Genomic DNA, 57,671 nt, shown 5'->3' with positions numbered 1-57,671 from the left:
TAGTAGCTGTAGAAGCCACCGCTTTATCTACCCCATGAAAATTGAGGCTTCCTTGAACTGTATATTTCTGTGGACTGGCAGTCAGTTTTGTTTTATCAAAACCGATAATTTTTCCTTTGAAAGTGGTCTTTGGATACTTGGCTGTTTCTGCATAGCTTTCATTAAAGTGCTCTTCCATTAATTTTGTTTTAAAATGAAAGTTTTTAACGGCTGAAACCGATGCCATTTCCCCACTGTCAGCATTTAAGACAACCAGGTTATTCTCATCCTGGGCATACACATCTTCAAATAACGGTACTGAAGCTTCAAAAGTCACCTTACCTGTTTTAGAGCTGTATTTCTGTGCTGAAGCGTATCCGGTAAAAAGCAGTGATGCGCTGATTAATATTATTTTTTTCATATCAAATTTTTTAATTTTCAGTTAATCCATCAGCTTTCCATTTGATGAAAATATTAATTTGTGTTGCCGACAGGGATCCTCCTTTAGGCATTTTTTCAGGGTCGCCGTTTGGCCTTTGGATCCGGTCCAGGATTCCATCTATGTTATTCTTTGCCTGATCGTAGGTTGTTAAAGGTTTAAAACTGCCTGCAGAATGACAACCAATACAGTTGTTGTCTATAATCGGTTTTACATCTGCGGTATATTTTATCGGCATCGTAATAGGGGTATTATCTGAAATCTCTTCATAGGTCCTGCTATCACAGGAATTCAGTATTCCCACTGATGAAAGGATCACGAGGTATGTTAACTTTCTCATATTAAAAAACTCTATAAAGATTAAACCCAAAGAAAATATGTCCTTTCCCCCATTCACCTGATGCATTGGTAAGATATCCTATATCTGAATTAATCTGGGAGTTCGAGAATAAAAGCTGGAACACATGTCCCCCGGTTTCTATATCCACTCCTAAAGAAAGAGGATTTTTGTAGAAACTGTGATTGTCAAAATTCACAAAATATTCTGCATTTACAGAAACTCTCTTTGAAATTTTATAGCGTCCGCCTAATCCTGCTAAAAATTGGTTTTTATCTTCATTTTTAGGCTCATACAGATTCTTATGAACATATGAAGGAGTAAGCTGCAGTGAAAGCTTATCGTTAAATCGTCTTGAAATTAAAGCCTGGGTAAGATAAGAAAGTCTGTCGTTGAATTTAAGAAACGGATAGTTGTCCTTACTGAGATCCGTATTTACACCCATCACATTATACCCAACAATATCTACCGGAAAGTCATCATTCTGTCTTATCAGCCTGTATTTCACAGCACCTTCAAAGGTTTTCATATTCGTTTCCCTTGATAAACTGACAGAAATAGCATCATTAATACCATAAATTACGCCTAATTTTGTGGAAGCGTTATCCAGTCCAAAAAAGTTTTTAAATCCTGTGCTTACATCACCAAATCTATGGGCAACAATAATGTACCATTCTTTTTTGGCGGCAAGCTTTGTAGATTGTCCTGTAACAATCTGTAGTGCTTTGAAAGCAGGTTGTGAAAATTCCGTATCGGTTTTAATAGTATCAATATCTTTCAACAGATCTTCCTGTGCAAAGGCAAAACCTGATGAAAATATTGACAAAAATAAGAGAGCTTTTGTCATATACAATTTGAATTAAATTATCATATGACAAACTTATCAAGTTCTCAATTCAAAATTATGTGATAAAAGTCACCAAAGGCATTGTTTTTATCAATCATAAAACAAAACTTTTGAAACATTATAAATTAGATTAATCTAACATTTTCATTTACAGTGACTTTGATTCCTTCTTTGGTCTGCACAATCTCGCCGTCACTTTCTATTTTTTTTAGTACCCTACTTACCACTTCTCTGGAAGTACCGAGACTGCTGGCAATTTCACGGTGGGTAATTTTCAAGGGACTTTTCCCTGTACTGATGATCTGCTGTTTAATATAATTTAATACTCTTTTATCAAGTCTATGGAAAACAGCATCATTAACCATATTCATGACTTCTGAAAAGCGCCTGTCATATTCACGATAAAATAATTTATTGATCTCCGGAAACCTGATCAGCCAATCGTGCATCACAGAAACAGGAATCAGTAAGGCTTCTGATTCTTCTTCAGCAACGGCAAATACGCGGCTTACATAGTCTGTAAAAATCGAAGAAAAAGTCATCAGACAGCTGTCACTAGACTTAATAAAATAATAGATCAGCTCTCTGCCATCATTAAGGGTAAAAACTTTAATAGAACCTTTTATCAGAAAGGGTACATATTTGTTTTTTTGTCCTTCTCTTATAATTTCTGTTTTTGCTTTTATATCAACAATAACAGCATGCTGCTGGAGTTCGCTCAAAAAAACTTTCCCAAGAAAACCAAATTTATCAAGAATAAACACATTATCTGTCATATCAATTATATCAAAATGTAATATTCAAATATATAAAATTGGATCATTGATATGATGATTCATTACCGTTAAAGTTGTGTTATAAATAGCACGGTATATTTTTACCGGGAATTACTGTTGTATTGCAGGAATAGGATAACAAAAAATCACCACAACTGATGCATGATAAACATTGAATATCCAGCCAGGATAAAAAAAATATAACATAAAAAATGCCCCAATTTTCATTGGGGCATCTATTTATTGTAAAAGAAATCTTACGCTTGAACGTTGTTACCTCCTAATACGAAAGGCTCAACTTCTTTGATTTCTCCGAACTGCTGCTCATAGTTAGCGATGTTCTGTTGAAGAGCGTTTAATACTCTCTTAGCATGAAGTGGAGCAAGAATTACTCTTGATCTTACTTTAGCTTGCTGTACCCCCGGCATTAATTGGATGAAATCTACTACGAACTCAGATGGCGAGTGGTTTACTAAAGCTAAATTAGCATAGATACCAGCAGCTACCATTTCGTTTAATTCGATGTTGATGTTTCCGTCTTGTGGATTTTGATTGTTGTCCATTGTTATAAATTATGTTTTTTAAATTCGAAATTTGAGATTGTGAAAATATAAAAATAAATCCAAACCTCAAATTTCAAATCATTAATTTTAGTTAAGGTCTTCGAATTCTTTCTTAGAACCTACAATAACATTCTGATATTCTTTAAGACCTGTACCTGCAGGGATTCTGTGCCCTACAATTACATTTTCTTTAAGACCACTAAGAGCATCTACTTTACCAGCAACAGCCGCTTCATTTAGAACCTTCGTTGTTTCCTGGAATGATGCTGCAGACATGAATGACTTAGTCTGAAGAGCTGCTCTTGTAATACCTTGTAATACAGGTGTTGCTGTAGCAGGAAGTGCTTCTCTTACTTCTACCAACTTTTGGTCTTCACGTCTTAGTTTAGAGTTTTCATCTCTTAATTCTCTTGCAGTAATCATCTGACCTGGTCTGAATTCTTTAGAATCTCCAGCCTCTACTACTACTTTAAGACCAAATACTCTGTTGTTCTCTTCCAGGAAGTCATACTTATGTTCCAGAGCTCCTTCAAGGAATTGAGTATCACCTCCATCTACGATAGATACTTTGGTCATCATCTGTCTTACGATAATTTCAAAGTGCTTATCATCAATTTTTACCCCCTGAAGACGGTAAACTTCCTGAATCTCATTTACTAAGTATTCCTGAACCGCAGTTGGGCCCTTGATTCTTAAGATATCATCCGGTGTGATAGAACCGTCAGATAATGGAGAACCAGCTCTTACGAAGTCATTCTCCTGAACCAGGATCTGGTTAGAAAGTTTTACCAGGTAAATTTTTCTTTCGCCAGTTTTAGCTTCTACGATCAATTCTCGGTTACCTCTCTTAATTTTTCCGTAAGAAACTACCCCGTCGATTTCAGTAACAACCGCTGGATTTGAAGGGTTTCTTGCTTCGAATAATTCGGTAACTCTCGGAAGACCTCCGGTGATATCCCCTGCTTTTGCAGATTTTCTTGGGATTTTGATTAAGACTTTACCCGCCTTAATTTTTTCACCATCATTTACCATCAAGTGGGCTCCTACCGGTAAGTTGTATGCTCTCTGCTCAACTCCTTTAGAATCTACCACCTTCAATGTAGGTACGGCTTTCTTATTTCTAGATTCAGAGATTACTTTCTCTTCGAATCCTGTTTGTTCGTCAATTTCAAGCTGGAATGAAATACCCTGGATAATATCTTCATATTCTACTTTACCAGAAGTTTCAGCAATGATAACCGCGTTATACGGATCCCATCTACAGATGGTATCTCCTTTCTTCACTTTATCACCTGGTTTTACAGATAATATAGATCCGTAAGGTACGTTAGCAATCATTAATGGAGTTTTAGACTCCGCTGCAACTAATCTGAATTCCGTTGAACGTGAAACTACTACTTCAGCAGTATTACCGTTTTCATCTTCAGAAGTAATTGTTCTTACTTCATCCATTTCAACGATACCATCTCTTCTTGCTACAATAGATGGGTTTTCTGATACGTTTCCTGCAGTACCCCCTTGGTGGAAGGTTCTCAACGTAAGCTGAGTACCTGGCTCCCCAATTGACTGTGCTGCAATTACACCTACCGCTTCACCCATATGGATCACTTTACCTGTTGCCAAGTTTCTACCGTAACATTTCGCACAGATACCTTTCTTAGCTTCACAAGTTAATGGCGAACGAACCTCAACAGCTTCTAATCCTGCTTCTTCGATTCTTTTTGCCAATTCTTCAATGATTACCTGATCTGCACTAGCAATAAGCTCATCCGTTTCAGGGTCATAGATATTATGAAGAGATACTCTACCTAAGATTCTTTCAGAGATTCTTTCAACGATCTCGTCATTTTTCTTAAGTGCAGTAACTTCTGTTCCTCTAAGTGTTCCACAGTCGTCTTCTGTAACGATAACGTCCTGTGCAACGTCTACCAATCTTCTCGTTAAGTAACCAGCATCGGCTGTCTTAAGAGCGGTATCCGCAAGACCCTTACGGGCACCGTGAGTAGAGATAAAGTACTCTAAGATCGAAAGACCTTCCTTAAAGTTGGCAAGGATCGGGTTTTCGATGATCTCCGCACCGGTAGAACCAGCTTTTTGCGGTTTCGCCATCAAACCTCTCATCCCTGATAACTGACGGATCTGTTCTTTAGAACCCCTCGCCCCAGAGTCAAGCATCATATACACAGAGTTGAAACCACCTTGATCGGTTTTCATTCTGCTCATGATCATTTCAGTTAATCCCGCATTGGTGTTAGTCCAAACGTCAATTACCTGGTTATAACGTTCTGTATCTGTAATAAGACCCATGTTATAGTTGGCTCTAATTTCATCTACAGTTTCAATTGAAGTAGCAATCATCTGCTTTTTCTCAACAGGAACTACAATATCCCCTAGTGAGAAAGAAAGACCTCCTTTGAATGCATTTGAATACCCTAAGTCTTTCATGGCATCAAGGAACTTCACCGTAGTTGGGAAATCGGTATCAGCAAGGATCTTACCAATAACGTTTCTCAATGATTTCTTAGTAAGAAGTTCATTGATATATCCTGATTGTTTAGGTACAATCTGGTTGAATAAAATTCTACCTACAGAAGTCTCGATCAATCTTGTTACTATTACTCCGTCTTCTTTAACAGGTAGTCTACATCTTACCTTAGCATTTAAAGAAACTCTACCTTCAGCATAAGCAATTTCTGCTTCCTCAGGAGAATAGAATGCAAGACCTTCCCCTTTTACTTTCATATCTTCCGTAGAGCTCAATTCTTTAGTCATGAAATAAAGACCAAGAACCATGTCCTGAGAAGGTACTGTAATTGGAGAACCGTTTGCAGGGTTCAAGATATTCTGAGAACCTAACATTAATAACTGAGCTTCAAGGATCGCTTCTGGTCCTAACGGTAAGTGTACCGCCATCTGGTCACCATCGAAATCGGCGTTGAATGCTGTTGTTACTAACGGGTGTAGCTGGATTGCCTTACCTTCGATCATCTTAGGTTGGAAAGCCTGAATACCCAGTCTGTGAAGCGTAGGTGCTCTGTTCAGTAGAACAGGGTGACCTTTCATCACGTTTTCAAGGATATCATACACTACAGGTTCTTTTCTGTCGATAATTCTCTTTGCAGATTTTACAGTTTTTACAATTCCTCTTTCAATTAGTTTTCTAATGATAAACGGTTTGTAAAGTTCAGCTGCCATATCTTTAGGAATACCACATTCGTGAAGCTGTAAGTTTGGACCTACAACAATTACCGAACGCGCAGAGTAGTCAACCCTTTTCCCTAGTAAGTTCTGACGGAAACGACCTTGTTTACCTTTCAATGAATCAGAAAGTGATTTCAATGGTCTGTTTGATTCAGATTTTACGGCAGAAGATTTTCTTGTGTTATCGAATAATGAATCTACTGATTCCTGAAGCATACGCTTCTCGTTTCTCAAGATTACTTCAGGAGCTTTAATCTCCAATAATCTCTTCAAACGATTATTTCTGATAATAACTCTTCTATAAAGGTCATTAAGGTCAGAAGTAGCGAAACGTCCTCCATCCAACGGAACTAATGGTCTTAGTTCTGGTGGTATAACAGGAAGCACACGCATAATCATCCACTCTGGTCTGTTGATCATTCTTGTATTGGCACCTCTCAATGCTTCTACAACGTTCAATCTTTTCAGGGCTTCAGTTCTTCTTTGCTTAGAACCTTCGTTGTGAGCTTTGTGTCTTAAGTCAAAAGATAATGCATCAAGATCAATTCTCTTTAATAGATCTTCCACAGCTTCAGCACCCATTCTGGCGATGAATTTGTTTGGATCAGAATCATCAAGATACTGGTTTTCTACAGGAAGAGTTTCCATGATGTCAAGGTACTCTTCTTCTGTTAAGAATTCCATATTTTCAAAATCAGAACCATCTAATTTTTTGGCAATACCCTGTTGGATCACTACATATCTTTCGTAGTAGATGATCATATCTAATTTCTTAGAAGGGATTCCCAGAAGGTATCCTATTTTGTTTGGTAATGAACGGAAGTACCAGATGTGAGCAATAGGAACAACCAAACCGATATGTCCGATTCTTTCTCTTCTTACTTTTTTCTCGGTAACTTCTACACCACAACGGTCACAAACGATCCCTTTGTAACGAATTCTCTTATATTTACCACAAGCACATTCGTAATCCTTTACAGGACCAAAGATTTTCTCACAGAATAATCCGTCTCTTTCAGGTTTGTGAGTTCTGTAGTTAATAGTTTCTGGCTTTAAAACCTCTCCTCTTGAGTCTTGTAAAATAGACTCCGGTGAAGCTAAACCAATGGTTATTTTATTAAATCTACTTGTTTTATTTTTATTTGACATAATTTAATTTTTGATTAAAAGATTTAAAGATTGAAAGATTTAAAATTACTTTCGCTCTTATCATCTCAGAGTTAATTAATGTTTTAATTTTTTAATAATTAAATCTTTTAATTACTCCTCCAATCTTACATCAAGTCCAAGTCCTTGTAACTCGTGAAGTAATACATTGAATGATTCCGGAATACCTGGTTCAGGCATAGATTCACCTTTTGCAATTGCTTCATAAGTTTTTGCTCTACCAATCACGTCATCCGACTTCACAGTTAAGATTTCTCTTAGAATATTTGATGCTCCGAATGCTTCAAGAGCCCAAACCTCCATCTCTCCAAATCTCTGTCCACCGAACTGAGCTTTACCTCCTAACGGCTGCTGAGTAATCAATGAGTAAGGACCAATAGAACGTGCGTGCATCTTATCATCAACCATGTGTCCTAGTTTCAGCATGTAGATAATACCTACAGTAGCCGGCTGAGTAAATCTTTCTCCGGTACCCCCATCATAAAGGTGAGTGTTACCAAATTTAGGAAGACCTGCCTTTTCTGTATATTCAGTAATCTGGTCAAGAGTTGCTCCATCAAAGATTGGTGTAGCGAACTTCATTCCTAATTTCTGACCTGCCCATCCAAGAACTGTTTCATAGATCTGACCGATGTTCATACGAGAAGGTACCCCTAGTGGATTCAATACGATATCTACCGGTGTTCCGTCTTCAAGGAATGGCATATCTTCTTCACGAACGATTCTTGAAACGATACCTTTGTTACCGTGACGTCCTGCCATTTTATCTCCTACATTCAGTTTACGTTTCTTAGCGATGTAAACTTTAGCCAACTTCATGATCCCTGCCGGAAGCTCATCTCCGATTGAAATAGCAAATTTCTCACGGTTTTTAACTCCCTGAATGTCGTTAAATTTGATTTTGTAATTGTGAATCAATTGTTTGATCAATTCATTTTTATCAGCGTCTACTGTCCAGTCTGAACCGCTAACGTTTACATAATCTTCAACTGAAGTCAATAATTTGTGAGTAAATTTCACACCTTTACCGATAATTTCTTCATCAAGGTCATTTTGTACCCCTTGAGAAGTTTTACCGCTTACCAGTGTATTTAATTTTTCAATTAAAGTATTTCTCAGCTCGTCAAACTTAGCCTTGTAAGTGTTTTCAATCTCTTCAAGTTTAAGTTTTTCTTCAGTTCTTTTCTTTTTGTCTTTAATGTTTCTTGAGAACAATTTCTTGTTGATCACCACCCCTCTTAATGAAGAATCGGCTTTTAATGATGCATCTTTTACATCACCAGCTTTATCACCAAAGATTGCTCTAAGAAGTTTTTCTTCAGGAGTCGGGTCAGATTCACCTTTTGGAGTAATTTTACCAATCATGATATCTCCAGGCTTCACTTCAGCACCGATTCTGATCATACCGTTCTCGTCAAGATCTTTAGTAGCTTCTTCAGAAACGTTTGGAATATCTGCCGTAAGCTCTTCCATACCTAATTTGGTATCACGAACTTCAAGAGAATATTCATCTACGTGGATTGACGTAAACCAGTCTTCACGTACCACTTTTTCGTTGATTACAATTGCATCCTCAAAGTTGTACCCTTTCCAAGGCATGAACGCTACCACTAAGTTTCTACCAAGAGCTAATTCTCCTTTTTCAGTAGCATAACCGTCACAAAGTACCTGTCCTTTTTCTACTACATCACCTACTCTTACGTTTGGTCTTAGGGTAATTGTTGTACTCTGGTTGGTTTTTCTAAACTTAGTAAGGTTGTATGTTTTAGTAGCAGACTCGAATTGTACTAAATCTTCGTCATCGCTTCTTTCATATTTAATAGTGATCTTATCAGCATCCACATACTCTACAGTACCTGTACCTTCTGCATTGATCAAAATTCTTGAATCTTTCGCAACTTGTTGTTCCAGACCTGTACCTACGATTGGTGCTTGTGGCTTCAATAGAGGAACTGCCTGACGCATCATGTTGGATCCCATCAGCGCACGGTTCGCATCATCATGCTCCAGGAATGGAATTAATGAAGCAGAAATACCAGAGATCTGGTTTGGTGCAACGTCAATAAGGTTTACCTGAGCTGGCTCTACTACAGGATAATCACCATCAAGTCTGGCAATAATTCTGTCTGTTAAGAATTCTCCGTTATCATTCAATTCAACGTTTGCCTGAGCAATTACTTTGTCTTCTTCGTCTTCTGCATTAAGATAGATAGGATCAGCAGTAAGATTAATCTTACTGTCTTCTACTTTTCTGTATGGAGTTTCGATGAAACCTAGTCTGTTGATTTTCGCATAAATACCTAAAGATGAAATCAAACCGATGTTTGGTCCTTCCGGAGTTTCAATCGGACAAATTCTTCCGTAGTGCGTATGGTGAACGTCACGAACCTCGAAACCTGCTCTTTCTCTTGATAAACCACCAGGCCCTAGTGCAGAAAGTCTACGCTTGTGCGTGATTTCTGATAGCGGGTTGGTTTGGTCCATGAACTGAGAAAGCTGGTTGGTACCAAAGAACGAGTTGATTACTGATGTTAATGTCTTAGCATTTACAAGATCAAGTGGAGTAAAGATTTCGTTATCTCTAACGTTCATTCTTTCCTTGATTGTTCTTGCAATTCTTGAAAGACCTACACCGAACTGTCCTGCTAACTGCTCACCAACAGTTTTAATTCTTCTGTTTGATAAGTGGTCAATATCATCCACATCAGTTTTTGAGTTTACTAACTCAATTAAGTGTCTTACAATCGCAATAATATCTTCTTTTGTAAGAACTTCAGTGGTAGTTGGGATGTTCAGACTTAATTTTTTATTCAATCTGTAACGTCCTACTTCACCAAGAGAGTATCTCTGCTCAGAGAAGAATAATTTTTCAATAATTCCTCTTGCTGTTTCCTCATCTGGTGGATCTGCATTTCTTAACTGACGATAGATGTACTCTACTGCTTCTTTTTCAGAGTTAGTAGGGTCTTTCTGTAATGTATTCTGGATAATAGAGAATTCATTGCTGTTTTCTTTGTGGATCAGAATAGATTTCACACCAGCATCCAGGATAAGATCTAAATGTTCTTTTTCAAGGATAGTTTCTCTATCCAAGATGATTTCGTTTCTTTCAATAGAAACTACTTCACCTGTATCTTCGTCTACGAAATCTTCGAACCAGGTGTTCAATACTCTCGCAGCCAATGTTCTCCCTTCTACTTTTTTAAGGGCAGCTTTAGAAACTTTCACTTCTTCAGCAAGGTCAAAGATCTGAAGGATATCCTTATCAGATTCGTAACCGATAGCTCTTAATAAAGTTGTTAATGGTAACTTTTTCTTACGATCGATATACGCGTACATTACGCTGTTGATATCTGTTGTAAATTCCATCCAAGATCCTTTGAAAGGGATAATTCTTGAATAGTATAGTTTGGTTCCGTTAGCGTGGTAAGTCTGTCCGAAGAATACACCAGGTGAACGGTGAAGCTGCGTAACAATAACTCTCTCAGCACCATTGATGATGAAAGATCCACTAGGCGTCATATAAGGAACCGGACCTAAATATACATCCTGAACCACTGTTTGGAAATCTTCGTGTTCCGGGTCAGTACAATATAGTTTAAGTCTTGCTTTTAGAGGAACTGAATAGGTCAGACCTCTTTCCACACACTCATCAATTGAATAACGTGGAGAATCTACCAGATAGTCAAGGAATTCCAATACGAATTGATTTCTAGAATCGGTAATTGGAAAATTCTCCTGGAAGGTCTTGTAAAGAGCTTCAGTCTTTCTGGCTTCAGGAAGTGTATCAAGCTGGAAAAATTCTCTGAAAGACTCGATTTGGATATCCAAAAAGTCTGGAGTGATGATTTTTCCTTTCGCTGATGAGAAGTTAATTCTCGGATTTCCTTGAGTTGTTGATTTTGTTTTACTCATAAAACTTTTAAGAAAGGGTTAAAAAATATTTTGATTTATTAAAAAATATCAGAAGAGAGTAAAGAGAAAAGAAGTAAGAGAAAAGAAAAAGTAAGAAAATTTTGGCGCAATCATCGGTCTTTGTTCTTTATTCTTTATCTTAAAGTCTTCAATCTGACTTCTAACTGCAACGCTGGTATATCTTTTCACAGCGTAATGCAAAATATTTTTATTACTTTTGAGGCTGTATTACCGCAGTATCTACAAATACGAAATCCCTTCCATGATTATACATTGAAAGAGCTGATTTTTAGTATTTTATAAATTTACAATCAATTTTTAGCGCCAAAAGAGGGGCAAAGATACAAAAACTTATCCACAATTACAAATAATCTACCTCATTTTGAGGACATTAAAATAAAAAGGCTGCCCATTTCTGAGCAGCCCTTCATAACACTAAGATTTCTTATCGTTATTTCACAATAACTTTATAAGATTTTACCGTTGATTTAGTTTCTATCTTAATAATATAAATTCCCGTAGGTAATGCAGCAGTATCAATACCGTTACGGGCAGAGAATTTACCGGATTTCACAGCCTTTCCTTCTGCTGAGAATAAAGTGTAAGTTCCTTCTTCTGCCGCTGTAACCATAAGGCTTTCACCAGCTTTTACCGGGTTAGGGTATACTTTAATATCATGGGCAACCTCTGCTACATCTGAAGCTCCTGTACTTTTTGCGTTCATTGATGCATCTTTCAACAATGAAGCATATGGAGAAAGTGGAGAATCAGGTGCACCTCTCTTTACAAGGTCTGTATCTACAACAGCCTGAATACCGTCTCTGTCTTTATCATCAATTGTAGAAATGAATCCACCACCCAGGGTATCAAGATTTCCTTTTCCTATCTGGTACAGATCGAGATCCGAACCGTTGGAAATAAGGTCCAGGAAGTCCGGCAAGCCATCTCCATCGGTATTCCTAAGAGGATATTTTAAAGTTCCTGAATCAGGATAAGTTTCCAATACATCTGCCAAACCATTATTTCCTACTGCAACACCACTATCAATAACACCATTATGATCTGCATCAATCTGATTGATTACTGATGTTGGAATACCTGATTCAAATAAATCCAACACTCCGTCATTATCAGAATCCAGATCACGATAATTCGGAACACTGTCTCCCAATATAGATGTAATTAAAATATCACCTTCCGCATCATCATCTTCAAATTTACCGTTGGCATCAAAGTTTTCTGTTGAGTCAGGAATACCGTCATTGTCAGAATCAAAATCACAAGCATCAACAATACCGTCATCATCAGCATCCAATGTTGGAGACTTATCATTAACCACTGTACATCCTTCTGCACAATCAGGAATACCGTTACCATTGTTATCTATACTGTCATCTCCTCCGGGACATCTGTCAAAACAGTTTGGAATTCCGTCATTATCATCATCTTTGCTGGCAAAAGCATTATAGATATAATAGCTCTGAGGAATACGAACAGCTGTTCCGCTATTAAAGGTAATCTTCATACGGTTGAAAGGTTTCGTAGCCTTGCCTCCCACATAGAACTTGTTAGAGTTTGTAGTAAAGAAGTTTCCACTGATAAGGCTTCCTGAACTTGTAAAAGTATTGGTTACCGTATTTCCGTTATAGAGGGTCACTGTAATGCTTTCAAGTACACTTACTCCCAGAAGGTTTCCTGCTTTTTCTACTGTAAATCCAGCTACCGTATTGGCAGGAAGCATCGCATTACTGCTTACTGTGGCAAATGCAGAGAAAATACTGAAGATAGATGCAGCAGGCACTGTTGCCGTAGCATAATTGGCAGGATTATTATCTACAATCGCTTCAGGATTTGTCATTTTGGCCAGAATAAGACCTAGAAAACCAGGTCCGGAAGTCCAGCTTCCTCCTGTCACCAGATTTCCCGGTATTGCAGAGCCGCTTGTCTGAATTTTATCATCACATTCACAAGACATTGGTTCTTCGAATGCGTAATATACTTTAAGTGCTCCCAGGTTAAACCCTACAGTCTGGGTAATTTTCAAACGAACTTCATTGAAAGGTTTGGTAGTGGTAAGAGTTACCTTTTGCTTACCGGAACCATAGCCCAGCACTTTAATATTGATTAGCCCGCCTCCGTCTGATAACTGTTTTGAATCCTGAAGCTGGCCAAATAAATAAGTTTCTATGGTAATATTTTTCAAAAACTCAGCACTCAACAGTTTACCCTGATCGTCGGGCTCTATTACAAATCCGGTCCTGTTGCCTGCAGGATACACCTGATTTTTATCCAAAACCCCTACTGAATAGGATCCTAACAATCCTATCGGAAGAACTACTTTCCCGAAAGAGTTTTTATTTCCGTCTCCAATATTTTCTTTATTCTGAACGTAAGAAAGCGGAGCAAGGAAACTGCTGCTTCCGGATATGTTTCCATCAACACCACTTCCTGCAATAATATCATCACAAATACCATTGTTATCTGTTGGTACCTTGGCCGGATCAAATGCAAATGCATAATACACATTCATCGCACTGAATACGGAAAGAACATTGGTCTGATACAATCTTACTTCATCAAATTCTTTTGAAGTCTTAAAGTGTAAGAATATTCTGTTCTTGCTGCCCCCGAATGCAGGCACTGATAAAAGCGTATTGTTTGTAGTCGTTTCCTGAATAACACCATTTTTATAGGTACTGATTCTTAACGAGCTTAACAGATCAATCGTAATAAAGCTTGTTCCAAGGTCTACATTAAAACCAGTAATATATCCTGCCGGATATGATGTATTCTTGTTTTTAACAGATATCCCATTTCCACTTAGTAAAGAAGCGAAATTTCCCATATTTACACTGTTATCCAGACTGGCATCCACCACAGGGTTCATGCTTCCGTTGTAACATGCCAGGCAAATCCCTGAATTGTTTACAGGTTTTGCTTCAACTCCCATCCCTCGGATAGGTTCATAGCCTTGCTGCGCAAATACTGCTACAGACAGCACCAGCGTCATAAGCATTGCAGCTAATTTCTCGAATAATTTTTTGGTCATTTTTTAATTTTTTAAAGATTTTGTGTTTATTTTTATTTAATAGAAAGCTTTCCATGTAGTTCCATTACAGCCTTCGTGTACTTTAGCCGTGGCATTATAGCGGATTGCCCCTTCTTCAGCAGCCGTACATGAAGCAGTAGCTCCAGCAATTCCCTTTATCTGAATAGCAGCACCGGAAGCCGTATCAGCAGTAGGAATCATGTTAATCCCTACGATTGCATTCGTAGCATTTCCGATATTAAAAAAGGCATGCACTTTATTAGCATATACCGATTGTCCTGCCAATGCCTTTCCTGTAAATCCTATAGCCATCGATTGACCACCCGAAACATTATTTGCTGATCCTATGGCAACAGTGTTGGACGCTGCCGTATTTCCACCACCTATAGCAATTCCTCCATCATTGGTGTTATTATTTCCAAGTGTCAATCCTATAATTCCTGTTACTGTATTTCCATTTCCAAAGACTAAATTATTGGCTCCGGCTGCATTATTGGTATTCCCTATTATTTTGGCACCATTACTAGCTGTATTCCCTAATCCAATGGCAACAGCAGGAAAATTCCCTTGTGCAGAAACAGTATTATCCTTACCTAAAGCTATATTGGAAGACGTACTGTTTGTCAGTGTATTATTGGACCCCCATGTAAAAGAGGCAAATGGTCCTGTGGCAGTATTAGAATTTCCACCGCGTAGAGTTCCATTCAGGTCCAGAATTCCTTTGACATTTTTCTGGGTTGCCAGTACCAAATTCTTCCCATCGCTTGTCCCTAAATAGCTTCCGGTAGAAATATCTGTTCCTAAAGCAGCTGTGGCAGGTGTAGTCCCGGCATTTCCAACCGTACGCCAGTCAGTACCTAAGTTCCCCCATTTTGTTCCGTCAAAATAATAATAACCAGGGGATACAACCTCTGCAGTCTGTCCGGTAGGAGCAGCTTCAGAAACTGTAACGTATACAATAGCTCCGGTTTGGGCTGCTGTATAATTTTTGGCGCTCAGCTGTGTTCCTGTAAGCCTTGGAGCAATAACGCCGTCCAGTTTATTTGTATTTGATGGAAAGCCCACCACATCAAGTGTAGCCTGAGGTCCACTCGTATTAATCCCTACCTGAGCAGAAAGATAACATCCTGCCGATAAGAGTGCTAGTGTAAGTAATTTGTTTTTCATTCTTTGTTAATCTTTGTTGTTTTTTTGTGTTCGTTTTTTATTATAAAGGCACTTCTTTAGCTTTCTCATTTAAAAGTGCAAATGAAACAGTATTATAATTCCCTAAGGACCGTAAAAATTTTTATGAAATATTATTGTACAAAAAGAGTGGCCAGTTTATCCGGAATTTTAATAATAAACTTAAAACCATCGATCAGTTTAAAAGAATTGACGTAAAATCTTTTAATCTTTTCAAATATAAGTAGGGTACTTTCAAAATACTCTACATACTGTATCCTTGTTTTCCAGACAGAAATAAGCTCAAAACCATTTATAGCAAAAGAAATAGAATCTTTATCCCTGGGAATGGGAAAATTACATTGTAAAGTATGGTTATAAAATCTACCCTTATCAGCCTGCAGGATATTTGTATCCTCAATTGATTTCTGTAAATAGGTAACGGCTATACGAGAATGTAAATCAGTAGTATTTACACCTGTATAATGCAGCAATTCAGAATTGCTTACTGCGGCAGATATAAAGCCGGTATTTAATTTTCCTATAGTCGACAGCAGCAAAAGAAATGCGATGTGACTATATGAAAGAAAATAATTTCGATCCAATAGTGTTGTGTTTTTTCCTTGATGCAAATATAGTATTTTTTCAATAAAAACAATCTTTTAATGATAAAATTATATAAAAATTATCATTAATTAAAGATTAATATTAATACATTATGTTAATTATTATTAAATTGATAATAATAATTAAATATTATAGAATTTAAGATAATAAAATCTCAATACATTTATAAACTAAATGGTTAAACAGGTGATTATCAGGCAACAAAAAAGCCCGGGCAAATGCCCGGGCTTCTATATTTATAATACAATTGAAAATTATTTCAATTCTACTTCAGCACCAGCTTCTTCTAATTGCTTCTTAAGAGCTTCAGCTTCGTCTTTAGAAACTCCTTGCTTAATTGCAGCTGGAGCACCATCTACGATATCTTTAGCTTCTTTAAGACCAGCACCAGTTAAATCTTTTACCAATTTAACGATAGCTAATTTAGAAGCACCTGCAGACTTAAGAATTACGTCGAATTCAGTTTTTTCTTCAGCAGCTTCTCCACCACCTGCAGCAACTACTACAGCAGCAGCAGCTGGCTCAATTCCGTACTCATCCTTAAGGATAGTAGCTAATTCATTTACGTCTTTTACTGTTAAGTTTACTAGCGTTTCAGCTAAATTTTTTAAATCTGACATTGTTGTAATGTTTTTGTTGATTATTTATTTAATTTTTTGAGTATAATTATTCAGCACTTGTTTCTTCAGTGCTTTCTGCAGCAGCTTCTGGAGCTTCAGCAGGAGTTCCTTCTACAGCCGGAGCAGCTTCTTCAGCTTTAGCTTCTACTGTTTCAGGTTTGTTTTGAAGAGCAGAAACAACTCTTTGAATTGGAGATTGAAGTAATCCGATGATTTCTCCGATCATTTCTTCTCTAGACTTGATGTTAGCAAGTGAAGTTAAGTTTTCGTCTCCAACATAGAAAGTTTCCTGAAGGTAAGCAGACTTTAAAGCAGGCTTATCTTCTTTTTTTCTGAACCCTTGGATTAATTTTGCAGGAGCATTCGCAGTATCAGCAATCATGATTGCAGAGTTACCTTTGAATGTTGGGAACATTTCAGAGAAATCTACCCCATCAATTTGCTCCATTGCTTTTTGTAAAAGTGTATTTTTTACTACTTTTACTTTGATATTTTGTTTGAAAGCCTGTCTTCTGAAATCTGAAGACTTAGCAGCGTTCAATCCTTCTAGATCTGCTACGTATACTACTTTTGCATCCTGAAGCAAGTCTTTGATCTCTTGTATTGCTACAACTTTTTGGTCTTTTGTCATCGTCTTAAGGATTTAATATTAGTTAACAGATTTTGTATCAATTGCAATACCCGGGCTCATGGTAGAAGACAAGTAGATGCTTTTCACATAAGTTCCTTTAGCAGCTGTAGGCTTCATTTTCACCAAAGTCTGGATTAATTCCTGAGCATTTTCTTTGATCTTAGCAGCATCAAAAGACACTTTACCAATACCAGCATGGATAATACCATACTTATCTACTTTGAAATCAATTTTACCAGCTTTCACTTCAGTTACTGCTTTACCAATTTCCATAGTTACAGTTCCTGATTTAGGGTTAGGCATTAAACCTCTTGGACCTAATACTCTACCTAATGGACCTAATTTACCCATAACAGCTGGCATAGTAACGATAACGTCAACATCTGTCCAACCATCTTTTATTTTTTGTAAATATTCGTCAAGACCTACATAATCAGCTCCAGCTTCTTTAGCTTCAGCTTCTTTATCTGGTGTTACAAGAGCTAATACTTTAACATCTTTACCAGTTCCGTGAGGAAGAGATACTACACCTCTTACCATTTGGTTTGCTTTTCTTGGATCTACACCCAATCTTACAGCGATATCTACAGAAGCATCAAACTTTGTAGTGTTTACTTCCTTTACAAGAGCCGAACCTTCTTCAAGGTTATAGATTCTACCTTTCTCTACTTTGCTTAAAGCTTCTTTTTGCTTTTTTGTTAATTTTGCCATTTCAATAAGTTTTAAGCGTTAGTTGGTTTAGTTCCTGTTACTTTTAATCCCATAGATCTAGCAGTACCAGCTACCATAGAAAGTGCAGAGTCAATTGTAAAGCAGTTAAGATCTGCCATTTTATCTTCAGCGATTTTCTTTACCTGATCCCAAGATACAGAACCTACTTTGTTTCTGTTTGGTTCACCGGAACCTCCTTTGATCTTAGCTGCATCCATTAATTGAATTGCTGCAGGTGGAGTTTTAATTACGAATTCAAAAGATTTGTCTTCGTATACTGTAATTACTACAGGTAAAACTTGCCCTGGCTTGTCTTGGGTTCTTCCGTTAAATTGCTTACAAAACTCCATGATGTTCACACCTGCAGAACCCAAAGCTGGACCTACTGGTGGAGAAGGGTTAGCTGCGCCACCTTTCACCTGAAGCTTTACCATTTTAAAGACTTTCTTAGCCATTTTAATTTTTTTTAGTTTGAATAATTAATGAGTTTGGAAGCATTTATTATTCAGTAGGTTATGCACTCACATAACAATAAACCTACTTTTCGGATTGCAAAAGTATAAAATATTTTTGAAACTACAAACCGAAATTGCTGATTTTTAAAAAGTTTTAAGAAATTAATTGATATATAGAAGTTCACAGTATCAGTTCATTCCGCTTTTTCACTGACTATCTTCAGGATATATTTTATATTGGAGAAACTCAAAACAATTCATCACATTTTAAAATAAAAACAAGATCCTTATTTTTCTCATTTGTTGCTGTTAAGAACTTTTACTTTCTGATCAATCTTATCCCTATCTCTCTATTTTATCTTTATAATTTATATTTCTCTTTCAATATCTTTTCCCTTTATTCCATCCCCCCTATCAGCTATTACCATAATATAAGGCTTAGGTCTCAACATATCAATTAAGTATTTTGCATACATAAAAAGACCGCTGTCTGCAGTCTTTTTATATATAGTAATGTCAATTAAAAACCGGACGGCTTGTTAATTGTTTGTGCAGAACCATCTGTTCCTCCCAGATTAGCGTTTACCTCATTGATATTATGCTTTGTGATCAATCTTCTATAAGCCATCAGGTAAAGGTCTACCGTAAAGTTATTGTAGGTTCGTGATGGAGTGGAAGTATTGGTTGCAATTATTCTACTGTCTGAAAATTTTGCTTTTATATGCCATGTTCCGTTGCTTTTGAAAGCGGTAACATCAGGTGACCCCTGTTTATTATCGTTAATTCCATTATCACCATAGTCAAGCATCACATTGGTACTGCCATCATTTAATTTAAATGAATAGTTATGAAGAACAACAAGGAAGTTATTAGCATCTATTTTGGTATCATAATCTGCAATTCCGTTACCGGATACACCTGTAAGGGTAAGTTTAAGATAATTGAATAATCCGCTGCTTTCCAGGTTTGGATCATACAGCTGAAGGGCGTTTTCGGATGTCGCCAAAAAGCTACCTCCCGTCATGGTAGGCTCCCCGGGATTTCTAAGATATAAAGAGTTGGTATATGTTTTCCCATTGACATCAAGAGTCTCTGTGGGTTTATCTGTCTTGATTCCTACTTTACCGGTCTGAGCATTCAAAAATAGTCCCAGGCCCATTATTATTGTAATATAAATTTTTCTTATCATATCTTTTTTATTGAAGGCCTAAAGGCGTATTAGTTGAAACTCCCGAATAAATCGGCGATGAAGAAGCTGAAACCGAACCGTTAAAAGTTCCCCAGTCTTTAACCAATGACTTTTCAAAAACATTAAGGGTAAGAGACCATGTTCCGTTGACCGAAGAAGCAGTGCCGGCACCTTTAAAACTTAAATTCACAGCATGATATTTCTTTCCTGCTTTTACGATCTGGCTTACTTCTGTAGAATAAGAACCGTAAGATTTGGGATTAGTAGAAGTGTTAGCTGCTGATACGGCATCTGTAAAAACAGCACCTGTAACAGCCACAACATATTTATCGGCATCTAATCCTGTATTCAGATTTACCACTTCATCCTGTTTTACATTTTTCAGAACGACATTATAAATATTAACAGGTGCTACGTTACGAAGTGTAATGTCCAGCAGTTTTACTTTACCCACAGGCGAAGTGTCTTTTGAACGGGTAAGAAGAAGATAGTTTCCTCTTGCCGTTGCATTTTCAGTATCTACCAAATAGGATTCAACCAATGTTTCACCTTCTACATCCAAAGTTCCTTTAGGATTTACTGTATTAATTCCAACCTGGGCGTTCATGCCCAAAGCTGCAAAAGCTACAAAGACTATTGCGATAATTTTTTTCATTATGTATGTTTTTTTATTGAATTAATGGAGCTGCAGCTGCACCGGTAGTAGAAGTTTTAAGATCCTGGGTGGTATTAAATTCTTTAGCGTATGATCTGTCATATACCAATAAATTGAGAGTCCATTCTCCCGTAGGCAATGTGGAAGATGGCGAGAACCCCTGATAATCTGCTTTCAGTTTCCAGGTATCTCCTGAAGAATAGGCGAAAATCTGAGGTACCGGAGTCAGCCAATCTGCAGAATAAGTTCTGGTGGGCTGAGTAAACCCAAAAGAAGAAATGACAACAAGGAATTTCTTAGAATTGATCTTGGTATCGAACTGGTTAACCCAGTCTTTATCTGAGGGATCACATGTGATTTTAAACTGGATAATATTAATGGGCGCCGGAGAATTGGGCACAAAAGAATCATTATAGGCCGTAATTTTGTTTTCCGGAGCTGGAGATTTGATCACAAAAGTGTAGTTTTCATCAGCCCCCAGCTTTTCCATAGGTTTTTTGAAAACCATTCCTGATGTTTTCATAGTCCCGTTAACGGTAAGTTCCTTTTCCGGTGTTGCAGTATTGATACCAACCTGCGCGTTTACAAATGCAACGGCCCCCGTTAAAAGGATCATCGAAGTAAATTTAATCATTGGATTATGTGTGTTTATTGTAGAAATCGCCTCTTCATGTTGAAATTTTCAATTTTGATTTCCGATATAGGCATAAAAGTTCAATACTTCTGCTGTACAGTGTATCAAATAAGAAAAATATAAAGTTTTATGGATTAGTTGCTTGATTGGTTACAATAAGTATGCCATATAAAGGAAAATAATGTACATAAATACCTTAAACATCAGTAAAAAATCAAACTTATCACCATATGGCGATAATTTCAACAATAGCAAAGTCCGTATAGAAGCATTAAAAAGGAATTGTAAACTGTGGATTTAATAAACAGCATTGCAAAACTTAAATGCACATAAATAAACAGAAAAAGAACCAGGTAAAGAAAATAAATATAAACTTATTAGTGACAGAGAACAAAACAAAAAAGACCGCTTTACAGCAGTCTTTTTATATTTATAAGTAATTATTATACTTTTTCTACTTGCATATAGCTAAGCTCCATTGGAGTTTTTCTTCCGAAGATCAATACAGAAACTTCAATTTTCTTTTTATCTTCAAGAATTTTTTCAACAGTACCATTGAATCCATTGAAAGGCCCATCGATTACTTTCACATTTTCTCCTACGATATATGGAATTTCCACATCGCTGGCAAATTCTGATAGTTCGTCCATTCTTCCAAGCATTCTGTTTACTTCAGACTTTCTCATTGGAACTGGATCTCCTCCTTTTGTTAAACTTAAGAAAGATATTACTCCGGGAATGTTTTTAATAGCGTGAGGAATCTCTCCCATCAACTCAGCTTCAATCATCAAGTAACCAGGATAGTAAGGCTTTTCTTTAGGAACTTTTTTACCGTTTCTAATTTGAATAACCTTTTCCATAGGGATAACCACTTGAGTAACGTACTGCTCAAACCCTAAGCGTTTGATTTCTGTCTCAATATAGTTTTTCACTTTATTTTCCTGTCCGCTGATTGCTTTCAGCACATACCATTTCAGTTCGCTCATTATGGAAAATACTTTTAATTAATTGAACAAGTTGATTAGTATTCCTATGATGTTGCTGATTGCTTTTGAAAACAATTCATCAACTCCAAAGGTAAACAATGCCAGAATAACTGTCGCAATAGTCACTACAATAGTAGAAGACTGTAGGTCAGCCCATTTTGGCCATTCAACTTTATGTCTGAATTCGTTATAAGAACCTTTTAAAAAATCAACAAATGAACTCATAATTTATATTTGCACGGGCACAAGGATTCGAACCCTGATCAACGGTTTTGGAGACCGGTATCCTACCATTGGACGATGCCCGTAATTAAAAAAGCTTCCGAGAGTTTCCTTTCGGAAGCTTTATTTATTTTAAGATGATTAGTCTAAGATTTCAGTAACCTGACCTGAACCAACTGTTCTACCTCCTTCTCTGATCGCAAATCTAAGACCTACGTTAAGAGCGATTGGCTGTAACAATTCTACAGTGATCTCTAAGTTATCTCCTGGCATTACCATTTCTACACCTTCTGGTAAGAAGATTTCACCTGTAACGTCAGTAGTTCTTACGTAGAACTGAGGACGGTATTTGTTGTGGAATGGAGTGTGACGTCCACCTTCTTCTTTAGAAAGGATATAAACAGAAGCCTTGAATTTTTTGTGTGGCTTAACTGAATCTTTCTTAGCGATAACCATACCTCTCTTGATGTCAGTTTTTTCAATACCTCTCAACAATAGACCTACGTTATCTCCAGCTTCACCTCTATCTAGGATCTTTCTGAACATCTCAACTCCTGTAATAGTAGAAGTTAATTTCTCATCACCCATACCTACGATATCAACTGGATCTCCAGTGTTGATAACACCAGCCTCGATTCTACCAGTTGCTACAGTACCTCTACCTGTAATAGAGAATACGTCTTCGATTGGCATCAAGAATGGCTTTTCAGTATCTCTTGGTGGTTGTTCGATCCAAGTATCAACAGCATCCATTAATTCTTCAACGCTCTTGAACCACTTATCTTCTGTGTTAGCAGGAGAAGCAGTAGCTGCAGTAAGAGCTCCTAATGCAGAACCTTGAATTACTGGAGAGTTGTCTCCGTCGAAATCATAAGTAGACAATAAGTCTCTAAGTTCCATTTCAACAAGCTCTAATAACTCAGGATCATCTACCATGTCAACTTTGTTCATGAAAACAACGATTCTTGGTACGTTTACCTGACGGCAAAGTAGGATATGTTCTCTAGTCTGAGGCATTGGACCGTCAGTTGCAGCACATACTACGATAGCTCCATCCATTTGAGCAGCACCAGTTACCATGTTCTTAACATAGTCGGCGTGACCTGGACAGTCAACGTGAGCATAGTGTCTTTTTTCAGTTTCGTATTCGATGTGAGCAGTATTGATAGTAATACCTCTTTCTTTTTCTTCTGGAGCAGAGTCAATTGCAGAGAAGTCTTTTTTCTCAGCAAGACCTTTGCTAGCTAATACAGCAGAAATAGCAGCTGTAAGAGTAGTTTTACCATGGTCAACGTGACCAATAGTACCAATGTTCAAGTGTGGTTTGTTACGATTAAACGTTTCCTTTGCCATGATTGTAAAATTATTTATTTATTGTTTTTCAAATTTTCGGTGTGCAAATATAATGAATTTTTAAATACCAAAACCTTTTTATTGAAAAAAGTTTCAATATTCAAATCCAATGAAGTACAAACCTTATATTTCAATGTATTGAGACTGCAAATTTACACAATTTTCTGAATTGAAAAAAACTTTAAGAAACCTTTTCCGAAAAACCCTGAAACCCAATATATAAAAGAATAAAATTTGTTATTTCATCTTTACTTTAGTATTGCTCTGTAATCCTCATTTCATCTTTTTATTTATCCGTTGACATTCTGAATGATCTTATAAATAAGTACAAAGCCAAAAAGAAGGCTCCCCCTATCATGATCAGCGATGTAGAATTCTGGCCAAAGGCAACAAAAGAGAAAAATTCATTGCAAATAAAGCCAATGGTATTGATATTAAAGAAGCCAAGAATTAACAAATACAGAACGATCAGTATGAATGCAATTCCTCTATAATTTGGATTAAATAAACGGGCAAGTATTTTTTTCACTTTATTTCTGAAACTTACAGGAAGCAAATAAGCAGGAATAAACAGACTATAGAGCCCTATTGAATACATAAATGAGATATTCAGCATCAGAAGTACATTAAGGTGAAAAAAAACGGTTAGCAGAAGCATCAACCTGAAAAACTTCGGATAAAGAAAAGCTACTATAAAAATGGTTTCAAAAAAGACAGTCATATAATCCAGAAACTCCCAGAACACTTTAGAATGTATTCCGTCATAAAAATCCGAAAGAAAGTCATTCCATCCTATAATATACCTGTACTGACTAAAAAAGATCTGGGTATACTGGGTATCCATACTTAGCCAACCTCCTAAAATTTTAGAAAGTCCGGCGGTAAACATTCCGAAACTGAAGATCAGGCTTATCATGAACAGAGGCCACGACTTCGCTGGACCATCCGTTTCTTTTTCGGGCTCCGGAAAGAAACTGTAGGTTCTGTTCCATGGTGAAAATGCCATTATTAAGATCGGCAGAGTATAAACAAAATCATGGTTCACTTTTCCAAAAGAATAGGCATAATTACTGGTCAGTACATACACGGCCATATAAAGTATTGCAAATATCCTTGGTTTATAGCCTATCAGAATCAACAGCAACCCAAGGTACATTATGTATCTGCATAGCACAAAGAAAATTTCTGAGGGAATGAAATCTATAAAAGACAGTACACTGATAGGCGGATGCATGGCACTGTTAGGAATAGAATGAATCCAGCTGTTATCAGACACTCCCATCCATAATAGGAACAGAGAGAAAAATATCCGGTAAAAAGCCAGAAACTCATAGCTTGGACGGTAACTGGTGAAAGGAAGTTCTTTTAGTTTATTCATCATTGTCAATTTAAAATCGGAAACTCAATACAGTATCCCGGACGGCTGTATCATTCATTTTTCTTGTGGTGATATCGAAATCTTTAGTTTCATTGATCACCTCCATGCCTGTTACTTCTTTGTCCGGAAATCTTTCTCTCAATTTTTCTACAATGAATTTTTTGCTTTCGTTGAGGTCAACTTTTTTAATATTCCGGTTAAGGATAGACTTTTTTAAAAGATAAAGTTCCTTTTTATAGAGAGGCAGACTGTTTATCCGGCTGTCTAAAACCGGATATTCCTTAGGAAAAAGTAAATTTTGAATAAGGGTGATCTGTATCGTTCTTGGTATTTTATCTCCCAGATAATCATTTTTGGTTAAAATACTGTCAGCTCCGTCTTTAAAAAAGACATGAGAAGTTGTTTTTGTAAATTTAATATACTTTCCGTCTTTTATAGGATATGAGGAAAATCCCGGAAAATTAAAGGATGGGTAGGTTTCTTCAATATTCATCTTAAAAATCAGCTGCAGTGGGAGCAGGATGATTAAAAATCCAAATAAGAAGAGAACCGATTTCTTGTAGTGTTTCATATTGTGTTTTAACAGTTGTAAATTAAGACATACTTATCAAGGGCTTTTGTAAGCCTGGGTTTGAGAATAAGAGGGAAAGCTTTTCTACAAATGTTGTAAAGGTTGGGAACATATTATTTTTGTAGTGGTCATTTGTTTATAATTAATTCGCCAATTTAATTATTTTATTTGAAATCATACAAGAGAAAGCTAAAAAAGACTTCGCCCCGGGAAAACCGGGGCGAAGAAGTTATATAAAAACAAGATTAAATGGGCCGTAATTTTTGGGTTCTGTTGAAAATCCAGAAAATTATCGGGAAAATAAGTAAGGTAAGGACGGTAGCCGTAATAAGGCCTCCAATGATGACAATTGCCAGGGGTTTTTGAGATTCTGATCCAATTCCTGTAGATAAAGCAGCCGGCATTAATCCGATAGATGCCATAAGTGCTGTCATAATCACCGGTCTGGTTCTGGATTTAACACCACTTAATATGGCTGTATCTATATCCATTCCTTCTTTTACATTCTGATGAAACTCCGTAATAAGGATTACCCCATTCTGGATACAGATTCCCAAAAGAGCTATCATCCCTACTCCTGCAGAAATACCAAAGTTTATTCCGGTCACATGCAGGGCAATAATTCCTCCTATCAGAGCAAAAGGTACATTGGCCAATACAAGAAGTGAATCTTTAATATTTCCAAACAGGATAAATAACAAAAAGAAGATCATCAAAATACTTACGGGTACCACCTGAGCCAATCTGTGTGAAGCCCGTTGCTGGTTTTCAAACTGGCCTGTCCATCCTATAGAATATCCATCAGGAAGCTCAATCTTTTCCACTTTTTTCTGAGCATCGGCAATCGTACTCCCCAGATCCCTGTCTCTGATTGAAAACTTGACCCCAATATATCTTTTAATATTATCTCTGTAAATAAATGCAGCTCCGTTGTCTTTTACAATAGTACTTATTTCCTTCAACGGGATTTTTGCTCCGTCCTGGGTAGGTACCATCAAAGAGGCTATATCATTTTCATCTTTTCTGTATTCCTGGGAATAACGGAGACGAATAGGAAATTTCCTTTCCCCGTCAAACATTTCGGAAGCTGTTTTGCCACCAAAGGCCATTTCCAGCACTGCCTGTGCATCTGCGGGCATTACACCGTATGCTGCCATTTTATCCCGGTCTAAAACAACACTTACTTCCGGCTGACCGATATTTTTAATGATTCCCGGATCTTTTACCCCTTTTACATCTTTAATTTTTACTAAGATTTCTTCTGCCAGCTTATCCAGAGTTTCTAAGTTATCTCCATAGATTTTAATCCCGTTTTCGGCTTTAAAACCTGCTACTGCTTCGGCCACGTTATCTGAAATCGGCTGAGAGTAGTTGAACGTAATGCCCTGATAGCTCCGAAGTTTTTTATCAATTTCATTAATTAGTTCTTCATAAGTGATCTTACGTTTCCATTCTTCCCTTGGTTTGAGATTTACGGCAAACTGTACAAATCCAAATCCATTGGGATCTGTACCGTCATTGCTTCTACCCGTCTGGGCCAGAACATCCGTTACTTCAGAAAAGCTCATAATATCTTTCTTTAAAAGGTCTGCTGTTTTAAGGGACTCTTTTAATGATGAGCTCATTGGCATTTCCGCGGTAATCCACAAAGAACCTTCATTCAACTGGGGTAAAAATTCCGTTCCGAGAAACCTACCTGAGAATAACGTTAATGCGAGGAATGAGATGGCAACGATCATGCTGGTCTTTTTATGCCTGAAGGTCATATTAAAGCCTTTTAAAACAATTCTGTCCCAAAAATTGACAAAAGGATTGTTCTTTTCTTTTACATTTTTATTTAAAAGGATATGAGAAAGAACAGGAACAAGGGTTAATGTAAATATCAATGCTCCTATCAATGCAAATCCTAAAGTAAAGGCCAGAGGCGAAAACATCTTCCCTTCTACTTTCTGGAATGAGAAAATAGGAATCAGGGAAGTGATGATAATCAGCTTTGAGAAAAAAATGGCTTTACCCAACCCAGTGCCGGTTTGTTTGATCCAGCCACCTTTTGCCAGTTTATTAAATTTTTCTGTTCCATATTTATGGGCTTTACGATCGAGCATTACAAAGAGTCCTTCCACCATGACGACGGCACCGTCAATGATAATTCCAAAATCAACAGCTCCCAATGAAAGTAGGTTGGCGCTCATTCCTGCCAATTTTAAGCATAAAAATGCAAACAGCAGAGATAAGGGAATAATAATGGAAACAATCAGTGTAGTTCTCCAGTCTGCCATAAAGATAAGAACGATTACCGTTACCAGAATAATTCCTTCAATAAGGTTATGCATTACGGTACGGGTCGTAAAATCCATCAGATTATCCCTGTCATAAAAGGTTACCATTTTTACATCTTTAGGAAGAATCTTTTCGTTGAGTTCTTTAATCTTGGCTTTTACACCTATTAAAACTTCTCTTGGATTCTCTCCTTTTCTCATTACCACAATTCCTTCTACAGTATCTTCATGGGTATTCAAACCCGCCTGCCCTACCCTGGGCATAGAACTTTCATGTACTTCGGCTACATTTTTCACCAAAACAGGGTTCCCACTGTCATTCTGAATGGTGATATTTCCTATATCAGCTACCGATTTCACCAAACCTATTCCTCTTACGACATAGGCCTGTCCATTTTTTTCAATGACATCTCCCCCAACATTCAGGTTACTTTTAGTCACAGCATCGTATACCTGCAGCGGAGTTAAATTGTATTTATCCAAAGCCCTGGGATCAATACTCAGTTCAAAAACTTTATCCTGGCCCCCGAAAACATTAATATCCGCCACTCCCGGCACTCCTCTCAAAGCACGGTCAATAACCCAGTTCTGAAGGGTAAGCAGTTTACGGGAATCTTTTGTTTTACTTTCCAGCGTATATCTGAAAATCTCGCCGGTGGGCCCGTAGGGTGGCTGTACTTCAGGATCTACCTCATCAGGAAGGCTAATGGTTCTTAATTGGTTATTCACCTGGTTTCTGGCAAAAGTATCATCCACCCCATCGTCAAACAGAATTTTCACAATGGAAAGTCCAAACATAGTGGTACTTCTCACGCTGGTTTTCTTCTGAACCGGGCTCATAGCTAATTCGATAGGGGTAGTAACAAAACGTTCCACTTCTTCTGCACTACGCCCATTCCACTGGGTAATGATTACAATCTGGGTATTGGTAACATCGGGAAAAGCTTCAATCGGCATGTTCTTGAAACTTATAAAGCCGGCAATCGCTAAAATAGCTACCCAGATAAAGGTAAATGCTTTATTTTTTAATGAAAAAGCGATTATATTTTTAATGAATTTATTCATAGTAGAAATTAGATGTTAGACTTTAGATATTAGACTAATAACTAAATGTTGAATTGCTGAAGGTTCTTGAACCATTAAGTTTTTTATTTAAGGAGTTGAGATTGTTAAGTAACCCGCAGGCGAATTGACTAAGTTGCGATGCTTAAAAAACATCTTGGATGTTTTTCTAATTAAACTTACCTTCTTAATTCTGCATAATAATATTCTTAATGTTTCAAATTAAAACTCAAACAAAATTTAATTATTCAAAGAGCGGTAAATCAACAGCTGATTGTTGGTAATCACCTCCTCTCCTTCGGTCAGCCCATCTGCAATATAAGTGACATCACCTACCTGTTTCTGAACCTTAACTTCTTTCACCTTCACATCTGTTCTGGATTTATAAACCACCACAAAACTTTTATTGTCATCAAAGATCACGGCCTTGGAAGGAACCGTCAGCATCGTATTATTTTCCAAACTGGATACTTTTATCGTAGCCTTACTATCCGGAATCAGCAACCCGTTAGCATTATCCAGAACAACTCTGGCCTGCATTGCGTTGGTTTGCGGATCAATAATTTTGAATATTTTATCAATTTTACCATCAAAAACTTTATCCGGATAAGAAAGTGTAGAAACCTGCGCTTTCATTCCCAGGCTTATTTTATCAATATCTGATTCATTAACGTTCATGATAGCCCATACATTCGTGGTGTTGGCTACATCAAAAATATTTTCACTTCTATCGCTTCTCAGCTGCATATCCTTATTGATACTTTTCTGAACGATATATCCGCTGATTGGGGCTATCACACTGTAAATATTACCCGACTTTACATTATATACCGTACTTATAGCAGAGGCTCTCTGTAATTGATCCTGAGCTTTCTGCAACTGGCTTTTAGCTTCCAGTACATCTCTTTCTGTATTAAGTTTTCCTTCGTACAGCTCCTTAGCAACCCGAAGATTATTCGTAGCCACTACCAAATCAGTTTTTGAATCGCTTACATCTTTTTGAACTTCCGCGAGTTCCGTACTCCTGATGGTGGCCAGCACCTGTCCTTTTTTAACGTAATCCCCCAACTCTACATTTACACTCATTACATTTCCGCCTACAAGCGGATATACATCTATATAACTGTTTTTATCTGCAGAAATCTTTCCGTAAAAGCTATACACATCTTCTATATTCTTTTTCTCCGCTTTAGCTAAAGAAATAGAACCCAGCATCGTATTGCTAAGCTCGAAGCCTTTCTTAGGCTGATTTGTTTTTTCTTCCTCTTTTTTTGAACAGGCCAGTAATGATAAGACCATCAATACAGGGATAATATATATTTTCATAGTTAATAGAAGATTTTCGTTTGTATTAATTGATTAAGTTGTTCCGCCGACTGCATGATTTCATTCTTCATATCATAAATTTGGAGCGCTGCTTCTCTATAGCTGTCCATAAAATCTGTAAATTCAATAAGATTTACATTTCCCTTTCTAAAATTGGTGACCATTCCGTTATAGACCACATCCATATTTTTCAGATCTGTTGTTTTGATATCCCGCAGCTGATCATACTGTGCTTTCCATGTTTTGTAAGCAGACTGTATTTTAGTTTCAAGCGTTAATTTTTGAAAGTCTGCATTTTTCTGGTTTTGCTGAATGACATAATTGGCTTTTTCAACATTTCCCTGATTGGCTTTCCATAGTGGCAGGGGAATTCCCAGGGTAAGATTCACTTCATTATTAAAAGTGCCTCCTGCCTGATCCCATGCAGCTCCAACATTCAGGTCCGGAATATTCAAGGATTTTTGCCATTGAGCGTATAATTTGCTATTATCAATTAATTTTAAATGATACCGATAATCCGCATTATTTTCAAGGGCCTTTTTTCTCAGTTCTTCGGCATCACCAAAAGGCTGGGCAGCCAGAGCCTCCTTAGCTTCCGGTTCTGACATTTGTGGCTCTATATCTTCCGGAATTCCCGTTAAAATTTTTAGATTCTGTTCAAAATCAAGAATATTCTTATTGATTTCAAGTTTATCGTGATTCAGCTGAATAACAAGGCTCTGTAATCTTACAGCATCTTTAAGAGATACGTTTCCTTTCTCTGACTGTACACGGTAAGCGCTTAGAAGATCATTCATATATCCTAATTGCTTATCAGTATTCTCCAGTTTTAATTTTTCATAATAGAGGTTGAAATAAGCAGTACGAAGTTGCGCTCTCAGATCTACCAGTAATTGGGAAAACTGGAGCTGAGCCAGTTCTTTATTGGATTTTGCAAAGGCTATTTCATTTTTCTTTTTTCCTCCCATGTAAATGAGCTGTGTAATGCTTCCTCCTTTTGAATGGCCAACATCAAAGAGCTTTTTATCCCCGGGGTTATAAGCATTGAACTGTCCGCTGAGCTGTGGCAGCTCCCAGATTTTGGCCTGTAGAATATCAGCATCTGCCATGTTAATATTGTACTGTTCGGCAAGCAGCTGGAGGTTGTTCTTTTGGAAAGCTTCTTCACAATCCAAAAGAGACATTTGCTGCTGTCCTGCCATGAATGAGGAAATGGCTAGAAACAGCATTGCTATTCTGTTCATTATTATTCTTTTTAAACTACAAAATTGCTTTCATATGATTAAAAGAAACTTAAATGAGGCTTAAAATAAAATTAAAATCTTTGTAAACAGGCTATTTCACAAAGTATTTAAACAGAAGAAAATTTATTTTTTTCTCTATATGTTGAATTTTTATATGAAAACCAATTCCTGTTAATTAAAATAGATATTTTAAAAATAAAGAAATGGTACGGGAATTATTTTTTAAAAATTACAGTGAATTTATTCAGGTATTCTTCAGGTGAAGAATATACTATTTCAGAGTCATGGTATTCAAGAATACGTTTGACAATCCTCAGCCCTAATCCCGATCCGGATATATTCTGGGCATTATTGCCCCTGGTAAAGGCTTCAAATAATTTAGATTGCTCTTCTTCAGGAATAATATCCCCATGAGAGATTACCTCTACGTAAAGGCGGTCGTTGGTTTCAGTTATTAAAACTTTCACTTCTGTATTATCAGAATATACTGCAGCATTTTTAAACAGATTAATAAAAACGATAACTAACAAAGACGGTATCCCATCTATCGTGAGCAGAGCATTTTCAGAAGTATCTTCGGTAATGAGAAAATCAAACTTAAGATCGGGATAGCTTTTCTCTACCCCCTCAAAAGCTTCAAATATGACTTCATCAATTCTTACCTCCTCATAAATACTCTGAATATTTTCTTTATCAAATTTGGTGAGAAGTAATAATGAATTGGTAAGATCTGACAGCTGATATACATCTCTTTGAATCTGCTGTAGCGCAGACAGGGTTTTAGGAGAGTGTTTCTCAAATGTAATCAGGTTTTCAAGCTGGAAAGCCATCCTTGTAATCGGAGTCCTTATTTCATGTGAGGCACTCGCTGTAAAATCTTTCTGGGATTGAAATACATCATTCAGCCGTACAATCATGGTGTTAAAAGACTTTGCCAGAACGCTTACTTCATCATTCGACTGCTGAACAGGGATTTGTTTTGTTAGTTGATGAGCGGTAACTTCTGAAATTTCCTGATTCAGATCTTCCAGGGGCCGCAGGAATTTTTCCACGAAGTAATAGCTGAAAAAACCAATCAGAAGGGTACTCATCACATATGCTAAAATCAAAAGATACTTAAGGTAAGTCAGTTTTGATTTTCCATTGGTGTCAAAGGCACTGGTAAGTATGTAATAATTCTCACCATTAATAGTCCGCAAGGCTGCATAAATCTCTGGAATGGTCTTTTCAGTATAGATGATCTTTTTTTTGTCCAGTTCCTTAAGCATAGTGGTATCCCATGTAACATTCTGGTCTTTGATCGTACTGTAGATCAGTTCTTTTTTTTCATTGAAAATTAAAATCTTTTCATTTAAAAGAATATTATCTGAATTCTCATTAAAAAAAATAGGAGCCTCTTCTTCAAAATCTTTAGATCTAGAAATAAAATGGGTGGTAAACTCCAGTCTCTGCCTGAACCTTTCCTTAAACTCATCCCGTCTGAAATCATTGAAAGATAAATAAATCACAGCCATCACCATTCCAAAAAGCAGTGAAAAGGCAATACTGATCGTTAAAGCAATCTTTCTTTTTAAAGACATTTATAATGGACTTAAGTAATATCCAAACCCCGAACGTGTATGGATCAGTTTTAGTTTAAAATCCTTATCGATTTTTTTTCTTAAAAAATTGATATAGACCTCTACCGTATTGGTATTCGTATTAAAATTGTGCTCCCAAACATGTTCTGTGATCTGTTGCTTAGAAACAGTTCTTCCCTGCGCTTCGGCAAGATAAACCAATAACTGAAACTCTTTTAAAGTAAGGGTGATCTCATTGCCTCCACGGTATACCTTCTGTTCCGTTTTATTGATAATAAGGTCATCAACTCTGATGATATCCTGATCGGAAGCATCAGATGGAGCTTTCCTTCTAAGCAAAGAATTGATTCTTAAAAGCAGTTCTTCAAACTGAAAAGGCTTTACAAGGTAATCATCTGCCAATCTCGTAAAGGCATCCTTCTTATCTGAGAGGTCTCCATATGCCGAAATAATAATGATAGGGGTATTTTTATCAAAAGAACGAATGGTCTGGCAAACATCCAATCCATTTATTTTAGGTACATTAATGTCCAGCAGATACAGATCGTAGGTATTGTTCTTGATCTGACGAAGAAAAGTTTCTCCATCATAGATTTTGTCACAGCTAAAATTATTAGATTCTAAAAATCTGCAAAGTTCTGCGGAAAGAATAAGATCATCTTCTAATAAAAGAATATTCATCAAAATATATTTTACACGAATTTAACAAAAAATTTATGATTGCCATTCTAAAGATGATATAAAAAAGTTTTTGAATACTACGTGGATAGTTTGTAAAAGCATCAAATAAAATAACTTTTATCTATATTCTTATTCTTGATCGCTAAAGTTTGGATAAAAAAAATTCCCGAATAAAATCCGGGAAAATTGAGAGCCAACTACGGGACTTGAACCCGTGACCTCTTCCTTACCAAGGAAGCACTCTACCGCTGAGCTAAGTCGGCATCAAATAAAAAAATCACACTGAATTAGCATGATTTTTTGAGCGGAAGACGGGGGTCGAACCCGCGACATTCAGCTTGGAAGGCTGACGCTCTACCAACTGAGCTACTTCCGCAATTTTGCTTCCAAAATTATTGGTAAACGCTTTGCAAAACTAAGAATAATTCTTTTATTTTGCAAGTTTTTTTAATATAAAAGTGGGGAGAGCAGGATTCGAACCTGCGAAGCCGAAGCAACTGAGTTACAGTCAGTCCCATTTAGCCACTCTGGAATCTCCCCAAAGTTTTTATATTAAAATAGAGCCTCCAGAGGGATTCGAACCCACGACCCCGAGATTACAAATCACGTGCTCTGGCCAGCTGAGCTATGGAGGCATTTTAATAATTGAACTGAAACTGATGGAGAAACTCTACTCTATACATTTCAGCTGTTAAAAATATCACTTTTATAAGGTGATTATTTTGAGCGGAAGACGGGGGTCGAACCCGCGACATTCAGCTTGGAAGGCTGACGCTCTACCAACTGAGCTACTTCCGCAATTTTGTTTCCAAAACCATTGGTAAACGCTGTGCAAAACTAAGAATAATTCTTCAATCCTGCAAGTTTTTTTCATAATATAAATGTGGGGAGAGCAGGATTCGAACCTGCGAAGCCGAAGCAACTGAGTTACAGTCAGTCCCATTTAGCCACTCTGGAATCTCCCCAAAGTTTTATATTAAAATGAGCCTCCAGAGGGATTCGAACCCACGACCCCGAGATTACAAATCACGTGCTCTGGCCAGCTGAGCTATGGAGGCAAATTAAAAAGAATTCAAAAGATCGCTGTTCCTTTTTTGCGAGTGCAAATATAGAACGGATTTTTTGAATTCTCAAATTTTTTATGAACTTTTTTAAACTTTTTTTCCTAAGCCATTTCTTTTTTCTTGATTAGTAGCTTTTTAGCAGTATCAACGCATAGATCCAAACTTTCCTCAAAAGTTGCGCTTGTCTTCTTAACCACGATATCGTCTCCCGGAACAGCCAAAATAATCTCAGCAGTTTTATTAGATCTGTCAGAGTTATTTTCCACTTTTAAGAAAACCTTGCACTCCTGAATTTTATCATAGAAGGTTCCTAATTTGCTTACTTTTTTTTCAATGTGTGATTCTAGTGGTTCGTGTGGAGTTAAACCAATTGATTGAACTGAAATCTTCATAATTCTTCTTTTTTAGACGCTCGAGGATGAGCTTGATTAAACACTTTTTTCAATTGTTCAATATTAGCATTCGTATAGACTTGAGTACTTGCAAGACTGGAATGCCCTAATATTTTTTTTACTTTGGAGATCTCCGCCCCATTATCCAATACATGAGTAGCAAAGCTATGCCGAAGGATATGAGGACTTCTTTTTTCTTTCGTTGTAACAAGACTAAGGTACTTATTAACTACCACATAAACAAATTTTTCATTGAGTTTTTTCCCTTTCTTATTCACGAAAAAACAGGATTTGAATTCCGCCTGTGGATTTCTTATTTCCAGATAACTTTTAAGGAGCCCGGACAGGTCTTCGGAAATAGGAACCAGCCTTGCCTTATTCCCTTTTCCAATTACTTTTAATTCATTCCCTTCTATATCAACATTCTCAAATATCAGGCCACAAAGCTCGGCTTTCCGTATGCCAGTTTGATAAAGCACTTCTATAATACATTTATCCAGTATATCATGGGTATGTTCCAGAATCCGCTCGCCAAGATCTCCCATTTCCTCCTTAGACATGGGTATTTGCTTCTCGGGGTAAAATTTCAGGGAGGAAATCCCTTCTACAGGAGAAACCTTAATTTCGCCTATTTTTAAAAGGAAAAGGAAAAAACTGCGGAGTGAGGATAATTTTCTGTTGATACTTCTTTTTGAAATACCATTCTCACTTAATTCTACAATAAAATTCCGGATGATTTTTTTATCTGCTTTAAAGATATCTTCTGATGACTCTGTTTTAAGATAGAAACAGGAAAAGTCATCAAGATCTTTTTTATAGCTTGTAATAGTATGAGGAGAATACCTCTTTTCGAGCTCTAAATATTCTAAAAACTTATTCAGCATTACTTCAGGTGTGAAAACGAAAAATTCACTCCTCAAATATAAGAATTTAAGGAGTGAATTAGTATATGGTCTAAGAAAAAATCTTAAGCCTGTTCTTCTTTACTAAGTGCTCTTTGTTTGTAAGCAGCTTTCAGTCTAGATTGTCTTAAAGTCACAGAAGGCTTAATAAACTGTTGTCTAGATCTTAATTGACGAACTGTACCTGTTTTATCAAATTTTCTCTTGTATTTCTTTAGAGCTCTGTCGATGGATTCACCATCTTTTACTGGTATTATTAACATATTTTACATCTCATTTTGGATTGCAAAACTAGACATTTTTTCTTACATCACAAAATATATACCCAAAAACTATCATATTTAAGCTCATTATCTCATCAAAAACCTCGTATTCAAGGGTGATACCTACAGTAATTATTTTATCCACAATTAATTAACATTTCCGGATAAACATCTTGTTTCATTTGATTTGCTCTACCCTTTTCTTATCCCAACCGGCCAAAACATAGCTACATCCCCCTATATATTGTCACAAAAAAATTCTATAATAATGCTATGTTAACAAAAATCATTATCTTTGTATTCACTTTACTTATGGGGTTGACTGGTTTCGACAGCAAGATCAATGGGTAAGTAAGCATGCAGAGAACCGTAGCGCGATCTCTTTAATCCCTTGCTACACAACTTTAACTGGCAACGAAGAGTTCGCTCTTGCAGCTTAATATCGAAGTATAGTAGATCAAGCGTTTTCCTGAAGATAGTAAGGAAGCAAGATATCTCACAAATGCTCTGTTCTGCGGCGTTTGATCCTGAGATATAGGAATGCAGGAATAAGGTTTCAGATGCTTTGGCTGAAACTCGAAAACTTTAGAAGATAAGCTGGAAGTTGGGTGTCTGCCCTCTGCCTCCAGTCGAAAATCAATGGTAGAATAAGCATGTAGAAATCTTATGTATTGCTTGTTTGGACGAGGGTTCGAATCCCTCCAACTCCACTAAAGAACAAAAAGAGAATTTGTAACTTATTTATTTCTAAATAATTACATTTTCTCTTTTTTTATTTTGTATCCGAAATTGTATCCGAAAATTAAAATTGTTAATTATTACTTCTAATTAAACCTCATTTATTCATTTGAATAAAACCTCAATTATAAGCTTTATGAGATGTAAAGATACAAACTATAAAAATTATTATCATTAAAATACTAACATATTATACACGGAAAATAATAAAAATTTGGATTTTCAACAATGGAATTTTAACTCTTTTTATACCTTGTCTATATTGATTCATTTTTCAATCTATACATCATTGAATAATCAATCATTTGTACAAAAATATTCATATAGATTTTTAACAAAAGGTTTTAATTTTCGTAAAATTGGTCGTTATTCTTACTGTTCAACACATTATTAAAAATTGCAAAAATTTATTATTTTGAAAAGAGAACAAGTAAATTAATTTGACACCATTTTAAACATACATATAGAATAATAAAAGTAATCACTGTAATCCTTATCTAATCTTAAATCTAAGCAGGAAAAGAAATGTTGAGCTTTTAAACATATTGCCATTCTTTTTAAATCGTCTTAACCCCTCCCTAAGACTAATATGGGTACTATATCAAGATATATAAAAAATAAATTTTAATGCGACGACTTTTGTCGCATTACTAATATAACTTTGAACAGCAATTTGAAAATACCAAAAAAACATTAATAGATTAGAACTGCAAGTAACTCAATAGTCATACTAAGCATAAAATTACACTCTGTTTTAGCCAAAATTGATTAACTTTGTAGATTGAAAAATTTGTATTTTTAGTATAAGCTTTGTACTGAATAAAACAATATGGCAAAACTTAATATACTTGAATTCCTTGGTTTAGACAGAGCGAAACCAATTCTTCAGTCCAATAGTAAAAATCTATTGGATAGTGAAGCTGTTATCCTAAATGAAGTAAAAGAAAAAGACTTTGGAATTGATTTAGTTTACTTTAATACAGATGAAGAAACCCAAAATAGTTTTCCTTCTGTTTTTCTGAAAGAAGTTCCTAATTTTAATGATGTAGAAACGTTAAAAGATATTGCGGAAACACAACGTAAAATTTGGAATTACAAAAAAGTATTGTTTCTTTATGTTTATTCCGAAACAGAAATCCGCATCTATAATTGTTCAGAGAAGCCTCTTATTGTAACCAAAGATGATTTTGATTACAAAACAAAATTAAAAGAAATTGAAATTAAATCTTATCAATTTTCTGAAAAACAGCAATTACAGGAACTTAATAAATTATTTTCGAGAATTGCCATTGATACAGGAATTATTTGGACTTTAGAAGACGCACAGTTTGTTCGAGATAAAATCAATCTACAAAAAAGAGTTGATAAATACTTAGTAGAAAGTTTAATCAACACTTCAAGACAGCTTGAAAATGAAGGTTTAGAAATTAATTTTATTCATAAAATTATACTCCGTTCATTATTCTTATTATATCTTGAAGATAGGGGGGCAACTGACAAAAAGCTTTATTCACTTTACAAGAAAGATGCAGATTCGTATTTTGATGTATTGGATGATGCTGAAGCCACATATAGACTTTATGAACGATTAGAAGAAGATTTTAATGGTAATGTTTTCACATTAGAAAGAAACGGCCATGATGAAATAATTGAAAAAATATCTCCAAACCAACTTCAAATTATTAAAAAATGTTTTATTAGTGGAAATGACAACACTCCACAAATAAAGCTTTTTGAAGATTGGAGATTATTCAACTTTAGTATCATCCAGATTGAATTATTGAGTGAAATTTACGAGAATTTCCTTTTTAATACAGACCCTGAATTAAAAAAACAAACAGGCACTTATTACACTCCTCCATCTTTGGTAGAATTTATTTTAAATGAAAAAATTCCTACTAATAACGGCGAAAAGAATTACAATATCAAGGTATTAGACCCGAGTTGTGGTTCAGGAATTTTCTTAGTTGAGAGTTTCAAACGATTAGTAAAACGCTATGAAAACCAACACCAAGAAAAGCTAAACGACTTTAATAAATTAAAGAAATTATTAACAGATAATATCTTTGGTATCGAACTACATCCGCAAGCTATAAAAGTGGCTGCGTTTAGTTTGTATCTGGCATTGGTTGATAGCTTAGACCCAAAAACTTTATGGCAAAAGAAAAAACACCGTTTGCCAAATTTGATTAATAACCCTAATGATACATCGTTAAAAATACAAGGAGGAAATTTATTTTGCAGAGACACTATTGCACAAAACAAAGAAATAGAAGCTATTGAATTTGATTTGATAGTTGGCAATCCTCCGTTTGGTGGATTAATATCAGACGAAAAGGATATTGATAATAAACATACAAACATTAGAGCCTATTGCAATAAACATAATTTTGCAAAAGAAATGGTTTTACCATTTTTACATAAAGCAACAGAATTCGCACCCAATGGCGAAATAGCCTTAATATTCAATACTAAAGTATTAACCAATACAGGTAGCACCTATCTAAACTTTAGAAAATGGCTATTCAATGATTGTTATGTAGATAAAGTTTTTAATTTTTCTATTCTTCGTAATGCTAAAAAGAATTTTGGAGGACAATTATTCGGTGACGCAACAGGACCAATAAGCATTGTATTCTATCAGAAAAAACAACCAAAAAATCCAAATAACAAAATAGCATATTACGCTCCAAAAACATTTATAAAATCAAATTTAATTGAGGGATTAAGCATTGACTTTACGGATTTAAAGTATCTACCAAGAGAAGAATGCCAAAAACCTGATACTAAAATTTGGAAAATTGGAATGTGGGGCGGGATGAATGATTGGGAGCTAATCCAAAATCTCAACCATAGCTTCACAACCATTAAATCTTTCTTTGAAAATCAAGACATCGATTATGGTGTTGGTTTTGAACTTAGTAGTCCTGCTAATAAACCCAATAATGAAATCAAGGAATTACCAATTCATACTCCAAATAATATTTTAAAATATTATACACCTAAACCAACTGATAGAATTGAAAACGTTAAATTTAGGAGATTGGGTAAAACAGAAGCTTATGAAGTTTCTCATATTTTGCTTAATGAGGGCATAAAAGTCAATGAAGAAAATCACCTTTCATTATTAGCTTCCTTTGTAGATTATAAAAGCGCATATTCAAAGGGGATCGTAGGTATTTATTCAAAAACTGACAATGAATTTCTATTAAAATTATTGACGGCTTATTTAAATTCAGACTTTATTAGATACTACGCTTTTTTAACAACATCAAGTTGGGGAATTGAAAGAGATGTTGTTAAGCACAAGGAACTTTTTGAAGCACCCTATTTATTAGAACAATTAAGCAAGAGCCAGAAGGATTATATTGTACAGTTATTTGATGAAAAACTGTATAGCAAGGAATTCTACACTGTAAATAAGCTAGTAGAAGATGAAATTAACAAAATAATTATAAGCCGTTTAACTGAAAATGAACAGTTTATAGTTAAGCACCTTTTAAATAATATTGAGCTATTTCACAAACAGGAAAAGTCTATATCTTTGTATCCTGTAAAAGAAGTACTAGTACAAGAATATAGCAAAGTAATAAGTCTTGAAATCAATGATTTTTTTGATGGTCAAGAACTATACGCAAATTTAACAGTGTATAACATTAGTCGGTTTTCACCTATAATGATGGTTAAAATAACTTTTGATAAAAAACAAAAAGAAATTAATATATCAAAAGAATTTATTGACGAAGAACTGAAGACCTTAGACCAATATTTATGGAAAAAAAAAGCAAGCAGTATTTATTTTAGAAAGAAATTAAATTATAAAACAGGTAATGATATTTATATAATTAGACCTAATCAATGTAGATTTTGGTCACAATCAATGGCAATAGAAGATGCAAATGAGTTAATTCTTGAAATTTTAAATGAGAATTAAGATGGCGCTAAATCCTGAAATCATATTAAAAGCTAAAGCCGCATTTGAACAAAAGTGCTTTCAATTGCTTATTGATGCATATCATATTTGTTTGACTGAAAAAATCATTCATTTAGATTGGAACGAAAATGACATTTCTTCTGAAATACATAAGAGTATAAAAGAAAATCCTTTAAGAAAAAAATGGAAAGTTTCAACAAATGTTGAAGCCGATATACCAAAAGATATTCAGAAAGTAAAGGGTTTTGCAGATAAATTTCCAAGAATAGATTTTCGGTTAACTACTTTTTCTAAAAATGAAGAGTATGAATATTTTTTTGAAGCTAAAAATCTAAGACAAAATGATTCTGCCTTAAAGCGCAGATATATAAGTACAGGAATTGACAATTTTGTTTCAAAAAAATACGAAAACGGAAGTTTAGTCGGATATTTACTTGAAGGCAAAACAGTCAACACCATAAACGGTATTAATTCATTAATCATAAAAGACAAAAGAGATTCTGAAATTTTGAATCCTAAATCACATAAATTATTGAAGGAGTCATACTTTGAATCTAATCATTCTGAGATAGGAATATTGAAACACTTTATTTTTAATTTTACAAATATTTCAGTTTGAAAAAGGGAAAGTATTCATATACTTCATATTGAAAATAAAGAAAAATATATTCTTTTTACTTTCTATAATATTATTTTTTATAGTAGAGTATTATTTTTATACATATTTGTACGCTCCTTCGAATAAAACTTTAGGAATTTATAATATTATAATCAGTATAATTTTATTATTGATCTTTTTTTATAAAACTATTCGCTCAAAATTTATAGAGTCGTAGATATTACAACCCGCTACGCAAAATCTGTAACTTTGAGCAGATAATAAAAAAACCTCGCAATGTATTAAATGACGCAAATGAAAGATGTAAAAAAAGTCACTAACTTTAGAAATAAATATTTCTTTGTAATTGCAGGATTTTTTTTAATCTTAATATTTGTTGTTGCAAATTTTCGTGGAAGAAAGCAACAACAAAATGCAAAACAGAATGCAAAATATACTGTCGCCTATATAACGAGTGATTGGCATCAGAAAAACAATAATGGAGTTGGAACAGATTTTATCTATTTTGTTAGAGGAGAGAAATATGAGAGAACGTGTACAAGTACAAGTGTTTTAAAAAAAGGTGGAAAATATCTTTTACTGTATGATTCATTAAGACCTAAATATTTTATTATGCTATATAAACAAAAAATATATGACAGTTTAAAACCTCCAAACAATGGCTGGTCTTATAGGGAGCTACCTTTAAAATTAGACTCCGCAGATTTAAAATTTTATTTTAATGAATTAAAGATTCCATAAATACTGTTCCTAAAATAAGTTGACTATTTTAACAACTCAAATATACTTAAATCAGAGTAGGAATTTTCCTATTCTGATTTTGTTTTTATAGTTTTTCATTTCACATTATTTTTAATACGTACTTGGCTTGAAATCTTGTAATTCAAGGAAAATGTGGCCTCAAATTATTGTAATAATAAATTGACTGGTCAGGGCTGTTGTGAGAGATTTTTACAATCTTCAAGGGTATCAATCAATCCAAATTCATATTTCAGAATACTATTCGCTCTTTCCGCTATAGCATTTTCAAAAGAATCCAAGTTCTTGGTCATACTAATGAGAATATCATTTTTCTTTTGTATTTCTGTATATACTCTGCTACAATATTGCAAAATAACCCTTTAAATAAACATATAAAAAGAGCAAATGAATTCTTCACCTGCCCTTCATTAAGTTATAACAAACATCCTTTATAAAATAGTCCAGCCTATTGCTGTATTTACCGTATTTCTTACGACATCCAGCGCTGCATTAATTGCATTTTCAACCGCTAATATGGTCAATCCATCAATGGTTAAGAGAACAATTCTCATGGAGCTCTTTTGCATTTCAAGATATAATTTGGCTTTCTCTTCAGTGATTTTACCATCAGATTTTAGCTTATTAATTAATTTGATATTGCTCACGAAAGAGTTTAATTCTGCTTTTGCATAAGGCTGGGCATCATTCCAGTCATTGGTGAATGATTTTTTCATTGCCGCCAACATATCTTTCAATAATTGACTATAGTCTATATCTGCCATTTTTATTCGTTTTTATGGTTATTTTTTTTCACCTCTTTTCAGGCCAAGCTGTAATTTGGTAAGCGCTGTAAAAATAGTATTACACTGGCTGTTGATAAGATCTATCTCAGAAACATCAGTAAAACCAAGCTTATGAACCTTCTCTAAATCATCTATATATTTCGCTAATGTAGCCACCTGATCCTGTACTATTTTATTATTATCAATGGCATTTGTACGGATTTTAAGAGTTTCCAGATCCACTTTAACATCCTGATAAAAAGGTTTATAGTTGGCATAATTCGCTTTATCTGTACCTATTTCATCCCGGATCTTAACGACAAATCCGGTCACCTTTTCCTGCATCGCTACAATCTTTTTATCAGTCAGTTCATCATAATCACTGATAAGTTTAATAGAGGTACAGCTTGTCAATACAATAAGCAGAAAGCTCATCAATATTGATATTCGTTGGTTTAAAATAATTGAATTCATGGAATTAAATTGTAATGGTTTTAGCTAGTATAAATTTACCTGTTTTTCTTTATCAAAGACAAATAAATTTATATTTTAATGAATGTATGCCTATATATATCAGTAAAATAAAGATATAAATACCTATATTTAAGAAAAAAAGAAAGAATGTCTATTACAAATGAATATGAATTAACCGGAATGCAGAAAGTAAGCGAAGCAGTTGCCCATACTTTGAAGGATATGATTCAGTATGCACAACCGGGCATGACGACAAAAGATCTTGATGAATATGGAGCAAAAATACTTTCCGGATTCGGCGCCAGCTCTGCCCCTTACCTTACATACGGATTTCCGGGCTGGACATGCATAAGTGTAAATAATGAATTTTGCCATGGCATCCCTACGGAACAAAGGATCTTAAAAGAAGGCGATTTAATCAATATTGATGTTTCGGCAGAACTTAACGGCTTCTGGGCAGACAACGGAGGTTCTTTTATTGTTGGAAAAGACATCAACCAACATCAAAATTTAGTAGATGCTTCCAAATATATTTTAGAAAAAGCCATCAGCCACATAAAAGGCGGGGTAAAAATAGCTGACATCGGACAGCTTATGGAAACCGAAGCTAAAAAAAGAGGTTTTAAAGTCATTAAAAACCTTGGAGGTCATGGCGTAGGCAGAAGCCTTCATGAAGAACCAGATGAATTATTAAATTATAGAAACCGTTTTGATTCCCGGCGGTTCAAAAAAAATTCTGTAGTAGCCATTGAAACTTTTATTTCCACCTCTTCTACAATTGCAGTAGAGCTTAATGACGGATGGACCATGGTAGGTAATAAAGGTGGGTATATGGCTCAACATGAACACACCATTCTGATTACCGATAGTGAACCTGTGATTTTAACGAAAATGAATGATATATTGAATTAGAAACCTCAAAGAACAATTCTGATCCGTGTAAAAAGAATTAAAAATGAACCTTGTTTAAAAGACAATGACTGTTTTACATGAAAATTTCATCTTGAATTTGACTAAAGATCATTCTATTTTCATGCAGCTCAGTCATCAATATAAAGGATGTACATACTATAGTTTTTGGAGTTTTATAAAGCCCCAGGTTCCTTAGTGCTAATACTTTATTTATAAAAACCGGAATCAGGAAAACAGCAATTTAAAAGATACAGGTCTATACTTTACCCCGTAGTTCCTTTTAGGATTGATTTCTTATCCACAATAGAAACACAAAATATAACCTGCTGAAAACGAAAACACTAAAGTCTAAAGTTCCAAAATGAAGGCTACTGGTCCACAAAAAAGACTAAAAAAATGTTTTATCGTAAAGAATTTTATATATTTGCACCATCTAACAATTAAAAAAATAATTTACTATGTCAGACATTGCATCAAGAGTAAAAGCTATCATCGCTGATAAGCTTGACGTTGAAGAAACAGAAGTAACTCCTGAAGCTAGCTTCACTAACGATTTAGGAGCTGATTCACTAGATACAGTTGAGTTAATCATGGAATTTGAAAAAGAATTTAATATTCAAATCCCTGATGACCAGGCTGAAAAAATTACTACTGTAGGGCACGCTATTGCTTACATCGAAGAAGTAGTAAATAAATAATATTCTTCAACAAAAAAGAAATTAAACAAAGTTTATGGAATTAAAAAGAGTAGTTGTAACCGGTTTTGGAGCAATAACACCGATTGGAAATAATGCAAAAGAATACTGGGAAAACCTTGTTAAAGGTGAGAGCGGTGCCGCTCCGATTACTCTTTTTGATGCCACAAACTTTAAGACAAAGTTCGCTTGCGAAGTGAAAAATTTCGATCCATTACAGCATTTCGATAAGAAAGAGGCTAAAAAAATGGACCGAAATACCCAATTGGGACTTGTTGCAGCCAGAGAGGCTGTAGCACATTCCAAAATTATGGAAGACAATGTAGATAAAAACAGAGTCGGTGTAATTTGGGGCTCCGGAATCGGAGGGTTGGAAACTTTTGAGACAGAGGTTTTAGGATGGGCGAATACGGAAATCCCGAGATTCAACCCATTCTTTATTCCTAAAATGATCGCGGATATTACGCCGGGGCATATCTCAATAGAATACGGCTTCCACGGACCTAATTATACCACTGTATCTGCATGTGCTTCTTCAGCCAATGCTCTGATTGATTCCAAAATGCTGATCCAGTTAGGAAAAGCAGACGTTATTGTATGTGGAGGCTCTGAAGCAGCCGTTACAGCAAGTGGTGTCGGTGGATTTAATGCTATGATGGCACTTTCTACAAGAAATGATGATCCTACTACCGCTTCAAGACCTTTTGACAAAGACAGAGATGGGTTTGTATTAGGAGAAGGAGCAGGATGTATTATTCTTGAAGAATATGAGCACGCGGTAAAACGTGGTGCTACAATTTATGCAGAATTACAGGGGGGAGGTTTAAGTGCTGATGCACATCATATGACCGCTCCACATCCTGAAGGCCTTGGTGCTTATCTGGTAATGAAAAGTTGTTTGGAAGACGCAGGCTTAACTGCTGATGAAGTAGACCACATCAATATGCATGGTACCTCTACTCCATTAGGAGATATTGCTGAATCCAACGCAATTTCAAAACTATTAGGCGAGCATGCTTATGACATTCAGATTAATTCTACAAAATCAATGACAGGCCACCTTCTGGGTGCTGCAGGTGTTATTGAAGCTATCGCTGCATTAGGAACTATTATTCATGGTATTGTTCCTCCTACCATTAACCATTTTACTGATGATGAAAATATTGACAGCCGACTAAACTTTACGTTTAATACAGCTGTGAAGAAAGATGTAAAAGTAGCCATGAGCAATACTTTTGGTTTTGGTGGGCATAACGCTTGCGTTCTATTTAAGAAAATCTAAATTCAATGAATGGAGTTACAGAAATACTTTTCTAAATTCCTTCTTAAAAAAAGAAAAAGACAGTTAACGGAAAGAGAATATTTTCTCAGTACCGAGCTTAAAAAAGTGTTAGGTACAGAGATACAAAATATTGCTTTTTACCGTGAGGCTTTCTCTTTGAAAAATTCTTCTAAAAATCAAGACAGCAATTATGAAAGGCTTGAATTTTTGGGAGATTCTGTTTTGGGTACAATTATTTCCTGTCATTTGTTCCAGACCTATCCTCATGCTAATGAAGGATACCTGACACAGATGAAATCTAAAATTGTTAACCGGAAAAATCTTAATAAATTAGGAGAAAACCTAAAGCTTACAAGCCTTCTGCAAAAACAGAATACTTCTTCAGCTTTGGGCGAGAATATCTCCGGAAATTTATTTGAAGCTTTAATCGGGGCTGTTTATTTGGACTTCCATTATGATATTTGCAGAAAGATTATTTTGGATAAACTTCTTACCCCTTCCGAGATTAACAAACTTGAAAATAAAATTGTAAGCTATAAAGGCCTCCTGCTTGAATGGAGCCAGAAAAAGAAGGTCAATATAAAGTACGAAACCTGCGAAGAAATACAGGCCAATAAGGCTATTGTATTCAGATGTCATGTCTGGTTGGGAGATGAAAAAATTGCCAATGCAACAGAAACATCCAAGAAAAAATCAGAAGAAAAAGCAGCACAACGGGCATTTTATATTTTAAATAAAAAAGAAAACATACTTGGAAATTCAAAAACTTTATGATCTTGATGATATAGAATTTGAAGATATTGCCATAGGATTGGTAAGATTAGCAAAAGATATACCCGATCATGAGTTTTTCTATACAATAAATCAAACAAACGATCTTAATTTTTCCAGAAAAAAAGACCTGGTCTTTCATGGAGATTATTATGACTATTTATTTCCGAGATTCGAGGCCTATCACAAGTCTACGAAGACCTGTTTTACTTTTATTTCAAACAAATCTTCGGAAAGTAAACAAAAAAAAGTTCAGACCGAGCTCTTTACAGGAGAAGAAAACATTAAATTTTTATTAAATAATCAGGCAGATGTGGAATATATTCTACATAGTTCGGAACAGTTTCCTGATTTTTCCGTAATTTTGCTCCCTGAAAATCTTGTGTTTCCAATTCAAGATTACACATTGAGTTCTGACGAAGAACTTTATCAAATTATCCAGTATTATGAATAAGTATTTAAAGAAGACAAAAATTATCGCAACACTAGGACCTGCTTCTTCATCGAAGGAGGTGATGTTAGATTTAATGAAAGCGGGTGTTGATATTTTCAGAATAAATTTTTCACATGCAGATTACGACTTAGTTCGAAACAATATTGATATAATTAGAGAACTAAACAGTGAGTACGGATATTCAGTGGGTATTTTGGGTGACCTTCAGGGACCCAAACTGAGAGTGGGTGTTGTAAAGGAAGGTTCTTACCTGAATCCCGGAGACATTCTTACTTTCACCAATGAAAAGATGGAAGGTGATTCTACGAAAGTATTTATGACGTACCAACAGTTTCCACAAGACGTAAAAGTAGGGGAAAGAATCCTTATTGATGACGGAAAACTGGTATTGGAAGTTACTGAAACCAACGAAAAAGATACTGTAAAGGCTAAAACAATACAGGGAGGGCCTCTAAGTTCCAAAAAAGGGGTTAACCTGCCTAATACAAAAGTATCTCTTCCTGCCCTGACTGAGAAGGATATCCAGGATGCCAACTTCATGCTGGACATGGAAGTTGACTGGATTGCACTTTCTTTCGTACGTCATGCACAGGATATTATTGATTTAAAAGAACTGATCGCTAAGCATCCTAACGGTAAATTCAAAACACCGATCATTGCAAAGATCGAGAAGCCGGAAGGAGTTAAAAATATTGACGAAATTTTATTGGAATGTGATGGTCTTATGGTTGCCCGTGGTGACCTGGGTGTAGAAGTTCCAATGGAAGAGGTTCCTGCTATCCAGAAAAACCTGGTAGAAAAAGCAAGATTCTATTCCAAGCCGGTTATTATTGCTACCCAGATGATGGAGACCATGATCAATAGCTTAACGCCAACGAGAGCTGAAGTAAATGACGTTGCCAACTCTGTATTGGATGGTGCTGATGCCGTAATGCTTTCAGGAGAAACTTCTGTAGGAAGATATCCGGTACAGGTGGTGGAAAATATGGCGAAAATCGTAAAGAATATCGAAACTACTCACTTCTATCAACATAAAAATGAACCGATTGAAAAAGACTACAACTGTATTGATGAAAGATTCATTACCAACAGGGTATGTCTTGCTGCAGTAAGAATCGCAAAAACAACAAACGTTTCTGCTATTGTTACGCTTACTCATTCGGGGTATACGGCATTCCAGCTTGCTGCTCACAGACCGAATTCTCAGATTATTGTATACAGTGGAAACAAAAGAGTAATTACAATGCTGAACCTTCTTTGGGGAGTACACGCTTATTACTATGACATGAAAAAATCTACTGATGAAACAATCATCCAGGTGAATATGCTGACACACAACTATGGCTATATTGAAACCGGAGACTTTGTCATCAACATCAATGCAACTCCATCTTATGAAGGTGGAAAAACCAATACATTGAGACTGACCACAGTATAAAGAGAAAAATTTTCTTTTTTAACGATATAAAAAACCTCCCGAAAATGATTTCGGGAGGTTTTATTTTATCAGTACAGCACAGCAATACTTTATACTTTATACTTTATACTTTGTACATCATACATTGTACAAATAATTAATTTCCCACAATCGTCTTTGCCGTCACAAACTCTTTTAAAGCGTGTAATGACAGCTCTGTTCCATATCCTGAAGCCTTGCTTCCACCGAATGGGAAACGTGGATCAGAACTTGTCATTCTGTTGATATTTACAGTCCCGGATTCAAGGTTTTCAATAAAAAAAAGCTGACGGGCTTTATCCTGAGTCCAGACAGAATTGGAGAGTCCGAAAGGGATATCATTGGCAATCTGTAATGCCTCTTCATCACTTTTTGCTATCATCACCATACCCAGAGGTCCGAAAAGTTCTTCTTTTAAAATTGGATTCTCTTCCTGAACCCTGATTAAACCAGGTTTAAATTGATTCTCCGAAAGTCTTTCCAAAGGAATGATAATTTCTGCCCCATTTTCCAGTGCTCTGTTGAATTGAGCTTCCAGCTCATCAGCAAGGTCAGGTCTTGCCATTCCGGCTAGTTTAGTTTCTTTATCTAAAGGGTCACCAATTTCATATTTTTTATATTCTTCGATGAATATGGGTAAAAATTGATCTTCAACTTTTTCATCAATGATAAATCTTTTCGCTGCAGTACAGGTTTGTCCACAGTTTTGAAGACGTGATTTCACTCCAGCTTTTGCTGCTTCTTCCAGGTTTGCATCTTCAAAAATGATAAAAGCATCACTTCCACCTAATTCAAGTAATGATTTTTTGATATTTAAACCTGCTATTGAAGCCACTTCTCCTCCTGCTTTTCCACTTCCTGTAAGACTCACCCCTTTTACAGCATTATGTTCAAGAATTTCCTTTACAGCTTTATGCCCTACTTCTAAATTCTGGAAAATACCTTCCGGAAAACCAGCTTCCAAAAGAACTTCTTCGATTGCATTTCCACTTCCGAAACAAATTGAAGCATGCTTCAGAACCACCGTATTTCCTGCTAAAATTGCAGGAACAGCAAATCTCAGTACCTGCCAAAATGGAAAATTCCAGGGCATAACGCCCAAAATTACACCTTTCGGAACATAATGAACTTCAGAATAAGTAAATTCAGACTCCACTTTCTCGGGTTTCAGAATATCCTCAGCATCGGCATAATAATTCATCATTAAAGCACATTTTTCTACCTCAGCAATAGATTCCGAAATGGGTTTATTCATTTCAGTAGTAATGATCCTTCCAAATTTTTCTGAATTATTTTTTAAAATTTCTGCTGCTTTTGCAATTAACTTCTGCCTTTCCTCAAACGGCATTTTTCTCCACACTGAAAAAGCTTTATCTGCTTTAATAAGCTTACTTTCAATTAATTGTTCCATAATATAATTTCTGTTTTAAATTCAGCTAATGAATTTATTCGCGCTTTTATCTAAAAGCACGGAAAAGATCAGCAAATTTCGTTCCTTAAGGATAAATAAAATAGTGATTTTCTCTATCGGAAGAATATAACTTTATCTTTACATCATCAGCCATTCATTTACCAGGCATGCTGCCAGTCTCGCCGTTCGGTCCTGAATATCGAAAGAAGGGTTCACCTCAGCCACGTCCAGCGCAACAAGTTTGTTATTTTTTAAAATATGCCTGTAAAAATGCATAAAGGTTGCATCTGCAAAGATACCATTATAAGCTGAAGCTGAAACTCCGGGAGCTATAGAAGCATTAAAAACATCCATACAAATGGTAAGATAAGCGAAATCTACATTGTCTAACAGCTCATCAATACGCTGATAAATAGAAGGAAGGTTCTCAAAAAAAAGCTCGTCAGCAAGAATATACTTCATCCCATACTGATGGGCGGTATCAAAAAGTTTTAAAGTATTTGAATTTCTCTGGATTCCAATATGAAGGGAGTTGATTGGCCCTTCCTGTGCAATCTGCCAGAATCCTGTTCCGGAGCTAGGCCCTACTCCTTTTTCAGGTTGTCTGTTATCAAAATGGGCATCTATATTGATGATTCCTATTTTCTGTTCCGGAAAAGCTGTTTTTAGCCCCAAATAATGAGCGTAGGTCACTTCATGGCCTCCACTTAACACTAAAGATTTTCCACCTTTTAAAAGGACTTTTGAAACATTCTTGGCAAGACTGTTCTGCGCATTTTCCAAATGACCGTCTTCACAGGTAATATTCCCGAAATCCAGCATGGAAAAGTCAGGAAGTACCACCGGAAAATTAGACATATTTTTTCTGATTACATCCGGAGCATCTTTAGCGCCCTGTCTTCCTTTATTTCTCCTTACTCCTTCGTCTACTGCAAAACCATGCAGCACGAAATCATTAGGTGAAATATTATCATAATTCTGTTCTCCTTTTACTCTTTGAAATATTCTGTGGAAAAGAAGCTCTTCTCCATCCCATCTACCCTGCCAAATATTTTGAACCATAATTCTTTAAAAATTCAATTGTATTTACATAGTTATATTCAGTAAAGCTAACCAATATTGTTTATATACAAAACTACTTTTTTATTGTATCATCTGTTTTTAATCGGCTTTATCATAATCTTTAAAATATTGCCAGTATTTATCTTTGAAGATTCCAAATGACATTTTATAATCGGGATTATCCTGTACTATTTTTTTTAAAACTTTAGCAATCTGTCTAAAATCTTTCCCTACAAAAAAGCTCTCTTTTATATTGTCTGCACTTTCCCTGCCTACATATAAATAGCCATTTTTTTTCAGTTCTTCAATAGCTTTATTTTCAATATCGTTTAATTTTTCAAAATCATCTTTTTCAGGAAGCCCATCATTATCATCTCCATTATAGTGGATTTTAAGCACCGAAACCCATGGGTAAGAAGCTCTTGATCCATATTTTAATAACGACAGGTTTATACAGGCAATAAGAGGTCTGCTGTTTTCCAGATCTGCTCTGAGAATAGAAAACTCATCTTCTTTATCATCCCATTCTGTACTTTTATACTTTTCTATAAATTCTCTTTCTCTCCACTCCAGAAAGTCCTTTAGCTTTTCAACAGGAACAAGTTCTTTTCTGGCCTGCTCTATGCCTATGACAGTAAAGGTATCGATTTGTGTTGCAAAGTTTAATTCTCCTAAAAAATTATCTAAAAAAATACAAACTCCTGTTGTGATTACCTCTTTATTTTCAGCTGTACCCTGATAAACAAAAACGAGATCAATCTCATCCGGATATTCTTCATGCTCATTAGAATAGAAAAAAATAGTATCCTTTGAGAATTTATAATCCCCTATATCTACATGTACATTTTGTATATCCATTGCTGGCTTTAAAGCTGTAATCTTCCAGTGATCCAGCTTGGGAGCTGCCTCAATAAGTTCTTCGGCAAAAACAATATTCTTTATTTCCCCATCTACGGTAATGATCAATTCTGCTGTGCTATCATCAGACATTCCTGTAAGGAAATAGTAACCTTTATTTATTTGATTAAGCTTAGGAGAAATAATATCAAAAAAGTCTTTTTCAATAGCTTCCTGCCCACCTTCTTTCACCACTTTAAAGAAAGTCTTTTCCATCGTTAAAAACCAGTCCCAAAAATCTTTGTACTCCAACTTTTCTTTATATTTCTTTTCTTCCATATCCTGAATAGCTTTTATGTATTCAGATTTCCATTGATATATACATGTTCAGCTTTCAAACTTCCCTGGTTATAAAGCACATTCTGGAAATTATTGGTTTTAAAAGTGATGAAATCGGCTTTTTTACCGGATTCCAGGATTCCTCTATCTTCAAGATTAAGTGCAAATGCGGCGCGGAAAGTCATTCCTGCCCATACCTCAGCTGTTGTCAGTTTTTGAAATGTAGCCAATATGGAAGCCTGGGTAATTAAATTTCCCATTGGGGCTGAACCCGGATTCCAGTCGCTCGCAATGGCAACTATAGCGCCTGCATCTAATAACTTTCTGGCCGGAGTAAATGTTTCCCCCAAGCCTAAGCTGGCTCCCGGCAGCGCTGTCGCTACGGTATTAGATTGTGCTAAAAAGTCTATATCTTCATCAACAGTGGCTTCTAAATGGTCTGCAGATTTTGCACCTACTTCTACAGCAATTCTCGAACTTCCAGGGGTAAACTGATCTGCATGAACCGTAATTTCAAAGCCTAAAGATTTAGTTTTAAGTAAGAACTCTTTACTTTCCTCCGGCTGGAATGCTGATTTCTCAATAAAGATATCAACACGGTTCGCCAAACTTTCCTCTTTTACTTTAGGTAAGATTTCAGTAAGGATATATTCCAGATATTCAGGATTACTGCCTTCAAAATCTCTTGGTTTCAAATGGGCAGAAAGACAGGTAGGAACTAAGGTAGCCTGAGTAGCTTCCTGTGCCACTTTTATTATACGAAGCATTTTCAGCTCATTTTCTACATCTAATCCATAGCCGCTTTTGACCTCAATGGTGGTAATTCCAAGGTCAATCAGAAAATTAATTCTTTCCAGTAAGGTTGTGAGCAATTCTTCTTCCGAAGCATTTCTTGTATGCTGTACAGAGCTCCAGATTCCACCACCGCTTTCAGCAATTTCAAGGTATGTTTTTCCGGCATTACGCATGGCAAAATCATTGGCACGGTTTCCACCGAAACAAATATGAGTATGCGAATCTACCAATGCAGGAAGAACAACTTGCTCTCCTTCTACTTTCTCAATTTCTACATCAGGATATCCGGTCTTAAGATCTTCAAAATTTCCAACTTTCTGAATCGTATCGTTATCTACCAGAATTCCTCCATCAGCAATAATCTCCAGCTGCTCATCGGAAAGTTTTCCTCTTAATGGTAAGTTAGCAAGTGTAACTACCTGCTTAAATGGTCCTATTAATTTCATTTTTTTTAAGATTAGGGCTAAGATTTAACTAAGGTCGATTTCCTGTATTCAAATTGAACTTGTGTTTTATCTAATTCATACAGTACTTTGTCAATCCACTTTTATATCTTTAAACAATCAATTTCTGAAAAATATTCTGTCAATTATCAATATTTTTTCTTCTCAAAAATACTTAAAAAATCTCAATTTACCGGCCTTGGTTCTGCTCATTCTGCATCCTGCACTTAATCTTAGTCTAAACTCATTCTCAATTCAACCTTTTATTAATCTAATCTTCAACCTTAGTCTAAAATTCCTATCTTTGAAGTAAATGAAATGAATTAATGCCAGATTTTTTACATCCAGATAAGGAAAACTACTCACGCGAGGAGCTGATGCAGGAAGAACAGATGCGTCCCCAGAGCTTTAAGGATTTTGCAGGACAGAGGAAAACGCTGGAAAATCTTGAAGTTTTTGTTTCCGCAGCCAAAAGGCGGGGTGGAGCACTTGATCATGTCCTTTTACATGGTCCTCCGGGTCTTGGAAAAACAACATTGGCCAATATTATTGCTAATGAACTTGGGGTAAACTGTAAGATTACTTCTGGACCTGTTTTGGATAAACCCGGCAGTTTAGCAGGTTTACTGACTAATCTGGAAGAAAATGATGTTCTTTTCATTGATGAGATCCATCGTCTTTCTCCTGTTGTGGAAGAGTATCTGTACTCAGCCATGGAAGATTACAAAATTGACATCATGCTGGAGACAGGGCCTAATGCCAGAAGTGTTCAAATTGGACTGAACCCTTTTACGTTAGTGGGAGCAACCACCAGAAGTGGAATGCTGACCAAGCCGATGCTGGCAAGATTTGGAATTCAAAGCAGACTGGAATATTATTCTATTGAGCTTTTATCTATGATTATTCAGAGAAGTGCCAGAGTTTTAGGGGTAAAAATCTATGAAGATGCCGCTATAGAGGTCGCCAGAAGAAGCCGTGGAACTCCCAGAATTGCAAATGCACTCTTAAGAAGGGTTCGTGATTTTGCAGAGATCAAGGGTAATGGTGAAGTTGAAATCAATATTACGAAATATGCACTCAACTCTCTGAATGTGGACGAGTTTGGCCTGGATGAAATGGATAATAAAATCATGCGTGTCATGATTGAAAACTTCAGAGGCAAGCCTGTTGGGATTTCTGCATTGGCAACATCCATTGGTGAAAACCCGGAAACGTTGGAAGAAGTATACGAACCGTTTTTAATTCAGGAAGGTTTTATTATCAGAACACCCAGAGGGAGGGAAGTTACAGAAAAGGCTTATCTCCATTTGAATATTTCAAGACCCAAAGGACCGGGAGAGCTTTTTTAATTTAAATAAAGTAAAGTATTACGGATTTATGTTTATACCTAAATTATACAGAAGTGAAGATCTTAATGTAATGAAAGCAATTATCAGTGAAAATTCTTTTGCTTTATTAATTTCTTCTGTTGATAAACTTCGTGCTACTCATTCTATGATGATGTTTAATGAGGATAATCCGGAAAATCCTTATATTGAAACTCATATTTCCCGAGCTAATCCACAGGCAAAAACCTTGAAAAACGGGGATGAAGTGTTGTGTGATTTTTTGGGTGCGCATGCTTATATATCAAGCAGCTGGTATGATCACGTTAATGTTTCCACATGGAACTATGAAGCGGTGCAGATCCACGGAAAAGCAGAACTGATGGATCATGATGAACTGTATGCCCATTTAGATCGGTTAACATCCAAATACGAAAAATTTCAGCAGTGCCCGATGATGGTGAAAGATATGGGAAAGGACTTTGTGGAAAAAGAGATGAAAGGAGCTTTTGGTATTAAGATCATGCCGACAGAGATTTTCATTAAACAAAAGCTTTCTCAAAACAGGAAAGAAGATGATTTTAACAATATCATCTCCCAGCTTGAAGCATCGGATGATAATGCCAGAAAAATTGCTGAGAAAATGAAATTAATAAAAAAATAATCAAAATATATATGAAGTTATATCCAATACAATGTGGAAAATTTAAACTGGATGGCGGTGCCATGTTCGGAGTCGTCCCAAAGAGTCTGTGGGAAAAAACAAACCCGGCAGACGAAAAAAATCTAATTGAACTAGGAACCCGTTCTCTTCTTATTGAAGACGGAAAAAAACTTATTCTCGTAGACTGTGGTCTGGGCAATAAGCAGGATGATAAATTCTTTGGACATTATTCTCTTTGGGGGGATGATAACCTGGATAAAAATTTAAAGAAATATGGTTTTATAAAAGAGGATATTACAGATGTATTCTTTACTCACCTTCATTTTGACCACTGTGGTGGTGCCATAGAATGGAACGATGACAGAACGGGATACAGACCTGCTTTTAAAAATGCTCAGTTCTGGACTAATGAAAATCATTGGCAATGGGCAACTGAACCTAATGCAAGAGAAAAAGCAAGCTTCCTGAAGGAAAATATTATTCCGATCCAGGAAAGTGGACAATTAAATTTCCTTCCTCTTCCTACGACAGGAAATTACGGTTTTGCTCCGGATCTGAAGATGGATGTCATCTTCGTGGATGGGCATACAGAAAAGCAGATGCTTCCTGTACTTCAATATCAGGATAAAACAATTGTTTTTGCAGCTGACCTTATTCCTACCGCCGGACACATCAATCCGGTGTATGTGATGGGATATGATACAAGACCTCTTTTAACCATGGAAGAAAAAGGAAAATTCCTGAAACAATGTGTAGATAATGAATATCTATTGTTTTTTGAACACGATGCCCATAATGAACTGGCAAGTCTTAAAATGACAGAGAAAGGAGTAAGACTTGATGAAACTTTCACCTTTAATGATGTTTTTGGATATTAATTTTAATTATGGAAGAATTACATTCAGAGACACAACAGACAGAACCGGAACCATCACCCAAGATCATCGGATTAACGGGAGGAATAGGCTCAGGAAAAACAACAGTTGCCCGTTTTATTGAAGAATTGGGCTTTCCTGTTTACTATTCTGATGACCGTGCTAAAACAATTGTCAATGACGATAAGGATTTACAGATCCGGATCAAAGAACTTCTTGGGGAACAGTCATACGATAAAAATGGTTTATATGACAGGAAATTTGTAGCAGACAAGGTTTTCAACAATAAAGAACTGCTTCAAAAATTAAATGAAATTATTCATCCTGCTGTACGTATTGATTTTGAAAATTGGGTACAAAAACAAACCAAATATTTAGTTTTTAAAGAAACAGCGTTGTTGTTTGAATTGAAATTAAACAGACAATGCTATAAATCTCTTCTGGTAACTGCAGAAGACAATATCAGAACCAAAAGAGTGATGGACAGGGATCAGAAAACCTACCGTGAGGTAGAGACTATCATGGAAAAACAGATGCCTGAAAAAGATAAGATTAAGATAGCAGATTGTGTGATCTATAACAATACCAATCTTGAAGATTTAAAAGAACAGACGGAAAAAATCGTCTTTAGTATTGAATAAAACTAAAAACTCGTTAGGATTTTCTAACGAGTTTTTTATTTAAAAATTTGTCCCGTCCTGAAATAGCGATACATAAAAAAACAATCGTTATGGAAGAATATTTAGAAACACGTTATGTCAAGCGTACACAGAAAGATTACAGTTTGAGTTTGAAACTTC

At 35.8% G+C, this 57,671-nt stretch carries 49 protein-coding genes, 8 tRNA genes, 1 other RNA gene and 1 pseudogene (1 of these 59 running past the window's edge); 14 read left to right on the top strand and 45 right to left on the bottom strand.

Features of this window, described 5'->3' with window-relative positions:
• The 38 genes from MP478_RS11920 to rpsU all read right to left on the bottom strand — a co-directional run.
• On the bottom strand, positions 1-400 hold the 5' portion of the coding sequence (locus MP478_RS11920) for a YceI family protein (protein WP_257200560.1). The gene continues 146 nt to the left of window position 1, outside the view; 400 of the gene's 546 nt are visible here — the first part of the coding sequence; it begins with the start codon at positions 398-400; the stop codon falls past the left edge of the window.
• Positions 401-410: 10 nt separating this feature from the next.
• The gene (locus MP478_RS11915) at positions 411-758 is read right to left on the bottom strand and encodes a hypothetical protein (protein ID WP_230038291.1); all 348 of its coding nucleotides are present in this window, start codon (positions 756-758) and stop codon (positions 411-413) included.
• A 1-nt stretch (position 759) separates the two neighbouring features.
• Positions 760-1,602: a DUF5777 family beta-barrel protein gene (locus tag MP478_RS11910; protein ID WP_257200559.1), complete on the bottom strand. Its 843-nt coding sequence runs from the start codon at positions 1,600-1,602 to the stop codon at positions 760-762.
• 125 nt (positions 1,603-1,727) lie between these two features.
• Positions 1,728-2,378 carry a Crp/Fnr family transcriptional regulator gene (locus tag MP478_RS11905; RefSeq protein WP_230038295.1) on the bottom strand — a complete coding sequence of 217 codons (651 nt, stop codon included), beginning with the start codon at positions 2,376-2,378 and terminating at the stop codon, positions 1,728-1,730.
• Positions 2,379-2,635: 257 nt separating this feature from the next.
• Entirely contained in the window at positions 2,636-2,941 is a 306-nt protein-coding gene (locus MP478_RS11900) for a DUF3467 domain-containing protein (protein ID WP_002976436.1), read from the bottom strand.
• An 87-nt stretch (positions 2,942-3,028) separates the two neighbouring features.
• Positions 3,029-7,291 carry a DNA-directed RNA polymerase subunit beta' gene (gene rpoC / locus MP478_RS11895; protein ID WP_230038297.1) on the bottom strand — a complete coding sequence of 1,421 codons (4,263 nt, stop codon included), beginning with the start codon at positions 7,289-7,291 and terminating at the stop codon, positions 3,029-3,031.
• Between the two features lie 111 nt (positions 7,292-7,402).
• Positions 7,403-11,224 carry a DNA-directed RNA polymerase subunit beta gene (gene rpoB / locus MP478_RS11890; RefSeq protein ID WP_230038299.1) on the bottom strand — a complete coding sequence of 1,274 codons (3,822 nt, stop codon included), beginning with the start codon at positions 11,222-11,224 and terminating at the stop codon, positions 7,403-7,405.
• A gap of 451 nt (positions 11,225-11,675) precedes the next feature.
• Entirely contained in the window at positions 11,676-14,273 is a 2,598-nt protein-coding gene (locus MP478_RS11885) for a T9SS type A sorting domain-containing protein (RefSeq protein WP_257200558.1), read from the bottom strand.
• Positions 14,274-14,309: 36 nt separating this feature from the next.
• On the bottom strand, positions 14,310-15,440 hold the full coding sequence (locus MP478_RS11880) for a hypothetical protein (RefSeq protein ID WP_257200557.1): 1,131 nt from the start codon (positions 15,438-15,440) through the stop codon (positions 14,310-14,312).
• 131 nt (positions 15,441-15,571) lie between these two features.
• Positions 15,572-16,042 (bottom strand): hypothetical protein, encoded by a 471-nt coding sequence (locus tag MP478_RS11875; protein ID WP_230038304.1) that lies wholly within the window; start codon positions 16,040-16,042, stop codon positions 15,572-15,574.
• Between the two features lie 276 nt (positions 16,043-16,318).
• Positions 16,319-16,684: a 50S ribosomal protein L7/L12 gene (rplL, locus tag MP478_RS11870; protein ID WP_047493581.1), complete on the bottom strand. Its 366-nt coding sequence runs from the start codon at positions 16,682-16,684 to the stop codon at positions 16,319-16,321.
• 46 nt (positions 16,685-16,730) lie between these two features.
• Positions 16,731-17,315 (bottom strand): 50S ribosomal protein L10, encoded by a 585-nt coding sequence (gene rplJ / locus MP478_RS11865; protein WP_257200556.1) that lies wholly within the window; start codon positions 17,313-17,315, stop codon positions 16,731-16,733.
• Positions 17,316-17,333: 18 nt separating this feature from the next.
• Positions 17,334-18,026 (bottom strand): 50S ribosomal protein L1, encoded by a 693-nt coding sequence (rplA, locus tag MP478_RS11860; protein ID WP_047493574.1) that lies wholly within the window; start codon positions 18,024-18,026, stop codon positions 17,334-17,336.
• An 11-nt stretch (positions 18,027-18,037) separates the two neighbouring features.
• Positions 18,038-18,481 (bottom strand): 50S ribosomal protein L11, encoded by a 444-nt coding sequence (rplK, locus tag MP478_RS11855; protein ID WP_230037624.1) that lies wholly within the window; start codon positions 18,479-18,481, stop codon positions 18,038-18,040.
• Between the two features lie 520 nt (positions 18,482-19,001).
• A complete protein-coding gene (locus tag MP478_RS11850; RefSeq protein ID WP_230037623.1) occupies positions 19,002-19,670 on the bottom strand; it encodes a hypothetical protein in 669 nt (222 codons plus the stop codon).
• Positions 19,671-19,677: 7 nt separating this feature from the next.
• Complete coding sequence (locus MP478_RS11845; RefSeq protein WP_230037621.1) at positions 19,678-20,325, bottom strand: hypothetical protein; 648 nt, start codon at positions 20,323-20,325, stop codon at positions 19,678-19,680.
• Positions 20,326-20,338: 13 nt separating this feature from the next.
• On the bottom strand, positions 20,339-20,959 hold the full coding sequence (locus tag MP478_RS11840; protein WP_230037619.1) for a hypothetical protein: 621 nt from the start codon (positions 20,957-20,959) through the stop codon (positions 20,339-20,341).
• A gap of 443 nt (positions 20,960-21,402) precedes the next feature.
• Complete coding sequence (gene nusG / locus MP478_RS11835; RefSeq protein WP_230037617.1) at positions 21,403-21,945, bottom strand: transcription termination/antitermination protein NusG; 543 nt, start codon at positions 21,943-21,945, stop codon at positions 21,403-21,405.
• Between the two features lie 18 nt (positions 21,946-21,963).
• The gene (gene secE / locus MP478_RS11830; protein WP_047493559.1) at positions 21,964-22,170 is read right to left on the bottom strand and encodes a preprotein translocase subunit SecE; all 207 of its coding nucleotides are present in this window, start codon (positions 22,168-22,170) and stop codon (positions 21,964-21,966) included.
• A gap of 12 nt (positions 22,171-22,182) precedes the next feature.
• A tRNA-Trp gene (locus tag MP478_RS11825) sits at positions 22,183-22,253 on the bottom strand.
• A gap of 55 nt (positions 22,254-22,308) precedes the next feature.
• Positions 22,309-23,520: an elongation factor Tu gene (gene tuf / locus MP478_RS11820; protein ID WP_103291895.1), complete on the bottom strand. Its 1,212-nt coding sequence runs from the start codon at positions 23,518-23,520 to the stop codon at positions 22,309-22,311.
• 286 nt (positions 23,521-23,806) lie between these two features.
• A complete protein-coding gene (locus MP478_RS11815) occupies positions 23,807-24,901 on the bottom strand; it encodes a hypothetical protein (protein ID WP_257189863.1) in 1,095 nt (364 codons plus the stop codon).
• A gap of 7 nt (positions 24,902-24,908) precedes the next feature.
• A complete protein-coding gene (locus MP478_RS11810) occupies positions 24,909-25,469 on the bottom strand; it encodes a Ground-like domain-containing protein (protein WP_257200555.1) in 561 nt (186 codons plus the stop codon).
• Between the two features lie 245 nt (positions 25,470-25,714).
• Positions 25,715-28,813: an efflux RND transporter permease subunit gene (locus MP478_RS11805; protein WP_230037611.1), complete on the bottom strand. Its 3,099-nt coding sequence runs from the start codon at positions 28,811-28,813 to the stop codon at positions 25,715-25,717.
• Positions 28,814-29,050: 237 nt separating this feature from the next.
• On the bottom strand, positions 29,051-30,136 hold the full coding sequence (locus MP478_RS11800; protein ID WP_257200554.1) for an efflux RND transporter periplasmic adaptor subunit: 1,086 nt from the start codon (positions 30,134-30,136) through the stop codon (positions 29,051-29,053).
• A 2-nt stretch (positions 30,137-30,138) separates the two neighbouring features.
• Positions 30,139-31,380 (bottom strand): TolC family protein, encoded by a 1,242-nt coding sequence (locus MP478_RS11795; protein WP_257200553.1) that lies wholly within the window; start codon positions 31,378-31,380, stop codon positions 30,139-30,141.
• Positions 31,381-31,595: 215 nt separating this feature from the next.
• Positions 31,596-32,960 carry a cell wall metabolism sensor histidine kinase WalK gene (locus tag MP478_RS11790; RefSeq protein ID WP_257200552.1) on the bottom strand — a complete coding sequence of 455 codons (1,365 nt, stop codon included), beginning with the start codon at positions 32,958-32,960 and terminating at the stop codon, positions 31,596-31,598.
• Positions 32,961-33,641 carry a response regulator transcription factor gene (locus MP478_RS11785; RefSeq protein ID WP_257200551.1) on the bottom strand — a complete coding sequence of 227 codons (681 nt, stop codon included), beginning with the start codon at positions 33,639-33,641 and terminating at the stop codon, positions 32,961-32,963.
• A gap of 191 nt (positions 33,642-33,832) precedes the next feature.
• Positions 33,833-33,904, bottom strand: a tRNA-Thr gene (locus MP478_RS11780).
• Between the two features lie 40 nt (positions 33,905-33,944).
• Positions 33,945-34,017, bottom strand: a tRNA-Gly gene (locus tag MP478_RS11775).
• A gap of 83 nt (positions 34,018-34,100) precedes the next feature.
• A tRNA-Tyr gene (locus MP478_RS11770) sits at positions 34,101-34,181 on the bottom strand.
• A 21-nt stretch (positions 34,182-34,202) separates the two neighbouring features.
• Positions 34,203-34,276: transfer RNA gene (locus MP478_RS11765), tRNA-Thr, on the bottom strand.
• Between the two features lie 90 nt (positions 34,277-34,366).
• Positions 34,367-34,439 (bottom strand) — tRNA-Gly (locus MP478_RS11760).
• Positions 34,440-34,525: 86 nt separating this feature from the next.
• Positions 34,526-34,606: transfer RNA gene (locus tag MP478_RS11755), tRNA-Tyr, on the bottom strand.
• Positions 34,607-34,625: 19 nt separating this feature from the next.
• Positions 34,626-34,699: transfer RNA gene (locus tag MP478_RS11750), tRNA-Thr, on the bottom strand.
• A gap of 107 nt (positions 34,700-34,806) precedes the next feature.
• On the bottom strand, positions 34,807-35,097 hold the full coding sequence (locus MP478_RS11745; protein ID WP_230037601.1) for an HPF/RaiA family ribosome-associated protein: 291 nt from the start codon (positions 35,095-35,097) through the stop codon (positions 34,807-34,809).
• Positions 35,094-35,981, bottom strand: coding sequence for a tyrosine-type recombinase/integrase (locus MP478_RS11740; RefSeq protein WP_257200673.1), 888 nt, complete (start codon positions 35,979-35,981; stop codon positions 35,094-35,096). The genes MP478_RS11745 and MP478_RS11740 overlap by 4 nt, the downstream gene beginning before the upstream one ends.
• Positions 35,982-36,064: 83 nt before the next feature.
• Complete coding sequence (rpsU, locus tag MP478_RS11735) at positions 36,065-36,262, bottom strand: 30S ribosomal protein S21 (protein ID WP_047493530.1); 198 nt, start codon at positions 36,260-36,262, stop codon at positions 36,065-36,067.
• A 314-nt stretch (positions 36,263-36,576) separates the two neighbouring features.
• Between rpsU and ssrA the strand changes: the two genes are divergently transcribed.
• From ssrA to MP478_RS11715, 4 genes are all read left to right on the top strand, one after another.
• Positions 36,577-36,975: a transfer-messenger RNA gene (gene ssrA, locus MP478_RS11730) on the top strand.
• 854 nt (positions 36,976-37,829) lie between these two features.
• Positions 37,830-40,934: an N-6 DNA methylase gene (locus tag MP478_RS11725; RefSeq protein ID WP_257200550.1), complete on the top strand. Its 3,105-nt coding sequence runs from the start codon at positions 37,830-37,832 to the stop codon at positions 40,932-40,934.
• 1 nt (position 40,935) lies between these two features.
• Entirely contained in the window at positions 40,936-41,553 is a 618-nt protein-coding gene (locus MP478_RS11720; protein ID WP_257200549.1) for a hypothetical protein, read from the top strand.
• Between the two features lie 294 nt (positions 41,554-41,847).
• Positions 41,848-42,294 carry a hypothetical protein gene (locus MP478_RS11715; RefSeq protein ID WP_257200548.1) on the top strand — a complete coding sequence of 149 codons (447 nt, stop codon included), beginning with the start codon at positions 41,848-41,850 and terminating at the stop codon, positions 42,292-42,294.
• A gap of 46 nt (positions 42,295-42,340) precedes the next feature.
• Here MP478_RS11715 and MP478_RS11710 read toward each other — a convergent pair.
• The 3 genes and pseudogenes from MP478_RS11710 to MP478_RS11700 form a co-directional block, all read right to left on the bottom strand.
• Positions 42,341-42,665: pseudogene (locus MP478_RS11710) on the bottom strand (integrase core domain-containing protein); the annotation flags it as partial.
• A gap of 78 nt (positions 42,666-42,743) precedes the next feature.
• Positions 42,744-43,076, bottom strand: a complete 333-nt coding sequence (locus tag MP478_RS11705) for a hypothetical protein (protein WP_257189885.1) — start codon at positions 43,074-43,076, stop codon at positions 42,744-42,746.
• A gap of 18 nt (positions 43,077-43,094) precedes the next feature.
• A complete protein-coding gene (locus MP478_RS11700; RefSeq protein ID WP_257200547.1) occupies positions 43,095-43,550 on the bottom strand; it encodes a hypothetical protein in 456 nt (151 codons plus the stop codon).
• A 147-nt stretch (positions 43,551-43,697) separates the two neighbouring features.
• On the opposite strand from MP478_RS11700, the gene map reads away from it, so the two are divergent.
• The 6 genes from map to pyk all read left to right on the top strand — a co-directional run bounded on the left by map (position 43,698) and on the right by pyk (position 49,102).
• Complete coding sequence (gene map / locus MP478_RS11695) at positions 43,698-44,462, top strand: type I methionyl aminopeptidase (RefSeq protein ID WP_257200546.1); 765 nt, start codon at positions 43,698-43,700, stop codon at positions 44,460-44,462.
• Positions 44,463-44,920: 458 nt separating this feature from the next.
• Positions 44,921-45,160 (top strand): acyl carrier protein, encoded by a 240-nt coding sequence (locus tag MP478_RS11690; RefSeq protein ID WP_002976354.1) that lies wholly within the window; start codon positions 44,921-44,923, stop codon positions 45,158-45,160.
• Positions 45,161-45,194: 34 nt separating this feature from the next.
• Complete coding sequence (gene fabF, locus MP478_RS11685) at positions 45,195-46,439, top strand: beta-ketoacyl-ACP synthase II (RefSeq protein WP_047493506.1); 1,245 nt, start codon at positions 45,195-45,197, stop codon at positions 46,437-46,439.
• A gap of 9 nt (positions 46,440-46,448) precedes the next feature.
• Complete coding sequence (rnc, locus tag MP478_RS11680; protein WP_230037588.1) at positions 46,449-47,213, top strand: ribonuclease III; 765 nt, start codon at positions 46,449-46,451, stop codon at positions 47,211-47,213.
• A complete protein-coding gene (locus tag MP478_RS11675; protein ID WP_257189904.1) occupies positions 47,191-47,664 on the top strand; it encodes an IPExxxVDY family protein in 474 nt (157 codons plus the stop codon). The genes rnc and MP478_RS11675 overlap by 23 nt, the downstream gene beginning before the upstream one ends.
• Positions 47,657-49,102 carry a pyruvate kinase gene (gene pyk, locus MP478_RS11670; RefSeq protein WP_047493496.1) on the top strand — a complete coding sequence of 482 codons (1,446 nt, stop codon included), beginning with the start codon at positions 47,657-47,659 and terminating at the stop codon, positions 49,100-49,102. Before MP478_RS11675 ends, pyk begins: the two co-directional genes overlap by 8 nt.
• Positions 49,103-49,238: 136 nt before the next feature.
• On the opposite strand, the gene MP478_RS11665 is transcribed toward pyk, so the two are convergent.
• From MP478_RS11665 to hutI, 4 genes are all read right to left on the bottom strand, one after another.
• A complete protein-coding gene (locus MP478_RS11665) occupies positions 49,239-50,531 on the bottom strand; it encodes an aldehyde dehydrogenase family protein (protein ID WP_257200545.1) in 1,293 nt (430 codons plus the stop codon).
• 138 nt (positions 50,532-50,669) lie between these two features.
• Positions 50,670-51,593, bottom strand: a complete 924-nt coding sequence (gene hutG, locus MP478_RS11660; RefSeq protein ID WP_257200544.1) for a formimidoylglutamase — start codon at positions 51,591-51,593, stop codon at positions 50,670-50,672.
• Positions 51,594-51,692: 99 nt separating this feature from the next.
• Positions 51,693-52,769 (bottom strand): DUF695 domain-containing protein, encoded by a 1,077-nt coding sequence (locus MP478_RS11655; RefSeq protein ID WP_257200543.1) that lies wholly within the window; start codon positions 52,767-52,769, stop codon positions 51,693-51,695.
• A 14-nt stretch (positions 52,770-52,783) separates the two neighbouring features.
• Positions 52,784-54,010, bottom strand: a complete 1,227-nt coding sequence (hutI, locus tag MP478_RS11650; RefSeq protein WP_257200542.1) for an imidazolonepropionase — start codon at positions 54,008-54,010, stop codon at positions 52,784-52,786.
• A gap of 323 nt (positions 54,011-54,333) precedes the next feature.
• Between hutI and ruvB the strand changes: the two genes are divergently transcribed.
• The 4 genes from ruvB to coaE are packed head-to-tail and all read left to right on the top strand — an operon-like array spanning position 54,334 to position 57,512.
• Positions 54,334-55,356: a Holliday junction branch migration DNA helicase RuvB gene (gene ruvB / locus MP478_RS11645; RefSeq protein WP_230037573.1), complete on the top strand. Its 1,023-nt coding sequence runs from the start codon at positions 54,334-54,336 to the stop codon at positions 55,354-55,356.
• A gap of 28 nt (positions 55,357-55,384) precedes the next feature.
• On the top strand, positions 55,385-55,996 hold the full coding sequence (locus MP478_RS11640) for an FMN-binding negative transcriptional regulator (protein ID WP_257189911.1): 612 nt from the start codon (positions 55,385-55,387) through the stop codon (positions 55,994-55,996).
• A gap of 11 nt (positions 55,997-56,007) precedes the next feature.
• Positions 56,008-56,874, top strand: a complete 867-nt coding sequence (locus MP478_RS11635; RefSeq protein ID WP_230037569.1) for an MBL fold metallo-hydrolase — start codon at positions 56,008-56,010, stop codon at positions 56,872-56,874.
• 8 nt (positions 56,875-56,882) lie between these two features.
• Positions 56,883-57,512 carry a dephospho-CoA kinase gene (coaE, locus tag MP478_RS11630; RefSeq protein WP_257200541.1) on the top strand — a complete coding sequence of 210 codons (630 nt, stop codon included), beginning with the start codon at positions 56,883-56,885 and terminating at the stop codon, positions 57,510-57,512.
• The last annotated feature ends 159 nt before the right edge of the window (positions 57,513-57,671 follow it).

It is taken from the genome of Chryseobacterium sp. WG14 (assembly GCF_024586945.1).
In the GTDB taxonomy this organism is placed as follows: Bacteria; Bacteroidota; Bacteroidia; order Flavobacteriales; family Weeksellaceae; genus Chryseobacterium.
The sequence above is the reverse complement of the archived record's forward strand: the minus strand, read 5'-3'. Positions and strand labels throughout refer to the sequence as shown.

Bases quoted from the DNA above. Each gene is read 5' to 3' on its own strand.
- MP478_RS11915 (WP_230038291.1), bottom strand. From the start codon at position 758: ATGAGAAAGTTAACATACCTCGTGATCCTTTCATCAGTGGGAATACTG.
- MP478_RS11910 (WP_257200559.1), bottom strand. From the start codon at position 1,602: ATGACAAAAGCTCTCTTATTTTTGTCAATATTTTCATCAGGTTTTGCC.
- MP478_RS11905 (WP_230038295.1), bottom strand. From the start codon at position 2,378: ATGACAGATAATGTGTTTATTCTTGATAAATTTGGTTTTCTTGGGAAA.
- MP478_RS11900 (WP_002976436.1), bottom strand. From the start codon at position 2,941: ATGGACAACAATCAAAATCCACAAGACGGAAACATCAACATCGAATTA.
- rpoC (WP_230038297.1), bottom strand. From the start codon at position 7,291: ATGTCAAATAAAAATAAAACAAGTAGATTTAATAAAATAACCATTGGT.
- rpoB (WP_230038299.1), bottom strand. From the start codon at position 11,224: ATGAGTAAAACAAAATCAACAACTCAAGGAAATCCGAGAATTAACTTC.
- MP478_RS11885 (WP_257200558.1), bottom strand. From the start codon at position 14,273: ATGACCAAAAAATTATTCGAGAAATTAGCTGCAATGCTTATGACGCTG.
- MP478_RS11880 (WP_257200557.1), bottom strand. From the start codon at position 15,440: ATGAAAAACAAATTACTTACACTAGCACTCTTATCGGCAGGATGTTAT.
- rplL (WP_047493581.1), bottom strand. From the start codon at position 16,684: ATGTCAGATTTAAAAAATTTAGCTGAAACGCTAGTAAACTTAACAGTA.
- rplJ (WP_257200556.1), bottom strand. From the start codon at position 17,315: ATGACAAAAGACCAAAAAGTTGTAGCAATACAAGAGATCAAAGACTTG.
- rplA (WP_047493574.1), bottom strand. From the start codon at position 18,026: ATGGCAAAATTAACAAAAAAGCAAAAAGAAGCTTTAAGCAAAGTAGAG.
- rplK (WP_230037624.1), bottom strand. From the start codon at position 18,481: ATGGCTAAGAAAGTCTTTAAAATGGTAAAGCTTCAGGTGAAAGGTGGC.
- MP478_RS11850 (WP_230037623.1), bottom strand. From the start codon at position 19,670: ATGATAAGAAAAATTTATATTACAATAATAATGGGCCTGGGACTATTT.
- MP478_RS11845 (WP_230037621.1), bottom strand. From the start codon at position 20,325: ATGAAAAAAATTATCGCAATAGTCTTTGTAGCTTTTGCAGCTTTGGGC.
- MP478_RS11840 (WP_230037619.1), bottom strand. From the start codon at position 20,959: ATGATTAAATTTACTTCGATGATCCTTTTAACGGGGGCCGTTGCATTT.
- nusG (WP_230037617.1), bottom strand. From the start codon at position 21,945: ATGAGCGAACTGAAATGGTATGTGCTGAAAGCAATCAGCGGACAGGAA.
- secE (WP_047493559.1), bottom strand. From the start codon at position 22,170: ATGAGTTCATTTGTTGATTTTTTAAAAGGTTCTTATAACGAATTCAGA.
- tuf (WP_103291895.1), bottom strand. From the start codon at position 23,520: ATGGCAAAGGAAACGTTTAATCGTAACAAACCACACTTGAACATTGGT.
- MP478_RS11815 (WP_257189863.1), bottom strand. From the start codon at position 24,901: ATGATGAATAAACTAAAAGAACTTCCTTTCACCAGTTACCGTCCAAGC.
- MP478_RS11810 (WP_257200555.1), bottom strand. From the start codon at position 25,469: ATGAAACACTACAAGAAATCGGTTCTCTTCTTATTTGGATTTTTAATC.
- MP478_RS11805 (WP_230037611.1), bottom strand. From the start codon at position 28,813: ATGAATAAATTCATTAAAAATATAATCGCTTTTTCATTAAAAAATAAA.
- MP478_RS11800 (WP_257200554.1), bottom strand. From the start codon at position 30,136: ATGAAAATATATATTATCCCTGTATTGATGGTCTTATCATTACTGGCC.
- MP478_RS11795 (WP_257200553.1), bottom strand. From the start codon at position 31,380: ATGAACAGAATAGCAATGCTGTTTCTAGCCATTTCCTCATTCATGGCA.
- MP478_RS11790 (WP_257200552.1), bottom strand. From the start codon at position 32,960: ATGTCTTTAAAAAGAAAGATTGCTTTAACGATCAGTATTGCCTTTTCA.
- MP478_RS11785 (WP_257200551.1), bottom strand. From the start codon at position 33,641: ATGAATATTCTTTTATTAGAAGATGATCTTATTCTTTCCGCAGAACTT.
- MP478_RS11745 (WP_230037601.1), bottom strand. From the start codon at position 35,097: ATGAAGATTTCAGTTCAATCAATTGGTTTAACTCCACACGAACCACTA.
- MP478_RS11740 (WP_257200673.1), bottom strand. From the start codon at position 35,981: ATGCTGAATAAGTTTTTAGAATATTTAGAGCTCGAAAAGAGGTATTCT.
- rpsU (WP_047493530.1), bottom strand. From the start codon at position 36,262: ATGTTAATAATACCAGTAAAAGATGGTGAATCCATCGACAGAGCTCTA.
- MP478_RS11725 (WP_257200550.1), top strand. From the start codon at position 37,830: ATGGCAAAACTTAATATACTTGAATTCCTTGGTTTAGACAGAGCGAAA.
- MP478_RS11720 (WP_257200549.1), top strand. From the start codon at position 40,936: ATGGCGCTAAATCCTGAAATCATATTAAAAGCTAAAGCCGCATTTGAA.
- MP478_RS11715 (WP_257200548.1), top strand. From the start codon at position 41,848: ATGAAAGATGTAAAAAAAGTCACTAACTTTAGAAATAAATATTTCTTT.
- MP478_RS11705 (WP_257189885.1), bottom strand. From the start codon at position 43,076: ATGGCAGATATAGACTATAGTCAATTATTGAAAGATATGTTGGCGGCA.
- MP478_RS11700 (WP_257200547.1), bottom strand. From the start codon at position 43,550: ATGAATTCAATTATTTTAAACCAACGAATATCAATATTGATGAGCTTT.
- map (WP_257200546.1), top strand. From the start codon at position 43,698: ATGTCTATTACAAATGAATATGAATTAACCGGAATGCAGAAAGTAAGC.
- MP478_RS11690 (WP_002976354.1), top strand. From the start codon at position 44,921: ATGTCAGACATTGCATCAAGAGTAAAAGCTATCATCGCTGATAAGCTT.
- fabF (WP_047493506.1), top strand. From the start codon at position 45,195: ATGGAATTAAAAAGAGTAGTTGTAACCGGTTTTGGAGCAATAACACCG.
- rnc (WP_230037588.1), top strand. From the start codon at position 46,449: ATGGAGTTACAGAAATACTTTTCTAAATTCCTTCTTAAAAAAAGAAAA.
- pyk (WP_047493496.1), top strand. From the start codon at position 47,657: ATGAATAAGTATTTAAAGAAGACAAAAATTATCGCAACACTAGGACCT.
- MP478_RS11665 (WP_257200545.1), bottom strand. From the start codon at position 50,531: ATGGAACAATTAATTGAAAGTAAGCTTATTAAAGCAGATAAAGCTTTT.
- hutG (WP_257200544.1), bottom strand. From the start codon at position 51,593: ATGGTTCAAAATATTTGGCAGGGTAGATGGGATGGAGAAGAGCTTCTT.
- MP478_RS11655 (WP_257200543.1), bottom strand. From the start codon at position 52,769: ATGGAAGAAAAGAAATATAAAGAAAAGTTGGAGTACAAAGATTTTTGG.
- hutI (WP_257200542.1), bottom strand. From the start codon at position 54,010: ATGAAATTAATAGGACCATTTAAGCAGGTAGTTACACTTGCTAACTTA.
- ruvB (WP_230037573.1), top strand. From the start codon at position 54,334: ATGCCAGATTTTTTACATCCAGATAAGGAAAACTACTCACGCGAGGAG.
- MP478_RS11640 (WP_257189911.1), top strand. From the start codon at position 55,385: ATGTTTATACCTAAATTATACAGAAGTGAAGATCTTAATGTAATGAAA.
- MP478_RS11635 (WP_230037569.1), top strand. From the start codon at position 56,008: ATGAAGTTATATCCAATACAATGTGGAAAATTTAAACTGGATGGCGGT.
- coaE (WP_257200541.1), top strand. From the start codon at position 56,883: ATGGAAGAATTACATTCAGAGACACAACAGACAGAACCGGAACCATCA.